Consider the following 47,008-nt stretch of genomic DNA (forward strand, 5'->3'; position numbering starts at 1 on the left):
ATTGGGAATTGGGAATTGGGAATTGGGAATTGGGAATTGGGAATTGGGAATTGGGAATTGGGAATTGGGAATTGGGAATTGGGATGGGGAATTTTTTTTGAGACCTCAAGTCTTTAATCACTCATTTAATATTTTTTGTCACCTATTGAATTTAGATAAGCATTAAGCTTTGGTGGCAATTCATCAATTATTGGTTGAATTTTTTTTACTTGTTCATCTGCTAACAACTGTCTGGCATATGCCAATCTTAACCAACTGATCGTTTCATACAAAGAGCCTCTGGCAATTTTAACAAAACGCCGATTGTCTTGATGATTGTACCTGCCGCGTCCTTCTGCGATATTAGCACAAACACTATCGGCGGAGCGTACAATTTGCTTTCCCATAGTATCTTTGGTGAAATAATCCCAGTGTTTGACGATAAACCAAACCTCATTTGCTAGCTTTTCTGCTAACTTGTAAACATCTAAATCCTCAAAATCTGGTCTACTCATATCTACACCCCCAATTCCCAATTCCCAATTCCCCATTCCCAACTCCCAATTCCCCATCCCCAATTCCCAATTCCCTATTACCAATTCCCAATTCCCTATAAGATCTTTTCCAGGCCGTAAACGAGCGATCGCAATTCCAGGACTTTGCGTACAGAAAGCAAGACTCCGGGCATATAACAAGCTCGATCGCTCGTATCGTGTCGTAAAGTATAAACTTGACCGGCGCCGCCAAAAATTACCTCTTGGTGGGCAATTAAACCGGGTAAACGGATGCTGTGAATGCGAATCCCTTCATCGGCCGCACAACCCCGAGCTCCGGTTAATTTTTCGGTTTCTTCAACTTCAGGCAGATTGAAAGTTTTTCCCATTTCTGCTAACATTTGGGCAGTTTGAATCGCCGTGCCGCTGGGAGCGTCGGCTTTTTGATTGTGATGCAGCTCGATAATTTCTACGTGTTCAAAATACTGAGATGCCGTGACGGCGGCTTGTTGGAGCAACACCATACCGATCAAGAAATTGGGTATAATCAAACAGCCAATGCTCGCTTTATCAGCGAATTCAGCTAAGTTTTCAATTTGCTTGCTGCTCAATCCGGTAGTGCCGACTACTGGGCGAACCCCGTAAGCTATTGCCGATCGCACGTTTTCATAAACAGACGAAGGGTGCGTAAAATCTACCATCACTCCTAACTGCTTTTCCTGAGATGCTAATACCAGCATTCCTTGCAAGTCGTCAGTGATGGGAACTTCTAACGGGCCGCATCCGGCTAATTCCCCGGCATCGGCGTTGAGGCACTCAGGAGAGCGGTCTACAGCCCCAAATAAAGTCATGTCACTAGCATGGGCGATCGCCTTAATTACTTCGCGGCCCATTTTGCCTGCTGCACCGTTAACAATCACCGGAATCGGAAGTTGATTCGCCATAATCTCAAAAATATCCTGAAAGTTCGATCGACTAAATTTTAACGCTTGGGGGAATTTCGGGAAACAAGGAATGAAAGACAGGATTTGTCGGCAAATCTTGAGAAACCCGGTTCCCATCCCAGAAATACTTTGCCAAATCGAGTTATTAGCTTAAAGAAACTCGGTTGCAGCACAACTTCTGAAAAAATTACATTCAATCTCATATTAAGCTCAATTCTGTAAGAACAGACTTGTGCAAAGCTAACTTGCACCGACATATTTTTTCTGTGACTGCCAAATTCTCTCGCAATCTTCGATATGTAATGTCTGTCGCAACAGGCCTCAACCTGAGTTCTCAAAACCGAGGGGTCTGGATTTTGCCTGCCATGCTTGCGGGCGCGACTGTAACGCTGCTGAATATGGGAGTTCGGCACTTGGGAGGCCTGCAAAGCTGGGAATTGGGGAGTTTTGACTCGTTAGTGCGCTTGCAGCCCGATTCCGGCCCCGATCGGCGGCTGCTGGTAGTGGCAATTTCTGAGGCCGATATTCAAGCTTTGGGCAGATTTCCGGTTTCCGACAAGGCGATCGCTCAAACCTTGACAAAACTGCAAAAGTATCAGCCAAAAGTCATCGGTTTGGACTTGTACCGGGATTTGCCTCAACCACCGGGACGCCAAGAATTGCTGACTCAACTGAAAGCACCGAATGTGGTGGGGATCAACAAATTGAGCGATTCAGATAGTCCGGGAGTGCCTGCGCCTCCGGGGATACCGCCCGATCGAGTCGGTTTTAACGACTTGGTGCTCGATGGTGACGGCGTTGTGCGCCGCCATTTGCTTTCAGTCTCCCAAGCCGAGAAGAAGACTGCTTTCTCGTTTTCTGTACAAGTTGCTTTGCTGTATCTCAAAGACAGAGTGCAGCCGGAAAATAGCCGTATTAATCCCTACCAAATCAACTGGGGAAAGGCAAAATTTCTGCCTTTAAAGAATGACAGCGGCGGCTATGCAAATCTCGACGCCAGAGGCTACCAAATTATGCTGAAATACCGTTCTGCCAAGCAGGTGGCGCGACAAGTCAGTATCAGGCAGGTATTGAATGGGGAATTTGACCCAAGCTGGGTTAAGAACAAGATTGTGTTGATCGGGACGACGGCACCCAGTACCAGAGATTTGTTTTTGACGCCCTACAGCCCAGCCCAGAAGCAAAGTCCGAAGATGCCGGGGGTGCTGGTGCACGCGCAAATGCTGAGCCAAATATTGAGTGCGGTTATAAATGGGCGATCGCTGTTTTGGGTGTGGCCGGAATGGGCAGAAATTTTGTGGAACGGTGCTTGGGCGGTGATTGGCGGGATTGTGGCTTGGCGGATTCAGCACCCTGCGAGGGCGGGATTGGTTGGGGGTGTGGCGTTGATGGGTTTGTTGGGGATTACTTTTGCGATTTTTATTGAGGGTGGGTGGGTGCCGCTGGTGTCGCCGGCTTTGGGTTTGGTGGTGACTGGTGTGGGTGTCAGCGCTTACAGGAAGCTGTACGATGCTTTTCACGATTCTCTGACGGGTTTGCCCAACCGGGATTTGTTCGTGAATTTCCTGGGGCGGGCGATCGCCCGTATTAGGCGCCGCCCCAGCTATCGGTTTGCGGTGCTGTTTGTGGATTTAGACAGGTTTAAGGTGATTAATGATTCTTTGGGTCATTTGGCGGGGGACGAACTGCTGATTTCGGTGGTGCGGCGGTTGAGGGCAATTATTGGTCCTGCGGATACTCTGGCGCGGGTGGGGGGTGACCATTTTGCGATTTTGGTGAGGAATGTTGATGTTAGCCGTGCGGTGGATTTGGCCGATCGCATTCACCAAGCTTTAATTCTGCCTTTTGAGTTGGAGGGGCAGGAGGTGTTTGTGACGGCCAGCATCGGGATTGCGCTGGGGGGCGAACCCGCTGCTACTGTCAGGGAACAGCCGGAAAACTTACTGGGGGACGCCCACACGGCGATGAACCGGGCGAAGGCTTTGGGAACGCGAAGGTGTCAGGTGTTTAATTCTTCGATGCACGCTGTGGCGGTGGAGAGGTTGCAGGTGGAGACAGATTTGTGGCTGGCCCTCAAGCGTCGGGAGTTTGTGCTGCACTACCAGCCGTTTGTATCTTTGGCAAGCGGGAGGATTATTGGGTTTGAGGCTTTGGTACGCTGGCTGCACCCGGTGCGGGGTTTGATTGCGCCGATGAAGTTTATTCCGGTGGCTGAGGAAACGGGGGCAATTGTACAGTTGGGTGAGTGGGTTCTGGAGGAGGCTTGCCGGCAGTTGCGGCTGTGGGAGGGAATGTTTGATTTCGATCCACCTTTGATTATGAGTGTAAATTTGTCGGGGAAGCAGTTTGCTCAGCCGAATTTGGTCGATCGCCTGAAGGCGATTTTGGGAAAAACGGGTTTGAGTGCCGAGTGTTTGAAGTTGGAGATTACTGAGAGTGTGGTGATGGATGATGTGGAGTCGGCGATCGCGGTTTTGAAGCAGATGAAAGGGTTAAATGTTAGGTTGGGAATTGATGATTTTGGCACTGGTTATTCGTCGTTGAGTTATTTGAGTCGGTTTCCTACGGATACTTTGAAGGTTGATAAGTCGTTTGTGGGGCGAATGGAGGCCGACGAGGGGGAGAATGTGGCGATCGTGCGGACGATTGTGACGCTGGCTCACGCTTTGGGTATGGATGTGATTGCTGAGGGTGTGGAGACGGCGACACAATTAGCTATGTTGAGGTCGATCGGCTGCGAATACGGTCAGGGTTATTTTTTTGCTAAGCCCTTACCCAGCGAGGCTGCGACTGCTTTGATGGCTTCTGAGCCGCAGTGGTAGTTGTTAGTTATTGGTTATTGGTTATTGTAAGTTAGAGCTAAAATTGAAAGTCGATCGGGTTCCCAAAACAGCTCTTTAATCTGTTAGATGCTAAAATTAGTGTTATGTAAACAAACATGAAGCTGAAAGAACTTGTCAGCCATCTCGTTATCGATCCTCGAAAATTAACAGAGTATGCTCTTAATGTAGATAATCCAGTCGGTAGCGATAAAGCTGTAATATTTCAGCGTCGTTTAGGATTTAGCCAAGAAAACTATGAATTGCTGTTAGCACAGATTTCAGCTAAAACTCTTGATGCTGAAGCAGTTTTAGGACTAAATGACAAACACGGACAGCGCTATACTGTAGACTTGGAAATTGTGGGCGCACAGGGACAGCAGGGGATTGTCCGTACAGGTTGGATCGTAGAACCGGGTAGTAATGGGGCGAGACTGGTAACACTATTCGTTCGGAGGTAAGCACGATCGTGCCAGAATTATTTGATGTAGTCGAATTGTTAGTAACATTGCCTGAATCTAATTTGCACCAGGGTGTTAGAGGGGCAATTGTAGATTGTTATGATGATGGAAATTACGAGGTAGAATTTAGCGATCGCTCTGGCGAAACGATAGCTTTGTGTACTCTGTCTACCGAGCAGTTTTTAGTTGTTTGGAAGTCGAAAGAAAGGCGTTGGTTGTCTGTATCTGAGCTATTAGCTGCGATGGTTGGACGTTTGTCAGACGAACGTCAGATACAAGTTTTAGAGTTTGCGCGTTCTTTGTCTGAGAAATAGTCTGTTTTTGGCGGCGTTTTGAGAAGAATCAGACAAACTCTGTAGTTGGATTTCCAGGCTGCCGATCGACTGTTGTGCACCTATATGTCACAATAAACAAGCAATTATTATATTTTGAGTTATCCTGTGAGTCCTACTGCCGAAGTCAGCAATAACCTGAATGCGGGCGTTCTACCAACCGTTACCGCTACCCCCGCCCGCCGCGCTGTTTTTCCCTTCACTGCAATTGTTGGCCAGGAGGAGATGAAACTGGCGCTGCTGTTGAATGTCATCGATCCGAAAATTGGCGGGGTGATGATTATGGGCGATCGAGGTACTGGTAAATCTACCACAATCCGGGCCCTCACTGATTTGCTGCCGGAAATTGAGGTGGTGGCTGACGATCCTTTTAACAGTCATCCCACCGATCCGGATTTGATGAGTGACGAGGTGCGCGATCGCACTTTATCTCAAACTGAGGTTAAAATCGCCCGCAAGAAAGTCCAAATGGTAGATTTACCTTTGGGCGCGACCGAAGACCGAGTTTGCGGTACGATCGACATCGAGAAAGCTTTGTCAGAAGGTGTTAAAGCTTTTGAACCGGGGCTTTTAGCTAAAGCTAACCGCGGCATCCTGTACGTTGATGAAGTCAATTTGCTCGACGATCATTTAGTCGATGTTTTGCTCGACTCCGCCGCCAGCGGTTGGAATACTGTTGAAAGAGAAGGCATTTCGATCCGCCACCCGGCTAAGTTTATTTTAATCGGTTCCGGGAATCCAGAAGAAGGAGAATTGCGGCCGCAGTTGCTCGACAGATTCGGGATGCACGCAGAAATTCGGACTGTGAAAGATCCGAATTTAAGAGTGGAAATTGTCGAACAGCGATCGAGTTTTGACCAAAATCCGCCGGAGTTTCTCGCGAAATATCAGCAAGAACAAAATGATATGCAGCAGAAGTTGGTGGAAGCTCAGGAAAGGTTGAAGTCGGTAACTATCGATCGAGATTTGCGAGTAAAAATCTCCCAAGTTTGCGCGGAATTGGACGTAGACGGGCTGCGGGGCGATTTGGTGACGAATCGCGCCGCCAAAGCTTTGACCGCCCTAGAAGGCCGCACAGAGGTCACAGTGAACGATATTCGCCGGGTGATGACTCTGTGTTTGCGGCACCGGTTGCGGAAAGACCCGCTAGAATCAATAGATTCGGGGTATAAAGTGACTAAAGTGTTCGATCGGGTATTCGGTCTAGAATCAACTGAGGAGTAATTGGTAATTGGTAATTGGTAAGGGGTAATTGGTGGTGATGAAGCATTCCCCAAATTTTCCTACCTTATTCCCATTCCCAATTACTAATTCTGGCAATGGAAAAACGAATTTTAGGATTAGATCCGGGCTTAGCAAATCTTGGCTACGGGGCAATTTCCTGTCAAATTGTCCCGGGCAAACAAGATAAAAACAGCGTTTCCATGATTGATTGCGGCGTCATACAAACAACGCCAAAACAGGAAATGGGACAGCGGTTGAAAACAATTTACGACGATTTGCACCAGGTAATTGAACAGATTAAACCCGATTTAGCAATTGCCGAAAAACTGTTCTTTTACAAGATGGGAAATACGATACTTGTAGCCCAAGCGCGGGGCGTTTTGACGCTAGTATTGGCGCAGTGTGGAGTGCCGCTGTTCGAGTTTACGCCGGCTCAAATTAAGCAAGCTTTGACGGGGCGCGGTAATGCGGATAAATCTGAAGTGCAAGAGGCGGTGGCGCGGGAGTTGGAGTTGGGTTACATTCCGAAACCAGACGATGCGGCGGATGCTTTGGCGGTGGCTTTGACTGGTTGGTACGATGATGATATTTGTCCGAAGAAAATACCGTTGGAAACAGGAAAAACTTGAGGCAATATCAAATCACCGGCAAATTAAGAACAAATCCGGGCAAGACATCTTCTCCCGATAAACTCACAGGAAATTGTACAATCTCTACTTCGCGAGAAGGGCGATATATTTCTACTTGTTCGTCTTGAGAATTAATTAGCCAACCCAAGCGCAAGCCGCTGTTTAGATACTCCTGCATTTTCTCCTGAAGCGGCAGGGGGTCTGGGCGCGAGGGCAATTCTATGACACAATCAGGACAGATTGGCGGAAATTTTTCTTGTTCTTCTGCTGTTAAAGCCGACCATCTTTCTAAGCTAACCCAAGCGGCATCAGGCGATCGATCGCCATTATTAGGCAATCGAAAAATTGTGGAAGAACTAAACACTCTCCCTAGCTGCGTTTGACGGTTCCACAAGCCCAACTCTATAATTAAATCGGCTTCTCGATTGCCGCTGACTCCGCCTACGGGTGACATAATAATCATTTCTCCTTTAGCTGTCCGTTCAAATTGCCAATCTCGATTCATCTGGCACAAACGGTAAAACTGTTCGTCTGTTAGTTCGACAGTATCTAGGTTTAAAGTAACGGTTGTCATTTTATTATCTCTCTTCTCTTCTCCTCTCTTCACTCCGCGTCGGCGGACTTCGTTTGACAAGAAGCGATGTCTATCGCGGATTTATCTAAAATCGCTAATCTATTTTAGCGCCATTTTTTGCCGATCGCACTCAACGGAGGATCTCGCTTCTTCTAATCTTCCTAAATTAAACACTACAACGGCCCGATTGTACCAGGCAACGCGATCATCTGGTTTGATTTCTAAGGCTTCGTCTAAAGATGCGATCGCCCCTTCAAAATTCCCTAAATTATACTGCTCATTTCCTCGCTTTTTCCAAGCCTCAGCCGATCGCTCGACATCCTCATCTCCCTCAACCGAAGATAGCGGAAACTTAACCAAAATCTCCCTACCAACATTCGCCGCGCACTCTCCCAATTCCCCCCCCGCAACTCTACCCAACAACTCCAACCTGCGCCCCAATTCCTGAAGCGATACCACCGCATCCGCAGACGCTGTACTCCCCTGCGCGCCCGCCAACAATCGAGCCTCAAACCTCCGCAACCATGCCGCCAAATCACCATTTTTAATGCGTGTTGCGAGTAAAAATTCCACAACATCCGCTCTTCCCCAGCCCTGATTCACCCCTTCGAGAAATTCCATGAACTTCGCCCCGTATTCCGCATCAGTGAAAGTTGGAGGAACCCCCCTCTGTTCCCCCTTGCTAAGGCGGGAAGAAAGATTTGATTCTTCTTGTTTCCTAACCTTACCAAGGGGGCGTAATGGTGGGTTAAAATGCTGTAGAGAAGTGCGAAACACCCGCTGAATTAATTGTTTGAGAAATCGCCATATTTTATCCAACATTGGTGAGATTTTGAGGCGGTTGGTTTTTTTGATTGTAGCAACAATTGCCGGGATTCGTCGTCAGTCGGATAGTCCGCCATAGGTTGAAAGGGCGATCGCGATTTGTCGTTAGTCCCATAGTCCGCCAGGGGTTGAAACCCCTGTCTCATAGCGAAAGTCCTCTGAAAGAGGACTAAAGAGGTACACAATGTTAATTAATGGTGACATTTTGAACATTGTTAATTATCCTTGAAATCCTTCTCATCAGTCCTCTTGAGAGGACTTCAGCTATGAGACGGGGGTTTCAACCCTCGTCGGACTTCGCAACATTGGAATCTAACATTTTGAACATGATTAATTAGCCTTTAAATCCTTCTCATCAGTCCTCTTGAGAGGACTTACGCTCTCTCGACGGGGGTTTCAACCCTCGTCGGACTCCGCTATAAGAGGGGGGTTTCAACCACATTGAACTATTGCACCCGCCATCAAATTCAAACAATCAATCCCAACCTCAAAAAAAATGCTATAATATCAACTTTAATTGCTAAACTTATCCCACCAGCAGAAAACACAGGAAAATAATATGGTGATTATTACCTCACAACAAATTGCCCAATTTCGCTCGCAATTAGCCGAATATCCCGAGGCCCTAAAAGCCCTAGACGCGATCGAAGATTGCGAAGGTAATATCGAAGATGCAGCGATATCTCTAGCAATTCAAGCCGGACAAGAACCCAATATATCAGAAAATTGGTTAGACGGATTGGCAAAAAGATCCCGCGTTGCTATCTGCAAATCTGAGGTTAAAGAAGAGTTAACAAACGGACAACTGAATGCTGCATTTAGAGATTTAGTTGCAGCAAAAACTTGCCCGGAGATTTTGGTGACTCCGGTAATTATTTATGTATTTAAAACAGGGGTGAATGAGTTTTGTGAACCTCTCGAATATAAACTGTAAAGGCCTCGATGCCTTTAAAAAGTACGTAAAGCGAAGCTATCCCGAAGGGTAGGGAATCGCCCCGATTTCTCAAAACATGATACAGCGAGGCGATCGCACTTTTTCTCTACCCCCGTGCACTACTCTACCCAGCAGGCATCAAATCCGGCGACAAACGCAAAGATTTTCCCAGCAAACGAGCAAGTTGCACTAAAAAATTAGCAGTATCTTCGTCACCTTCGCGGGCCATTGAAGCCGATATCTCGATTAGCATTTGCACAAATCCCGCATCAATTAAATCGGAACAGGAACTCAAAACCTCTGGTTCTTGACCGTTGGGACAGGTAAGCACTCGCTCGATTAATTTCAAATAAGCCTCTTGGCGTTCTGGATTCATTTGCGGAGGATCTGTACAGTAGATAATTTATTATTGCGTTTAAGTCATTCCTGTCAATCAGGCGATCGAATGCGCCAGCCCCCTCTTGACTCTAGAAACTCCATTCAGTCGGGAATAGACAGAAGCTTAAAGAAAAGCTTAAGTTTCTCAATGCTAGTTTAGTCTAGGTAAGGTTCTTATGGGCGCACCCTAGGATTGAAGGTAAGGTACGCCCACAAACACCCTAGGATTCAAGGGAATTAAGAATATACAAAATGAAAATAGGAATATTTTTAGGGAATCTCGGAAATCCCGCCATCTACTATCCCAAACTTGCCAAAATCACCGGCGGAGTCACAGCCAGTATTTTTCTGTGCCAATTATTGCAATGGCAAGCACAACATTCCTACTCCGGCGAATGGGTGAAGACTAACAGCACAGAAATAGAAAAAGCCACTGGTTTAAATCAGGAAGAACAAAAATTTGCGAGACAGCAACTCAAAGTGCGATCGCTCCTGAAAGAAAAATTAACAAATCCCAACACGGACACCCTAGAACTCTGGGCGGACATTGACGCTTTCGAGGAAAAAATTAATAACTTTTGGACACCAAATCCAGACAACCTTATAACACAGAAAAGCCGCGAAAATAACAATCACCCTGTAGAAATATTCCCCGAAACATCACCCCCAAATCATGCAGTTAAAATCGACAAATATTTTGGGCAACCCCGCCAGCAAATAGCCGTTGCTGTCACCCCGAATTACCGATTTAGCGGCCCTTGGAATTCCCAAGAAGAACTGCACAAGTTTCAGCGAGCCTTAGAAGAATATGCCAAAGAACGTAATTTATGGTTTGGCAATCCTTCGGGATGGGCATTTAAAGTTATTGACAGCATAACAAAAGGCTTAACCTCGACTTTTTGGGAGGAATTTATCGCCGGAATCCCCTTAGGAGAAAGTCAGAAAGTCAAGCGCGATTGGGAAATCGAGCCGGAAGTGCCTTATCCGGCCTTTGAAGAGGAGCGAATTCAGTATTACGTCCACAAAGGAGAACCGCTAGAAGCAGCAGTCTCTAAAGCCCGTGCTGATTTGAGAAACCCGGTTTTGGGCAAGGATTTGTGGGAGGGATTTTTGCGAAAGTGCGATCGTCTTGCTGATGATGCACTCAAAGCAAAACAGCAGGGCGTTAACACACCATATCTGCCCTCTTCCTTCAACGAAAAACCGCAAATCACCAAGGATAGCGTTATGCGGAAGTTAGGGGCGATCGCGCCGCAATTAGCCCTCAATCAATCCACATCTGACCAGATTCCAGCACTGCCGAAACCTGCTGAAACAGCATCGCCAACTCCCGCCGAAATTCCCAGTATTTCCTCTTTACAAAAAGCTTACAAAACTCCTCTCGGTCGAAGTATAGTTGAAAAACAAATAGCTGCAAACCCCGATTGGGGCTACGAAATAGTAGACGGTGAAATAGTCGAATCCATCCCTTTTTAGGAGGCGGATATGAAAGGAATTAGCGAGATTAATCCGCTGGGAGAAGAGCGACCAACTCCTTCTGAGCAAGAGAGAGAAAAACTGCGGCGGGAAAGGTTGCAGCGAGAAAGAGATGAAGCATATCAAATGTTAGTTGAACTCTGCTATTTGGGCGAATATGACATGGCCCAGCATTTGGCAAATCGACATTTTAATTGGGGTTATGAAATAGTTGATGGGATTGTTATGGAAAGGATAGATTAGGTTTGTTGTCACCCGACGATTGAAATCGCGTCTACTTTCATGGGCAGGCAAGATGCCCACTCCACAAGAAACTTGATATGTTGTGGAACAGGCATCTTGCCTGTTCCTAAGAATATAGGCCAGCTCTCCGGCCTACTCCACAAGAAACTTGATATGTTGTGGAACAGGCATCTTGCCTGTTCCTAAGAATGGTGTAAGTGGACTACCGCAATGTTTATGTTATAATTCTAACTTAGAATTATAACTAAAACTTGAATAACTATTAAAATATGACGACAACTATTAATGCCAAAAACCTAACGTTATCAGAAGTACACCGTCTGTTCGGCTTTGAAAAGCACTACACTAACTCATTTACCTCTCTGTTATCCCTTGAAGATCTAACAGAACACGAACAGCAGGAACTTATACAAATTAGGGATGACTTCGATGACTACATTTCAACGGATCGAGTTTCTGAAGGACTGGTAAAAGCTCTGACTACCTTTCCCTTAATGCGATTGGCTGGCTTCTACCGCCGCCCGATTAAAATTAGTTTAGAACAAGACATCGCCGAAATTAGCATTGAAGATGAAGATACAATTATTAAAGGACGGTTTGATATCTTGGCTGTCAACAGGATAAAACCTATCAGAAGCGATACATATTTTTGGGTTTTGGTGATTGAAAGTAAAAATTCTGGAATCAACGCATTGATGGGTTTATCCCAATTGCTAACCTATGCTTATCAAACTTTAAAATATCAAGACACAATCTGGGGTTTGACAACAAACGGAATGCACTATCAGTTCGTCAATATCCAGGGGGGCAATACTCCAACCTATCAGCTAATGCCTTTGCTAAACCTGATGGAGTCCGACTCTTCAATTTTGTTGCTGCAAGTGTTAAAAGCTATTTGCAAACTCTAAAAAAAGAGGCAGGGAAAATTCCCCGCCTCCAATCCGCAATGACTGTTAACCTAAAAGTTAGATTAGCTAGCCAATACTTTTTAGTAGCCTCTGGTGTTCGGCTTGTGCACGATGAAGCTCAGCACTTGGCACTGCTTCACGTTGTCAAAACCCATGACGCGGATGTAGCAACTAGGGTTTTCTTGACGGCAACTTTGAACTTCAGCCATGATTTCTTGGACGCTGCGAGCACCAAACAAAGGCAACTTCCACAAAGTCCAGTAGCGCATTTCAGCAGCAGAGGTTTCGTTGAATTCTACGCCGGGAATGTAGCCTTGATCCAAGATGTACTGGAGTTGCTTGGCAATTTGCGCGTCGGTCAGCGGGGGCAAATAGGACAGAGTTTCGTAACGACGCTCTTTAGGTAAAGTCTTCATTTTTTGTATCTCTAAGGTGTGTGTTCGATCGCACTTATCGATCGATTAACTCGACAAATTATCCAGATTCGGTTCAGAATCTATTGATGTTTCAGGATTACTGCTAGAAACAGACCAATTAAGTTGCGTAATTCGCTCTAAATGCTGGCGTCTGTGTTCCATATTCGCCTGTTGAATGCCAGTAGAAACCATTTCTGGCAAATATTCTGTCACATCGTGAGCCAGATACTCTCGCACAGTCATGATCCGAAATCCTAAATCTTGATTTTCCCTCAGCAACTCTTGAATGTAAGCTTCTCCATCTTGGATTTTGCTCTTCGTAGAAAAGTCGTTCAACCAGATTGCCAGAGGAGGATTGGTTTCGCTCAACTGAGCGACCACTATCCGCACGGATTGATAGGTTAGGTAACTTGCCAGCACCTTAGCGGTGTCTTTCGCAACTTGTTTGAGATCCATTTTTGACCCCAGCTCCCTCAAATTTTAGATTTTGGATTTTAGATGTTGGATGCAAACTTACAAGTAAATCTTCTTCAAAGATAAAGACTTCCCAGCAAGTTTGCGACCTCAAACCTAAAATCTCAAACCCAAAATCATCAAACGGTATCCATTGCCTCGAACTCAAACTTGATTTCTTTCCAGAGTTCGCAAGCAACAGCCAGTTCGGGGCTCCACTTACAAGCTTCGCGAATAATGTCTCCGCCTTCGCGCATCAAGTTGCGGCCTTCGTTACGAGCTTGGACGCAAGCTTCCAAAGCAACGCGGTTAGCAGTTGCACCAGGTGCGTTACCCCAAGGGTGGCCCAAGGTGCCGCCGCCGAACTGCAAGCAGGAGTCGTCGCCGAAGATTTCCACCAAAGCCGGCATGTGCCAGATGTGGATACCACCAGATGCCACCGGCATGACACCGGGCATGGAGGCCCAATCTTGGGTGAAGTAAATACCGCGGCTGCGGTCTTCTTCGATGTGGTCTTCGCGCATCAAGTCTACGAAGCCCATCGTGATGCCTTTTTCGCCTTCGAGTTTGCCCACAACTGTACCGGAGTGCAGGTGGTCGCCGCCGGACATCCGCAAGCACTTGGCAAGCACGCGGAAGTGGATACCGTGGTTTTTCTGACGGTCAATCACGGCGTGCATAGCGCGGTGAATGTGCAGCAAGATACCGTTGCGGCGGCACCATTTGGCCAAGGTGGTGTTAGCAGTGAAACCACCGGTCAGGTAGTCGTGCATGATGATGGGGGTTTTGATTTCCTTAGCGAACTCAGCCCGCTCCATCATTTCTTCGCAGGTGGGGGCAGTTACGTTGAGGTAGTGACCCTTGACTTCGCCGGTTTCTGCTTGGGCTTTTTCAATAGCTTCTTGAACGAACAGGAAGCGATCGCGCCAGCGCATGAACGGTTGCGAGTTGATGTTTTCGTCGTCTTTGGTGAAGTCCAAACCGCCGCGCAGAACTTCGTAAACGGCACGGCCGTAGTTCTTAGCAGACAGACCCAATTTGGGTTTAATTGTACAGCCCAGCAAAGGACGACCGTACTTGTTCAATTTGTCCCGCTCAACGGTAATACCGTGAGGAGGGCCTTGGAAGGTTTTCAGGTAAGCGATGGGAATCCGCAAGTCTTCCAACCGCAGAGCGCGCAAAGCTTTGAAACCGAACACGTTACCGACCAAAGAGGTCAGCAAGTTGGTGACGGAACCTTCTTCAAACAAATCCAAAGGATAGGCGATGAAGCAGATGTATTGGTTGTCTTCACCGGGAACTGGTTCGATGTCGTAGCAGCGACCTTTGTAGCGGTCGAGGTCGGTCAGGAGGTCAGTCCAAACAGTCGTCCAAGTACCTGTGGAAGATTCAGCAGCCACAGCAGCGCCTGCTTCTTCTGGGGGAACTCCCGGCTGCGGTGTTACCCGGAAAGCCGCCAAAACATCTGTATCTTTTGGGGTGTAGTCCGGTGTGTAATACGTTAGTTTATAGTCTTGAACTCCGGCTTTATACCCAGCCTTTGATTGAGTTTGGGTTTGCGCGTAAGCCATATCTCGCTTCCTAGTATTCGCTTAATTTTTTTGCCAGTTCGCAGGCTGTTAAAAATATATCAACAAACTGGCGCTCTCAAATTTTAATATTCTTTTTATCATCATAAGTATTGTTTATTTTGCTTTACATTACGAAAATATTTGTAACATATCTTATAAGATGTAAGCGACGAAGGATGCAGGAGGAAAGGCTGGGGATCGCAGAGCGGGGGCGGGAATTTCGCTCGCTCGAAATATATTGTAAAGCGAGCCGAACAGCGGATAGATAGGGTTTATGTAAAGAATTTAATACTTAAAAATCAGAATTGGTAAGGGGTAATGGGGCAGGGGGAATTAGTTAGAAATACCTAAAGTTGTGGTGGGGAGTTGAGATCGATCGCCCGATCGATCTCAACAGCCATTCATTATGTAACAATCTAAAATCCCAAATCTAAAATCCCGTAGGGGGGCGAGAAACCCGGTTTATAGGAAAAATTTAGGTTGAGTAACTAGAAATCTAATCAGAAACCGGGTTTCACCGGAAAGCAAGTGCGATCGCAAACTAATCCCGCCACTCTTCAATCCAAAATCCCAAATCTAAAATCTAAAATCGACTGACTCCAAGACCGCTAACTCAAAAATCGACAGCATACCACATAATATGGACAGGGCTTCTGCAGCAAGAGCAAGCTCGTTTCTCAAACCAAATCCGTCGTTGCAGCAATTTAACCTCGCCCAAAACCTGGTTTCTGCCTTAACTGCGCGTAAGTCTACTATGGATATCTAGCCCCATTTTTACTCTGGTTGTGCCTCACCCCCCTTCAAAAGCCGTTCACTGCATCAATCCAGATTGCCCAAGGCCCTACCCTCAGACTTGGGGCAACAATTTTTGTCATAGTTGCGGGGCTCCCCTGCGGCTAAAAAATCGCTACGTGCCTCTAGAAAGCCTCGGTTCCGGGGGTTTTGCAGCGATTTTCACAGTTTGGGACACAGAAACTGAAACCGAGCGCGTCCTGAAAGTGTTGCTCGAAACTGCCCCGAAAGCGCTGAAACTGTTCGAGCAAGAAGCTTGGGTTTTGGCACTTTTGCGGCACCCAGGCGTCCCTAGAGTCGAGCCTGAGGGTTATTTTCACGTCCAAACGCAAAATTTTGCAGGCGGCGAGGGAAATGCTGCGGCGAAGCGGCTGCCTTGTTTGGTAATGGAAAAGATTCACGGCAAAACTTTAGAAGAGGTTCTCGAGGAGCACCCTCAGGGATGTCCGCAGGAATGGGTGTTTAGTTGGCTGAGTCAAGCTGTGGAAATTTTAGAGGAGTTGCACAGGTGTCAGATTATTCACCGCGACATTAAACCCTCAAATTTGATGCTGCGAGACCCGGCATCGCCCCAAGTATTGCTCAGCAAGGGTTTGGGCGGACTGCAATTGGTGGCGATCGACTTTGGGGGAGTTAAACAGATGGGCGGTGTCGAATCCGTGGGGAAAGATTCTCGGAGTTCGACGCGGTTGATTTCGCCCGGGTACAGTCCGCCGGAACAAATTATGGGCGGCGGTGTGGTGCCGGCGACGGATTTTTATGCGCTGGGGCGGACTTGCATTCATTTGCTGACGGGTAAGTATCCGGCGGAAATTGAAGATCCGATGACGGGTGAGTTGCGGTGGCGCCACATTGTATCTGTGAGCCCGGCTTTGGCGAATTTGTTGGACGATATGGTGCGATCGAACGTGCAGCAGCGTCCGGCGACTGCTGCTGATGTTCGGGCGCGTTTGCAGGAGATTTATGCTAGGAGTAAGGGCAAAATAGCGATCGCCCCTGCAGGTCAAGCTGTTGTGGAATTCTGCCGGCAAGTAGTGGTGGTGGGAGCGCAAAAAACTGCAAGTTTGATGGTTTTGCTGTTCGGCGCGATCGCCCAAATCGTGGTAGCTTCTCTGGATACCGGTTGGGAAATGCTGCTGGGTGGCGTTGGTGGAAGCGCGGGGGCGATCGGCGGTTTGGTTTTGGGCTATGCTTCGCCTATCGGCCAGGAAGTTGCCCGTTTTCTGAATGAAGGTTTGCAGCAATTAATTCCTAACATGACTTTCGCTGTCGGACCCGAAGTGCTGCTGTTTGGGTTTGCGGGGTTCGGAACTGCGATCGGTTTGACGGATGCGGGGAGTTTTCGCCAGCAAAAACAGTATTGGCTGTCTGGATTTATGGGAGCTCAGGGCTATTTGTTGGCTGGTTTGTGTTGGATGGAAGCAACAGCTTCTAGTGGCGTGCAAGGGGTTATTTTGGGAGCTTTTGCGATCGCCTCTCTGACTGTGGGAATGGGTTTGCGCAGCCATCAATTAGTTCACGCTTTAGTCGTGGCTGTTTGTTCTACGGGAATGTTTCTGTTTCTGAATGCTTGGAACATTTTTCCGGGGAGTTTCTTGGGGATTTTCTCACTGTCTAACGCTAGCTTCGGCTGGCTGCAAGTTTGGGGTTCAATTGTGTTTTTTGGTTTGTTGGGAAGTGCGATCGGGCTTTGTTTGGGAGTCAGTCATTATTTGATTGTGCCTTTGTTGCGGTGGTTGGGATGGCGGTAGAAATTAACTAATTAAATATTACTCGTCAAGCCTTCAATCGCTGTAGGGAAACGGCACTGCCGTGTCCTCTATCTTTGCTGTAGGGAAACGGCACTGCCGTGTCCTCTATCTTTGCTATGTAATTCACTTACCTAAAAAATGCTGTAAACATTTCTCCTCAAATTCATATCTCCCTAAATCTCCCTTAAAAAAACCCACTTTAATTAATCTTCCCCCTTGTGTTTTGGGCGGCTAGGGAGGATATCATGGGCAAGAAAACTATTGTGGCGCGGGCAATCCTAGCCCGCCCAAAAATCTACAATTTAGATGGTAGACAGCTTATATAGAAATCCTAAATGATTCAGATAAATTTGTAGGGGTAGTGCCCCCGTGCCTACCCCCTATCTATCGGGCAACCACGGGGGGATTGCCCCTACAATAATTATGCAAATGATTTAGGATTGCTATAATCATGAAGAACATTAAATAATAGCCTCAGAGTGCCATGTCCAAAATATTACTAGAATCCTTTCGGACAGCCTATGCAAATATGGAGTTATCGCCGCTGATAACTCCGAAAGAAGTCGAGAACTTCCGAGTAGAATACGGGACAGAAGTGCTTGAAGAATTAGAGCAATTAGTCGAAGATGACCCTTCCGGTAGCGGTAAAATTATTTTTACGGGACATCGCGGCTGCGGTAAGTCTACACTGTTGGCTGAGTTTTGCCGCCAGATGGACGATCGCTATTTTACAGTCTTTTTCTCGATTTCCGACTCGATCGAAATGTCGGATGTTAATCATATAACTATTTTGTTTGCGATCGCAGTTCAGTTGATGGATGCAGCAGAAAAACAGAAAATCCCTATCAAAAAATCAATTAAAGAATCATTTTATAACTGGTTTGCCACTAAAACTAAAACAACAATTGACGAATTGGGCGCCAGCGGATCGGTGGGGTTTGACCTGTTTAAGATGATTCAAGGCAAGTTAAAAGCTGATGCGACGATTCGCGAAGAAATCAAACAAGAGTTTATTCGCAAAGTTTCGGATTTGGTTGCAAGAATTAACGAGATTGCTGCCGTAGTTAGACAAGCCGCGAACAAAGACGTAATTGTAGTGATCGATGACTTGGATAAATTGGATTTAGGTGTAGTTCGCCAACTTTATCAAGAACATATTAAAGCGCTTTTTTTGCCAAGTTTTAGGATGATTTTAACAACTCCTATTTCGGCGATGCGAGAGGTATCTTTAGCCGCTACCGTGGAAACGGAAACTAACAATCAAGTCGTGTTTATGCCAGTCACTAAGCTGTTCAAACGCGGGGAAAGCCGGAAGGCTGATGCTGTTGCAATGGCGGAACCGGCGGCGAGATTGAAAGAGATTTTAGCTAAACGCTTGGGAAGCGAATTGATCGAACCGGAAACACTCGATCGCGTTGTCGCCTACAGCGGTGGAGTATTGCGAGAATTGATTAGAATTGCTAACGAATGCTGCCGCATTTGTTTGCGGTTGGTGCGACGGAATCCAGAAGCTGCGATTAAAATTAATGCTGAGGTGTTTGAGGAAGCGATTAATAAATTGCGGATCGATTTTGATACCCGTTTAGGAACAACTGATTATGAGATGTTGATGGCAACTTACAGAGATTTTAAACCTGCTGACCCGAAAGCACAAGGGTTTTTGGACTTGCTGCATGGGTTGTATGTTTTGGAATATCGCAATGCTGTTTTGTGGTACGACATTCACCCGATCGTGCTAGAATTGTTAAAGCAGCGTGATGATTTTCCGCGTGAATAATTTATTTTATACTCAACAATGAAACTCGGCGGAAAAAACCGCTAGCTAATAAATTTGTTATTGTATAATTTTCGTTCTCGTAGGGGCGGGTTTAACCAGCCATCTCTGTGGAAAACGAACAATCTCGTAAACCCGCCCCATGCTGTAACGATGTGACTATATGTCGAATCTCAACAGTCAAAACCAAGATAATTATGAAAATTTACTCGTGTCAATTGAAGCGGGTAAAGATATTCTCAACTTGCTAATCGCAGTTTGCGATGATAGCGACTGTCGCGATCGCCTGATTGCGGATTATGAAGCAGAACTCGAACCGGATATCCGCCGCTATCGCGTAGAATTGGCGAAGGGTGAACCGAGTTTGCGATCGGCGATCGCCAATTTAGTGGAACAAGAAGCATATTTGCAGCAGCGGGGAAAAGCCGTTATCACCGTGACGGGTGTGGAGAAACTGCGGTTTTTTAAACAATTTGGCGAAAGTCGATCGGAACAAGAGGTGTTTTTTGGCTATTTGCAATGGACGCGGGAAGCAATGCGGGAGTTTCCGTTTTCGATTGTGTTGTGGGTGACGCGACAAATTGAAATTCTGATTAGCAATGAATCTCCTGATTTTTGGGGTTGGCGCAAAGGTGTGTTTCGCTTTGATACGAAAAAAACTGCGGCTGTTCCCAAAATTGAATTTGAACCGTTTCGATCCCTGGTTGCAGAGGACGATCGCGAACCGCCGAGTTTGATTCCGTTGGAAGATTTGCAGGATTTAATCGCGCGAACCGAACAGAAAAAAGGACTCCAAGACCCCAGTTTGGCAAGTCTTTATGCGAGTATGGGGAAGATTTATTACAGAAGGATCGAGTCTGGAGAGTGCGAAAATTTTCAGCAAGAGTATGAATTGGCGATCGAGTATTTTCAAAAGGCGATCGCCCTTCAACAAGAGTTAGATGTGGAAGCGGCATTATCAAGTAGTTTAAATTACCTTGCCGGACTTTATCGTGACCAAGGAAGGTACTCGGAAGCGGAACCGCTGTTTTTGCAAGCATTAGAAATACATAGGCGATCGCTTCCTGAAGACCATCCCGATTTAGCTATTAACCTCAACAATTTAGCCCAACTTTATGAATTCCAAGGAAGGTACTCGGAAGCGGAACCGCTGTTTTTGCAAGCATTAGAAATACACAGGCGATCGCTTCCTGAAGACCATCCCAGTTTAGCTAATCGTCTCAACAATTTAGCCGGGCTTTATGAATCCCAAGGAAGGTACTCGGAAGCGGAACCGCTGTATTTGCAAGCATTGGAAATAGGTAGGCGATCGCTTCCTGAAGACCATCCCAGTTTAGCTAATCGTCTCAACAATTTAGCCGGACTTTATGAATCCCAAGGAAGGTACTCAGAAGCGGAACCGCTATTTTTGCAAGCTGTGGAAATAGGTAGGCGATCGCTTCCTGAAGACCATCCCAGTTTAGGTACTCACCTCAACAATTTAGCCGAACTTTATCGTGACCAAGGAAGGTACTCGGAAGCGGAACCGCTGTATTTGCAAGCATTGGAAATAGGTAGGCGATCGCTTCCTGAAGACCATCCCAGTTTAGCTACTCACCTCAACAATTTAGCCGAACTTTATCGTGACCAAGGAAGGTACTCGGAAGCGGAACCGCTGTTTTTGCAAGCTGTGGAAATAGGTAGGCGATCGCTTCCTGAAGACCATCCCGGTTTAGCTACTCACCTCAACAATTTAGCCGGACTTTATCAATCCCAAGGAAGGTACTCGGAAGCGCAACCGCTGTTTTTGCAAGCTGTGGAAATAGGTAGGCGATCGCTTCCTGAAGACCATCCCAGTTTAGCTACTCGTCTCAACAATTTAGCCCTACTTTATCAATCCCAAGGAAGGTACTCGGAAGCGGAACCGCTGTATTTGCAAGCTGTGGAAATAGGCAGGCGGTCGCTTCCTGAAGACCATCCCAGTTTAGCTACTTACCTCAACAATTTAGCTGGACTTTATCAATCCCAAGGAAGGTACTCGGAAGCGGAACCGCTGTTTTTGCAAGCATTAGAAATACACAGGCGATCGCTTTCTGAAGACCATCCCGATTTAGCTATTCACCTCCACAATTTAGCCCTACTTTATCAATCCCAAGGAAGGTACTCGGAAGCGGAACTGCTGTATTTGCAAGCTGTGGAAATTTTTCGCAGCAAGTTGCCCGCAAACCACCCCGACATTCAGGTTGTGTGGAAAAATTATGTTGGGCTGTGGTGGGAAGGAATAAGTAAAGGACATTTGACATTTGAGCAATTGCAAAAACATCCTTTCGGGGAACAGTTATTAGCAGAACTTCAGGAATAAATAAAAATATCCCTCTCAGTTACAAATAAGGAATTAATGCCAAATCACTATGCTAGTCAAGTCGCTGTCAATTAAACCCCTCTCAAGATTTAACTTCCAGGCTCTGCCTGGGAATCAATGTCCAGAGCCTCTGCCTCGCCTGCGAAAATGGAGGCTCTTCCTCCGGATCTGCGTTACCAGGCTCTGCCTGGTAACGAGTAGAATCATTTAGGATTGCTATATGCTAGTCAAGTCGCTGTCAATTAAATCCCTCTCAAGATTTTTAATGGTTTGTTCTCTGGCGATCGCCCTTATACTCGGTGGGCCCAATCTAGCCAAAGCCGAATCGCGCGAGGAAACCGTCGATCGATTAACAGATTTCTTGTTCTACAAGGTTAATCCCGAACTCAACAATCGCAAACTGCAAGCGGGCGATCGCGACTATATCCTGGAATGGCAGAGAATACGCGCAGCAATAGATCCGCGAGTTAAGCCCGCCCAAGAAGTTTGCAACAGTCCCGGTCCAGGAGATATAGGATGGGAATTCACAGCAATTAACGGCGAGACATACGAGCAAACCTACGATCGCCTGGCAGATATAATTTTTTATAGCCGTCATCCTCAAAGGGCCCGACAGCCAATTAGTAGAGGTGATAAAGCCCGCAGCAATGAATGGTTAGCAATTAGACGCGAAATGTATATTTCTAATTGTGGACTATAAAACTAAATTTCACTTCAAATTCATTTACTTTATAGCTCGTTATGCTCATTAAATCACTGTCAGTGAAGTCAGTCTCGAAGTTCTCAGCGGTGTGTGTTCTAGCTTTGGCGCTGGCTATTGCCGGCACTAATCTAGCCAGTGCTGGCTCGCGCGATTTAGAATCACGAACTCAAGCCGTCGATCGGTTTACTGATTGGTTTTTTTATAAAGTGAATCCTCAATTAGGAGGTCGCAAATTGCGATCGAGCGATTCTTATTACATCCGCGAATGGAATGCTATTCGCAGTACAGTCGAGCGAGAAATGATTGCTACACCAGGAGATTGTGTCGGTGATGCTTTCTGGGACTTCGATTCTCGTTATCACGGGCGATCGCTCGATCGGATTGCAGATACAATTTGGGATATCCGCGATCCGTCGGGTGACAAAACTCGTGCAGATGTTTCTAAACAAGAATGGCAGAAGCTTCGTGACTCAATAATTAGAGAGCATTTTTGCTATTAATTTGCAACCTTTTTTAGCAAAGATTTAGCAATAAATAAAAAAAAACCTCTCAGTTACAAAGATTGTTAAAATATAGAATATACACCCTAAAATGGATTGAATTTCGTCAAAAAGCAACGGAAACATTCTCTAGCAAAACAAAAGGATAAAAACATGGGCAGAGTCACCGCCACAATAACAGTCACCAACGAAGTAGACAAGATGCTATCAGAAAGAGGGTTCATCCCCGCAGAGCAAATACGCTGTATCACCATCGATAACGTCTTAGTCGATACAGGCGCAACTCGACTCTGCTTACCAGCAGATATTATCGCTCAGTTAGGTTTAACTCTAGTTGGTGAAATCCAAGGAAATACAGCAATAGGATCTAGACAATTTCGTCTGTTCAAAAATGTTGGTCTTACCGTAGCTGGACGAGAAGGCAGGTATGATTGTGTAGAAATTCCTGCAGGAGAAGAACCTTTACTCGGCTTAATTCCCCTCGAAGATTTGGGTTTAGAACCCGATTTGAAAAATCAGCGGTTGATTGTTTTGCCAGCAGAGGGAAGCCAAAGTTATATTCGGGTGTAAAATTCCTAGGGTTTTTGCCATAAATACACTGCCCATTGTCTTTTAGCATGAGGGGGGCGGGTTTACTATATACTTAGTTTTAAACATAGATGGTTGGTAAAACGCTCCCCTACATTGCGCAAATTGTACAGCGCAAATTATACAAGGAGGAATCAACCGGATTTGATATCATAAGTAATATCCAGAAATAATATTATATTTTTGTACTAAAATGTCAGTCACTACTCATCAATTAAGACAGTGGAAACAACAACGGCGACGAATTGTCGCGCTGACAGCTTATGATTATGCGATCGCCCAACTACTCGACCAAGCAGGCACAGACATCATCCTAGTCGGCGATTCCTTCGCCATGACAGTCTTAGGCTACGAAACAACCCTGCCGCTAACCCTCGATGAAATGCTGCACCACGCTAAAGCAGTGCGCCGCGGAGTTAAACAAGGATTAATTGTCGTCGATTTGCCGTTTTTGACTTACCAAGAAAGTCCCCAGCAAGCCCTGCACTCTGCCGGGAGAGTTTTGAAAGAAACCGGCGCTCAAGCTGTAAAATTGGAAGGTGGATATCCAGCAATGGCCGCCACAGTTTCGCAGCTAACATCCGCCGGAATTCCCGTGATGGGCCACGTCGGCTTAACTCCGCAGTCGGTACACCAACTCGGCTACAAAAAACAAGGAAAAACAGCCGAATCAGCCGATCGCATCATAGCAGAGTCGATCGCCCTTCAAGAAGCAGGTGCCTTTGCGATCGTCTTAGAACACATTCCCGCAGACTTAGCCGCCCAAATTACCCAAAAATTAACTATTCCCACCATTGGTATCGGCGCCGGCCCGCACTGCGACGGTCAAGTTTTAGTTACTTCCGATTTGTTAGGACTTTCTGAAAAACAGCCGCCTTTTGCGAAAGCTTACGCCAATTTGCGAGACACAATTACCCAAGCTGTAAAAGATTATTCCCTCGAAGTTAGAGAAGGCAACTTTCCCGAATAGGTTCTTAGTGAGGACTGGAGTCCTTAAAAATCAGGAAAAAAGTCCTCACTACCAACCTAACTTACACTTTCGGCTGACCCTCTTCTTCTTTATCCTTCTCCTTCTCGACAGCTTCATCATCAGATTGACTGATGCCATCCTTAAAACTACGCAAGGTTTTCCCCAAGGCATTTCCTAACTCAGGAATCTTCTTGGGGCCGAAAATTAAAATAGCGACTACCGCAACAATGCCCATTTCGGGCAATCCCAGACCAAACATACAAAATCTCCTGTAAAACTTGCTCGATCGGCAAGTCGATCTGCTGATATCCTTAAAAGTATCTACCTTTTTTCCTGCATCGTGCAACAGTAGAATCAAGTTTTATTAAGCTATCGGCCGCTAAATAGGAATGTTAGAAATATCCCAGCCTTCTCTGCGCGACCAACAGCACCATCTCATCCGCGATTTAGCCGATCGGATGGAAGCAGTATGGCATCGCTATCTCAACCTCGAACCCTACCACCTGCCCGCTGAGTTGGGATACGTAGAAGGGCGCTTGGAAGGAGAAAAACTGATCATTGAAAACCGCTGCTATCAAACGCCCCAGTTCCGCAAAATACATCTCGAACTCGCTAAAGTCGGGCCGGTGCTGGATATCCTGCACTGCGTGATGTTTCCCAGACCGAATTATGCCTTGCCGATGTTCGGTACGGATATAGTAGCAGGCAAAGGCCAAGTTAGCGCCGCGATCGCAGACCTTTCTCCCCTCAATCCCGATCGAACTTTGTCGGAAACCTACCGAACCCAACTCGAAATTTTGCAGATAGACCAATTTTCTTGTCCCCGCCAAATTCCCGAATGGGGGGATATTTTCTCAGAATTTTGTCTGTTTGTGCGGCCAGAGTCTCTCGAAGAAGAAAGCCGGTTTGTCGATATTGTTCAATCCTACGTTGAAATTCACTGTCAACAGGCAGTCGCTTGCCAACCAGTCTCAGCCGCAGAAGGCTCGAAAATTCTAGACGCTCAAATTTACTACTGCACCCAGCAGCAGCAAAACGACAAAACCCGCCGCGTACTCGAAAAAGCTTTCGGTCAAGATTGGGCCGAACATTACATGACCGAGGTGCTTTTTGATTTCCCTAAATAGCTTAAATGTGTTTACAATACTTCACAGTGGGTGGGAAAAACTTAACCAGGAAATCACCTACTTTATAAATCATGGGAAAGGACTCACGGGTCAAGGATAAATCATTTTTAAAACCCCCAGGGCGAGGAGTCATCGGTTTAGCGATCGCCGCTACTGTTGTTACCACAGGAGTAGGTTTTTGGCAAGTATCTCAACTTAAAAAAGCCGAAGAGTTAAAGGCAGCGGCTGCAAGGGCTGCTGCAACTCCCGCCCCCACCCGCACCAGCGTTACCGCTTTGGGTAGGTTGACTCCAGAGGGAGAAGTTATCAAATTGTCAGCCGCTTCGGCGTCGGAAGGAGGAAGAATTGAACAGTTGCAGGTGGAAGAGGGCGATAGAGTCAGTAAAGGACAAATCATAGCAGTTCTCGATACGCGCGATCGGCTCCAAGCAATCGTCCAACAAGCCGACAAAGAAGTCAAAGTCAAACAAGCAGAATTAGCGAAAATTCAAGCAGGCGCAAAAACAGGCGTTGTCGGCGCAGGGAAAGCAGAAGTTGCCAAGTTTGAAGCACAAGTGCAAAGGGAAACCGAAGGCGAAGCAGCCAATGTCGCCCGCTTAAAAGCTCAACTGCGAAGAGAAACCGAAGCCGAACAAGCTAACGTCGCCAAATTCGAGGCCGCACTCCGAAGAGAAACCGAAGCCGAACAAGCTAATCTTGCCAAATTGGAGGCACAACTCAAAAGACAAACAGAGGTGCAGCAATCCCAATTGGCTAGGCTAAAAGCTCAATTGCGCGGCGAAATTGTCTCTCAAAACGCTACAGTCAATCGGCTAAAAGCCGAATTGAAAAACGCCGAAGCCGAGGAACGACGCAATAAAGAACTCTTAGAAACAGGCGCAATTTCTGCCTCCGCCTACGACACCAAACGCTTAGTAGTAGATACAGCTCGCCAGAGAGTCAAAGAAGCGCAAGCTATCTTAAATAAAACCGTACAAACTTTACAACAGCAGATAGTCGAAACTCAAGCCACATTCAAACAAACAGTAGAAACCGGCAAGCAGGAAATCAATCAATCGCGAGCCAATCTCAAACGCAAGTTAGAAACAGGCAGGCAGGAAATTAACCAAGCTAGAGCCACCTTAAATCAAAAGATAGAAACCGGTAGACAAGAAATCAATCAAGCCGAAGCACTACTCAAACAAAAAGCAGAAACCGGCCAAGAACAAATCAATCAAGCCAAAGCAAATCTCGACCAAATTGCCGAAGTCCGTCCCGAAGACGTGCAAGCCGCCAAAGCCGCCGTCGAAAGTGCGATCGCCACAAAACAAAAAGCTCAAGTAGACTTAAACTTAAGCTACGTCAAAGCACCCGTATCCGGCTACATCCTCAAAGTTCACACCCGACAAGGAGAAGGCATCAACACTCAAGACGGCATCGTAGAACTAGGCCGCACCGACCAAATGTATGCCGTAGCAGAAGTTTACGAAACCGACATCGCAAAAGTGCGAAACGGCCAGCGCGCTACCGTCACCAGCCCCGTATTTGCAGGCACTTTGCAAGGAACAGTCGCTCGCATCGGCAAACAAATCGGCAAAAAAGATGTCCTCAATACAGACCCCGCAGCCGACACCGATGCTAGAGTTGTCGAAGTAAGAATTCGCCTCGATCCGGAATCGAGCAAGAAAGTTGCAGCCCTAACAAACTTGCAGGTTGAAGTCAAAATAAATATCTAAATTTTACGTAGACAGGACTTACGCAGGGGGACTCCTGAAACCAAAATTTTTACCGAGATTAAGGGTTTGAATCAAATATAAGGGCAAACAACCCGGTTTCTCAACACCCCTGCTTAAGTCCTAAAATTATTTAAACCCAAATCCCACATCTAAAATCTCAAATCTCAAATCGACTGTTATGGCAAAAATACCGCTAGCTTGGGCACAGTTAACGCGCGAAAAAATGCGATTAGTAATCGCGCTAGCCGGCATTGGATTTGCCGACTTGCTAATGTTTATGCAGTTCGGATTTAGAGACGCGCTATTTGAAAGCTCCATCAGCTTTCACTCGAAGTTAAAAGGGGAGATTTTTATCATCAACACCCAGTCTACGGCTTTAATAGCCATGAAAAGTTTTCCCCAGCGGCGCTTGTATCAAGCCTTGAGTTTTAACGGCGTTACAGCAATTAGTCCGGTATATTTAGGCTTTGGATTGTGGCAAAACCCCGATCCAAGCCGCCGCAATACCCGCCAATTGATGGTCATCGGTTTTGACCCAACTCATCCGATTTTGGATATACCGGAGGTCCAAAATAATTTGCACAAAATCAAAATTTCGGATGTGGTTTTATTTGACCAAGCTTCTCGCACGGAGTTTGGGCCTGTAGTGGAATATTTCAAGCAGGGAAAACCTGTTGAAACTGAAGTTGACAACCGCCGCGTTAGGGTAGAGGGGCTATTTACTTTAGGCGCATCTTTCGGTGCCGACGGCAATCTTGTTACTAGCGATTTGAACTTTCTGCGGATTTTTGCGACGCGGAGGACAAGAGGTTTAATTGATATAGGTGTTGTTAAGTTGGAGCCGGGAACGGATGTTAAGGCAGTTGTTGATAAAATGAGGGCAACTTTGCCGAAAGATGTGAAAATTTTTTCTAAAAAAGAGTTTGCAGATTTTGAAAAAAAATATTGGCAGGAAAGTACCTCAATCGGATTTATTTTCACTCTCGGCGCGTCAATGGGATTTATCGTCGGGATAGTGATTGTTTATCAAATTCTTTATACTGATGTTACCGATCACTTGCCGGAATACGCTACGCTCAAGGCGATGGGATATAAGGACATTTATTTTCTGGGTTTGGTGTTTCAAGAGGCTTTGATTCTGGCAATTCTTGGTTATTTGCCGGGGTTGGGGGTTTCTGTGGTGCTGTACAATTTAGGGAGAAGTGCTACGAGTTTGCCGATGTATATGACTTTGACAAAAGTTGTAACTGTTTTTGTAATGACAGTGATCATGTGTTCTGTGTCGGGGGCGATCGCAGTTAGGAAGTTGCAGGCCGCTGATCCGGCGGATATTTTTTAACAAACGAAGTCACGACACCGATTTTGACCAAGAATTTCAAAGGTGGTACAAGCCCCGGATTTATCCGTGGAATCAATCCAAAATCGATTTTCGAAAATCCTCAAGCCCCCACATTTATCCGTGGGGTCAATCTAAAATCTAAAATCTAAAATCTAAAATCGATTGACAGGGATATACGGATTGAAGAAGGAGGAATTATGAAATAAAAAACAACAAATAACACATAACAAATAACTAATAACCATGAATACTTTACCAGTTGTCTCGATTAAAAATCTCAATCATTCTTTCGGCGAAGGTCAACTTCGCAAACAGACATTATTTGACATCAACCTCGAAATTTATCCGGGCGAAATCGTGTTGATGACTGGGCCTTCTGGGTCTGGTAAAACAACATTATTAACCTTGATTGGAGCTTTGCGATCGGTCCAAGAAGGTAGTCTTAAAATTCTCGACCAAGAATTGCGGGGAACGGGAAAAAATAAATTAGTTCAAGTGCGCCGCGACATCGGCTATATTTTCCAAGGTCACAATTTGCTCAAATGCTTGACAGCTAGGCAAAACGTCCAAATGTCTTTAGAACTGCACAGCCATCTTTCTCGCCAAGAAACTAATGATAAAATAGAGGGAATGCTGGAAGCTGTGGGGTTGGGAGAAAGAATAGATTATTACCCGGACAGCCTTTCAGGGGGACAGAAACAAAGAGTTGCGATCGCCCGGGCGTTAGTCAGCCAGCCGAAATTAGTATTAGCAGACGAACCCACCGCAGCACTAGACAGTAAATCAGGTAGAGATGTGGTAGAAATTATGCGAGGTTTGGCCAAAGAACAGCAGAGCACTATTTTGCTTGTCACCCACGACAACCGCATTTTAGACATAGCCGATCGCATTATTCACATGGAAGACGGCTACCTCGCACAAGATACATCAACAGTGGCTGCCACAGGCGTTCTTTCGGGAAAATAAAATTAATCCACCTCAACTTATTTCCGAGAACCGGGACGCTTTCCTCCTACCTTAGCAGGACTTTTTGTCCCACCTTTGGCTGGACTTTTAGAACTACTTTTGCCGCTTTTCGGGCTTTTCGCTACTGCCAACTGGCCCTCAGCCTCATTTGCAGGTCTGCCGGTAGGCGTTCTCGTAGTCCTAAAGGTAACATTCACCCCTTCATTCGACTGTTCCAGCACCAACATCGGCGTCGGCTTTGCTTTTTGATCCCACTCAATATGAACGATCCGACCTTGAATTGTCGGCTGCCAACTGTCGTGGTCGTCTGAAGGACTCAGATAAGTTTCCAAACAGTCAATAATTTGATTAATTGTCGCCGATGTTGCCTGAGTCGGCAGTTTCATCAGCTTAATTTGAATCCGAAACAGCACTCGTTTTTCTATTTTTACTGCGGGATCGCCAGTTTCGTATTCGATATCAAACATCGAATCCACTTGCCTGCCGCTGCCGGCATTCCCGTTTTTATCTCCCACTGCGCCCTGAGTCGGACGCAGGGCAATACTAATTTTTTCTTTGACTTTTACCTTGATCTGGTTCACAATGGCAAAGTGAAAGACTTCTTCCGCCATCCGCATTCTCAGGTAGTCTAAATTAAAGTCTCGCGAGTGGATAAGGTCGGGATTCTTTTCCATCTTTGATATGGTTTCCAGAGCCATTTTGTATTTTTTCTGGAGTTCTCGAGTTCTAAACTCCTCAAATTTAAGCTTTTTGCTCAAATCGCCGAGTTTTAGCTTGGTAAACAGCGCTAAACCGAGAAGCAATAACAACAGTAATCCCGACGCTCCCATGAAGAGTTGGTCTGAGGACGGATTTCCGGGTTTAGCCTGTTTAGGTTTGGGAGAGGCTACTGCCAACCTTGGTTCTACAAGGATTATTTGGGTTGACATGGGCTTTTAAAGGGTAAAATTTGACGCTATATTTATAACAGGAGTCCAGAGTAGAGCTGGTAGTGCAACTGGATCAACCAACATTGACATTATTCCACCATCATCTTGGTACAAATGGATTTCTGCCACTGGAGTACGCACCCTCTAATTGATACTTTATCTTTAAGTGCAAGCAGGTTCCCGAAATATCGGAAAATCCCGCGCTGGCATTGGCAAAAAGAAATCGTGAATTCTCTGTAATATATTATACCAATACTGCTAAAAAAAAATGTTTGTTCGGCGGTCTCCGTTTCTAGCAAAATAAAAAGAAATACACATAAATTAATATTAACTCTGGGAGCGATCGGCGGAAAACATCAAGCACAACAGCAGATCGCCCGGACGATCGATGGGCGGACCTTGGGAGGGTGCTAATTGCTACTGTTCCATTGCGGACGCCGTGCAAGCCCACGGGGTAGCTGGCGGTGAAAATCGAGCTCTGTTTGCGATCGAACAACGTCTCCTTAGCTAAGATTACAGCTAATACCACCCATATTCGATCGTGACTTACGAACCCCTACACCACAAATATCGCCCTCAGACATTTGCCGAATTAGTCGGTCAAGAGGCGATCGCCCAAACCCTCACCAGCGCCATCCTACAAGAGCGCATAGCACCAGCATATCTATTCACCGGCCCCAGAGGCACCGGTAAAACCTCTAGTGCCAGAATTTTCGCCAAATCCCTCAACTGTATTTCTACAGTTGCCCCCACCCCGACACCGTGCGGCAAATGCAACGTTTGCCAAGAAATTGCCCGAGGTTCGACACTAGATGTCATCGAAATTGACGCCGCCAGCAACACCGGAGTAGATAACATTCGGGATTTGATCGAACGAGCTCAATTTTCCCCAGTACAGTGCCGCTATAAAGTATATGTAATAGACGAAGTTCATATGCTCAGTACCCAGGCCTTTAATGCCTTATTAAAAACATTAGAAGAACCGCCCGATAAGGTTGTATTTGTCCTAGCCACAACCGACCCACAAAGAGTGTTACCAACCATTATATCTAGATGTCAAAAATTTGATTTTCGCCGCATCCCCCTCGAGTCAATGATTGCTCATTTGCAAAAAATTGCCAAATTAGAAAATATCAACATTGCTAGCGATGCAGTACAAATGATTGCTCAAATCGCCCAAGGAGGTCTGCGAGATGCCGAAAGTTTGCTCGACCAACTGAGCTTATTTCCCGGGCAAGTAACAGTCGAGAAAGTTTGGGATTTAGTCGGTGCCGTCCCCGAAAATGACTTAATGGATTTGTTGCAAGCTATTAAAAATGATAATCCTACAGCATTAATAGACATGACCCGTCACCTCATGGATCGCGGTCGGGAACCGCTAATCGTGCTGCAAAGTCTTGCGAGCTTTTACCGAGATTTGCTAATAGCCAAAGCGGCACCCGAACGGTCAAATTTAGTAGCTTTAACCGATGCAACTTGGGGCAAACTTTGCAATTTTGCCCGCGAGTGGGATGCCGAGTTAATTTTGGCAGGTCAGAAACACTTGCAAACCCACGAAGTGCAAATTAAAAATACCACTCAGCCGCGTTTGTGGCTGGAAGTAACGCTGTTGGGATTGTTGCCCTCAGCAATTAGAACTCAGCCACAACCAACAGCCGAACCAGCTAAAAATATTACTTCATCACAAATTCACCCCCCCCAACCCCCCCAAGCTTCGAGGGGGAGCCAGACATCTCATATTGAACAATCTTCAGTTCCCAATTCGCAAAATCCTCCGCCTCAGCCGCCACCTATTGCTAATCGAACAGAAAGCACACCTCCTCCACAAATTCCCGCACCTGTACCAACTGCAGAAACGAATCAAACAAATTATTCACCCACTAATTCAGCCGATGAAATCGATTTAAATCGAGTGTGGGAACAGGTACTTGACCGCGTGCGACCGCATAGCACTCAATCGCTGCTTCGCCAACATGGACAGCTAGTAATTTTTAGCAATGATACTGCTTATGTTAAGATTAAGTCGCAAAAGTTGCTCGATATGGTTAAAGGCAAAGTAGCTAATATTGAAGAAGCTTTTTTGCAAGTTTTTCACCGTCGAGTAATAGTAAAATTGGGATTGACAAATCCCGCTGAAACTAATAGTTCCCGGGCCAAGGATTTGCCAACTTCTAACGGACGTGTTGGCGAAAATCCCAGCAATTCTCATCCTGCAGATAATGCGGATCAACAGGTGCAGAACTCGGCGGGTTCTGAGATTACAGATGATTTTTTGGGGAATGGTGGACAAGAACAAAAACACCCGCCAGCGGCTGAAAATACCGCCCTTAATGTGCCCCTAATTTCCGAATCGCGATCGCCGACCAACGGCTCTACAGACACTCAGAATGACTCTAAAGATCGGGCTGTAGCGGTGCGTGATGACGCGCGAAATGTTGCAAATTCAGCTAGGCAATTGGCTGATATGTTTGACGGGGAAGTAGTCGATTTGTCGGATGACTTGGAGATTTGGGAGTCGGAAACTTTTAGATTGGAATCTGAGGAAAATTTTCCTGAGTTGTCTTCTGATTCAGATGAAGATGATTCCATAGTCTGCGGGTTCTGAGATTCCTGATGATTTTTTGGGAAAGGATGGACAAGAGCAAAAAGACTCTTCAGAGGCTGAAAATACCGCCGCTAATGTGCCCCTAAATTCCGAATCGCGATCGCCGACCAACGGCTCTACAGACTCTCAGAATGACTTTAAAGATCGGGCTGTAGCGGTGCGTGATGACGCGCGAAATGTCGTAAATTCGGCTAGGCAATTGGCTGATATGTTTGAGGAAGTAGTCGATTTGTCGAATGACTTAGAGATTTGGGAGTCGAAAACTTTTAGATTGGAATCTCAACCGGATTCTTCCGAGTTATCTCCTGAGTTAGGTGAGCATGATTTCATAGATTGGTAAATCTATGCTTGCGGGAGCGAAATGTGCAAAATTTCGCCTCCCGCACAAAATCCAGCGCGGGTGTAAACTCGGAATTCCTCCTCGTGTCCCGCCATCAAAAACGCCACCGCCACACCCGCGTCGAAAGCTTCTCGGACCAGCCGGGCCGTCAAAGCCCCTGCTATGCCCCGCCGGCGAAAAGGGACGCGCACGCCGATACCGGCGATTTCAGTCGTCTGATTTGCCGGCACAGTAAACATTCCGGCCCCCACAGGTTCGCCCGTTGCTGCTAGGCGAGCGAGTACGGCGATGCCACCTGCAGCCAGAGTTTTCCGAAGAGTGTCAACGTCTTCAGGGCTTGGTGCAGCCTCTGTGAAAGCCTCGTGTTGCACCGCGGCTGTACCGAGGATCTCGGCATCGGACACTGGCACAATGAGTTCGATGTCCGGGGGGAGGGGAAGAAATTTCTCGGAACCAGGAGTGCAAGTCATCAGCGGCAAGCATCCCTCAACGGTGAAACCGGCGGATATCAGCGTTTCTTCGACAGCAGGGGCTAGTTTCGCGACATACTCCAAACGCGGCTTTCGCCCGCGCACAGAGTACGCAGCGATTAGGGCGTTGACATCGGTGAGGGAGGGTGCGGCGCCGTCGTCGGGAATTGCATAGTTGAGATAAGGGTTGGCGCTGTGCCGACTGAAGGTAGCGAGGAACGGCCCGATCCGCTCGGTGTCACGCTGCTGGCTTGCGGCAAAGCGCAGGTATGATTGAATGCGAGATTGCATGAGTGGCTGTGCTGAAAACCTTGCTTTTAAGCTGACTCTGGTTTTGGCAGCGAAGACGGAAGTACCAACAGCTCGGCGGTCGATCGCTTCTCGACCATTTCCTTAGTAATCGTACACCGGGCAACATCCTTGCGCGACGGCAACTCGTACATCACATCCAACATCAATTCTTCGACAATTCCCCGCAGCGCCCTCGCTCCAGTTTTGCGGCGGTATGCTTCCTGGGCGATCGCCCGAATCGCATCCGGCTTAAAGTCCAACTGCACATTATCCATCTTCAGCAGCTTTTGATACTGCTTCACCAAAGCATTCCGCGGCTCAGTCAAAATCGCCATCAGCGTTTCCTCATCCAGCGGCTCTAACACCGCCGCCACCGGCACCCGCCCAATAAACTCAGGAATCATCCCAAACTTCACCAAATCATCCGGTTCCAGTTGCTTGAGTACATCAGCAGCCCGCTTTTCCTTCGGCACAGCTTCTCCGGGCTGAATAAAACCCATTGACTTTTTACCCGTTCTTTGCTCTATCACTTTCTCTAGACCGACAAAAGCGCCGCCGCAAATAAACATGATATTGCTGGTATCAATTTGGATGCAGTCTTGATAGGGATGCTTGCGGCCGCCTTGGGGAGGTACATTGGCGATCGTCCCCTCGAGCATTTTCAACAGCGCCTGCTGCACGCCTTCCCCAGACACATCCCGGGTAATCGAAGGATTTTCGCTCTTGCGGGCTATTTTGTCAATTTCATCAATATAAATAATTCCGCGCTGCGCCTCTTCCACGTCCATATCTGCCACTTGCAGCAGCCGCAGCAAAATATTTTCCACATCTTCCCCGACATAGCCCGCTTCCGTCAGCGTCGTCGCGTCAGCCACCGCAAACGGCACGTCTAGCATATCCGCCAAAGTCTGAGCCAGCAGAGTTTTTCCGCAGCCCGTCGGCCCGATTAACAAAATATTTGATTTTTGCAGTTCTACTTCTTCCGGCGGGTGCTTACCGCTATTTTTTGCATGGATAAAGCTGAGGCGCTTGTAGTGGTTGTAAACTGCCACCGAGAGCACCTTTTTCGCCTCATCTTGCCCGATGGCGTTTTCGTCGAGGTAATTTTTAATTTCCCTCGGCTTCGGAATTTGGCTCATCGACATACTTTTGCCCGAGGTAGCGCGGCGCTTTTGCGTCGTTTCCTGCTTCGGAGCCACCGCCGCTGGGGGCACTGCACTCGAATCAAACAACTCCTCATCTAAAATTTCATTGCACAAGTCAACGCATTCGTCGCAGATATACACCCCTGGGCCTGCGATCAACTTGCGCACTTGCTCTTGAGACTTGCCACAAAACGAACATTTTAGATGGGAGTCGTACTTAGACATAACAGCCTCTTAATTCAGTGCAGTGACATTCTCTCCCGCCGCCGGAAGGTTTTCCCTTTCGATAACTCGATCGACCAAACCGTAATTTTTGGCTTCCTCGGCTGACATAAAAAAGTCGCGCTCTGTATCAGCCTCTAATTTGTCGATCGGTTGACCTGTGTGGTGCGCTAGCAGTTCATTCAGCTTACGCTTATGATAAAGGATTTCCTTGGCTTGAATCTCAATATCAACTGCTTGACCTTGAGCGCCTCCGAGTGGCTGGTGAATCATAATCCGGGAACTCGGAAGAGACATCCGCTTACCGTGGGCTCCTGCTGTCAGCAGAAATGCGCCCATACTCGCTGCCAAACCGTAACAAATCGTCACCACATCCGGGCGGATTTGCTGCATTGTGTCATAAATTGCCATGCCGGCCGTCACCGAGCCGCCGGGGGAATTTATGTACATTTGGACATCTTTTTCTGGGTCTTCGGCATCTAGATACAATAGCTGAGCCACTATCGAGTCAGCAACTTCGTCGGTTACGGGAGTTCCTAAAAACACAATTCGCTCCCGCAGCAAGCGCGAGTAAATGTCAAAAGCCCGCTCGCCCATCCCCGACTGTTCTAGTACCATCGGCACTACATTGCTGGGGCGGTCGCTGACATCAAAATCGTTATAGCTTGTAATTAGGTAATTGGAAGATTGAGATACAACCATAAGACACCAGTCAAGGATTCTAGACAATTTACTGCTGCTGATGAAAGCTTTAAATTAAGCCGCCAGCTTTTTACTATTATGCCTCGGATGAACGGATATCGGGGGAATGCGGAGTTTTGAGTGTGTGAGATTGCTTTCTGTGTTCGGCTTGGGCGCGGGCCTAACTCGCTCCGATCGCGGGGTGAATGAGTTAAAATACTCACTTGTCAATCATCACTGCTTCAAGTGTCCACTAGAAGCTTGTAGTAAGGATGGTGTGCGCGGTGCGCACCTGGAGCTTGCAGTTAAGGATCGGGTGCGCCGTTAAAATCACGGTTGATTTCATGCCCCCAATTAGGACATTTCAACACATTAAGTTCTATTCTTCGCCTAGGACTTCCACTTCGACGCTCGTGGCTGCTTCTGCTGAATCTTCAGCGTCTGATTCTTCTGATTCTGCTGCTGCGGGATTCAGAGAGCCTTCAGGTACGAGTTCGATTGTCCCTTTTTCTTCCAACCATTTCAGGGTTTTTTGTTTTAGCAAGTCTTCCCTAACAAATTCCTGCAACCTTTGGGGGTCAAAATCTCCTTTGGGAAACTGCTTTCTGACTTTTGCTACTTCTGCTGCTACTTCTGCATCTTCCACAGATAAGGATTCCAGCTTAGCTACTTCTGCCAGAGCTAGAGTCTGCTTGAGCCGAGCTACTGCTTCCGGGCGCGAGCGTTCCCGCATCGGGCCCATATTTTCTTCGGTAAACAGTTGGTTGATATCTATGCCGTAATTTTTCAATTGGACGGCTTGTTGATTCAGCAAATAATCGATTTCGCGATCGAGCATTGTTTCGGGAATTTCCACTTCTATTAGCTGCTCGAGGGCTGCTGATATAGCTTTTTCCTTATTAGCTGATGTCTTGTTTTCTTGCTCTGCTTTAAACCTAGTTTCCAGGGATGCCCGGAGTTCTGCTAAAGTTTCAAACTCGCTGACTTCTTGGGCGAAGTCGTCGTCCAACTCCGGCAATTCTTTTTCCTTAAGTTCTTTGAGGGTAATCGTAAATACTGCCGGTTTTCCTGCTAATTCTTCACTGCTGTACTCCGGCGGAAACTGCACGGAAACTTCTCTAGTTTCTCCCGGATTCATTCCGATCATGCCTTGGATAAAGCCCGGTACAAACTGATTTTCGGACAATTCTACTTGAAAGTCTTCTGCTTGACCGCCGGGAATTTCTGCGGGAGTTTCGCCTTCGGGTGCTTCCGCAAATCTACCGGAGAAATCAACCAAAGCCGTGTCTCCCAACTGAGCCGACCGGCCTTCTACGGGGATTAAAGTAGCTTTGTCCGATCGATATTTTGCCAGTACCTCATCTACCTGAGCTTCATCATACTTAGCTTCTTCTGCTTGAAGCTGCAAACCTGTGTACTGACCCAATTTCACTTCGGGTTGTACGTCAACCTTAGCCGAAAAAATCAGAGGCTGTTCTGGATCGAATTTAGCTAGTAATTCTTCAAACTCGCTGCGCAATTCAAAACTGCCAATTGCCGGAATTTTTTCTTGTTCGAGGGCTTTTTGCAGCGAATCATTAATCAAATTTTCCAAAGCCGTCGCCTTCAATCGAGTCTGGCCCAGGCGCTGCAGCAAAACTTGGCGGGGAACTTTGCCTTTGCGGAACCCAGGAATATTGACCTCGCGAGCGAATTGTTTAATTACTTGCTCGTAAGCTTGTTTTGATTTTTCTGATGGAATTTCGATTTCCAGACCTATTTGGCTGGCTGGAAGTTTTTCCTGGGTTACTTTCATCGGCTTTTTTGATATTTAACAATAGTAATAAAATACATACAAATCTGACTTTGCCTGCATTTTAATTTTGTACGCTTTGACTCGTAACGGCACAACTACAAAACCTTTACCGGATGAGACAGTAAGTCATTGCCGGCTACTTTTTTGGCTTTTGCCAAATAGTTTTGGTTTGAGGATACTAGCTTTTGCTGCTAGGAATGTGGAGGTTAAGTCCACTAATTGCCGATGCACCATAGCACATATCGCCCTGTAATGTCAATCTTGTCGGCCGGAGCGACCAGTTAAAGTCAATGGATGCGCCTGCTAAAATACAGATATCTCCCATGCACCAAAGCGGATGCATTTTAGCAGGCGTTCCTCTTCGAGGGCAACGCTTACGGCAAAAGATGCTAAACTGGCATTGGGTACGATCGCAGGGGTCCACCGGGAAGTTCGATCGCCCGTTTCGGTTAACTGCACCACGGTCATCGTCTCATGCTCCTGATGTCGCATAACATTAATTAAGTTTGATATTGAGAATTGCAGTTATTTAAATTTTTGATTTCGATCGTTGAAACTATAATTTGTGGAGGAAACTAATTTGTCTCAATCCTATCGAGTTGCCATTTTAGGAGCCACCGGCGCAGTCGGGGGCGAGTTGCTAGAACTCTTGCACAGCAGGAGTTTTCCGATTTCTAACTTGAAGCTTCTGGCTTCGGAGCGTTCAGCAGGAACTAGCTTGCCTTTCGGCGGCGAGATGCTGCCAGTCTCCGCAGTGTCGGGGCGATCGTTTGATAATGTAGATCTGGTACTCGCCTCTGCTGGCGGCTCTACTTCTAAATTGTGGGCTCCGCAAGCGGTGGCAGCCGGAGCAGTGGTGATTGACAATTCTAGCGCTTTCCGCATGGATGCGACCGTACCGCTAGTGGTTCCAGAAGTCAATCCCCAAGCGGCGGCAGCTCACCGAGGTATAATTGCTAATCCCAACTGCACGACGATTTTGATGGCAGTTGCCGTTTGGCCACTTCACAAAGTTAAGCCGGTACAGCGCATAGTTGTAGCGACTTACCAGTCAGCCAGCGGGGCCGGGGCGAGGGCAATGGAGGAAATGAAAGCTCAAGCAAGAGCAATTTTGCAGGGGGAAACGCCCAAAACAGATATATTTCCCTACCCCTTAGCATTTAATTTGTTTCCGCACAACACCCCGATTAACGATTTAGGGTATTGTGAAGAAGAGATGAAAATGGTAAACGAAACTCGGAAGATATTTGGTACGAACGAGATTAAAATTACGGCAACTTGCGTGCGGGTTCCCGTACTTCGCGCTCATTCGGAAGCGATTAATCTAGAGTTTGCAGAGCCTTTTAGCGCGCTCGAGGCTCGGGAAATCTTAAAGCAGGCAAGCGGGGTTAAGCTGGTAGAAGACTGGCAAGCTAATTATTTCCCGATGCCTGCCGACGCCAGCGGTAAGGATGAGGTGTTAGTCGGCAGGATTCGCCAAGATATTTCTCACCCCTGCGGGTTGGAGATGTGGCTGTCTGGCGATCAAATCCGCAAAGGGGCTGCTTTAAATGCGGTGCAGATAGCTGAGTTGCTGGTCGAAAAAGATTTGTTGCGCACCCCAGTGGCTGCGGCTTCTAATTAGGGGTAACCCTCGCAACTTGAAAATTGAAATTGGGGATTTTAGATAAACCTTTCATCTGAAATCAAAAATTTAAAATCAAAAATCAACAGTCTAAAATCGGAGAAAGTGTGGTAAAGTTTGGACGGGTTCTGACTGCAATGATTACGCCGTTTAAGGAAGACGGCAGCGTTAACTATGCGGTAGCAGAACAATTGGCAGTTCATTTAGCCGATCGCGGTACAGATAGCTTGGTAGTGTGCGGCACAACGGGCGAGTCTCCCACTATGACCTGGGATGAAGAGTACGAATTATTTCAGGTGGTACAAAAGGCGGTGGCCGGTAAGGCGTTGGTAATCGCAGGAGCCGGATCGAATTCTACACTAGAAGCAGTAGTAGCTACCCAAAAAGCAGCTAAACTAGGGTTAGACGGCTGTTTGCAGGTGGTTCCTTATTACAATAAGCCGCCGCAAGAAGGTTTGTACAATCATTTTCGGGCGATCGCGCAATCTGCTCCTGAATTGCCTATAATGTTATATAACATCCCCGGTCGCACTGGTCAGAATATGTTGCCGGAGACGGTCGCTCGATTGGCAGAAATTCCCAACATTGTGGCCGTAAAAGAAGCAAGTGGCAACTTGGATCAAGCAAGTCAAATTCGGTGCTTGACATCCCCTGAATTTGCCATCTATTCTGGAGATGATTCCCTAACTTTGCCCTTGTTGGCAGTAGGAGGATCTGGTGTAGTTAGCGTAGCCAGCCATCTGGTAGGAGAGCAACTGCAACAGATGATCGAAGCTTTCGAGGTCGGTCAAGTTCAAGTCGCTACCCAGATTCACTTGCAACTTTTTGACCTGTTTAAAGCTCTTTTTCTCACCACAAATCCCATTCTCGTCAAGACAGCTCTCAAACTTCAAGGCTGGGATGTAGGCTCTACCCGCCCGCCACTGTGCGATCCGCCCGTTGAGGTGACTCAAAAGTTAAAGGACGTACTGAGCAAGCTAGCCACAGTATCAGCTATCTAGACAGGCGAGAACGAGTTTTCAGACAACTGAATATTGGTTGTGATAAGTCATTAGTGGTTAATCATTAGTCATTAGTAATTAACTGTTAGTAATTAGCTAACAGTCAAAAAATAAAGACTGAGGATTAAAGACTGAAGGCAAAAGACAACTGACTGTAGGGGATAGTAAAACCCCCGGGGGAGTTTTCCATAAATATTTGGAAAATAATCGCCCTAGCAACGAACAAAAGACGAAAGACGAAAGACAACAGACAAGTAACAAAAATAACTAACAAAGGATACGCATGATCGCAAAAAATACAACTCCATCTGCTCTCAAAATTATTCCTCTCGGCGGATTGCACGAAATCGGTAAAAATACTTGTGTGTTCGAGTACGGTGATGAAATAATTCTTTTAGATGCAGGTTTAGCTTTCCCGACAGATGGAATGCACGGGGTAAATATTGTTCTCCCAGACATGACTTACCTGCGGGAAAATAGCCACAAAATTAAAGGCATGATCGTGACACACGGTCATGAAGACCACATAGGCGGCATCCCTTATCACCTCAAACAATTTGAAATTCCGGTCATATACGGCCCGCGTTTGGCGATGGCTTTGCTAGCCGGAAAATTGGAAGAAGCGGGAGTGTCTCACCGCACAGAATTGAGGACAGTTCGACCGCGGGATACGGTAAGAATTGGCAAGCATTTCTTCGTCGAATACATCCGCAACACTCACTCGATGGCTGACAGTTTTACGGTGGCAATTCACACTCCCGTGGGAATTTTGATCCACACCGGAGACTTTAAAATTGACCACACTCCTGTAGACGGCGAGCATTTTGATTTGCAAAAGCTGGCCGAGTACGGCGAGAAAGGCGTGCTGTGTTTGATCAGTGATTCTACTAACTCGGAAGTACCGGGTTTTACCGCTTCGGAACGTTCTGTGGCGCCGAATTTAGACAGAATTATCTCTCAAGCACCGGGACGGGTGATGGTGACGACTTTTGCTTCGTCGGTACACCGATTGCAAATTGTTTTGGACTTGGCTAAGAAAAACAATCGGTATGTCGGAGTGGTTGGCCGGTCGATGCTTAACGTCATCGCTCACTGCCGCAATCTCGGTTACATCAAATGCGAAGATAGTATTTTCAAACCGCTGAAAGAAATCCGCAATTTGGCTGAAGACAAGGTACTGATTTTAACTACAGGTTCCCAAGGCGAACCGATGGCGGCGATGACTCGTATTGCTAACGGCGAACATCACGAACTGAAAATCAGAAAGGGTGATACAGTCATTTTCTCGGCTAATCCGATTCCGGGAAATACGATCGCAGTGGTAAACACGATCGATAAACTGATGATGCTGGGAGCACACGTGGTTTACGGCCGCGACAAAGGTATTCACGTTTCGGGACACGGTTGTCAAGAAGACCAAAAGTTAATGATTAACATGACTCGTCCCAAGTTCTTCTTGCCGGTTCACGGAGAACACCGGATGCTGATCCAGCACTCCAAGACGGCTCAAAGCATGGGCATTCCCGCTAGCAATATGGTGATTGTTGATAACGGCGATGTCGTAGAATTAACTGAAAATTCGATACGAGTGGCCGGTAAAGTGCCTTCAGGAATTGAATTGGTAGATTCTTCTCGATCGGGCGTTGTCAAAGCGAACGTCCTCAAGGAACGTCAGCAGTTGGCCGGAGATGGCGTTGTAACTGTAGCAGCCGCTTTGAATTGGGAAGGCAAGTTGGTTGCCAAACCAGAAGTTCACTTGAAAGGTGTGGTGACATCAGCCGATCGCACGGAGGTGATCAAATTAATCACTCAAACCATTGAAACAGTTTTGAGCGATCGTTGGTCAGAATTTGTCAAACCCGCCACTGCTGACTCCCAAGTTGACATTGACTGGGTAGGAGTGCAAACCCAAATAGAAAAAGCTATTCAGCGGGTGATGCGCCGGGAACTTCAAAGCAATCCCTTGCTGGTATTCCTGATGCAAATTCCTGAAGAAGCAGTGCGATCGGAAATGGTGCAAACACCTCAACTTTCCATTGAAGCACCTAAACTAGCATCATCAGTACCGTCGCCAGTACCAGCCCCTGTGAATACAGTAACAGGCCGTCGTCGTCCTCGGACTGCTGCAAAAGTAGCTTCCGTCGTCTCTTAGTTTTTATAGGGACAGCAAGCGACAGGATCAAACCTGTCGCTTTAACTGTCAAGTCCGCCCGTCCCGTTTTGATATCAAATCCGTTAACATCGGAATTATTATCTCTCTCTTCTCTTTCTCTGTGTCCTCTATGCCCTCTGTGGTTTAATCATTCCGATACAACCGGAATTGATATGACAAGTTACCCAGGGAAGTTCCCTGGCGAAACATTTTGACCAACAGGTAGCTAGGTATTGTCTGACGGGACATGAAGTTAAGTTTATGTCGGACGAGTTCGCCAGAACTCTTTGTTATTTGGGAGGGTTCCTAGATAAAAATGTCGAGATAGTGGCTCTCCCGCAAAAATGGCGTTTCAAAACAGAATACGATATTGGAGCATTCGTATACAAGTTTCATGAAATGACAAAGTTGCCTGGTACTGAAACCCAGAAAATTCAGCAAGTCTTTGAAGGTTGCAAAGAAATTCTAGGAATTGAATACAGGGAGAATATGTACGAGTTGAATTGACCAATGAAGGCGATAAGGGCAATCAAATAGTTTAATAATATCATGTCCGGTCGAGAAACCGCGATTTTTGTAGGGGCCCGTGAGCCAACAATATTTGCGAATAATTGACAATCTCAAAAACCCGCCCCGACAGGGATATTATAGTTAATCGATCGGACATGATATAAGTGGACTAAGCTAGAAAAGCAAAAAGTAAAAATACCCGACTTTTTTAAGAAGTCGGATATCTTAAGCCGATAATGCCTAAATCTGCGGTCAAAAATCAACCACCAGCCACTGCAGGAACAATGCTGACTTCATCGCCATCTTGGAGGGCTGTTTTTGAGCCATCCAAAAAGCGGATGTCTTCGCTGTTGACGTAGAAGTTGAGAAATCTGCGGGGTTCTCCCTTTTCGTCGCACAAGCTTTTTTTGATGCCGGGACAATTTGTTTCCAGCGATTCAATCAGTTCGGAAATGTTGTCGCCGCCGCATTCGATGGTGGCTTGATTGTTGGTGAATTTTTGCAGGGGAGTGGGAATTAAAACTTTGACGGTCATTTTGTTAGTCCTTAGTCAGTAGTCCTTAGTCATTAGTTATTTGTTCTCAGTCATTAGTCCTCAGCGAGCAGTCAGTTGTCATCAGTCAACAGCTTAACAACTAATGACTAATGACTGCCGACTAATGACTAATACTTGTTAAACCGAAACTTGTTGCCATTCTAAGCGTTCGAGGGTGCGGGCGCGTTCTAGGGCGCGCTCGAACGCTTCTAGTTTCGGTTCGAGGGTGATGGGTTCGCCGATGTAGCCTTGAACTGCTTCCTGCGTTTTCAAACCGTTGCCGGTGATGTAAGCGACGGTGGTTTCATCGGGATTGATTTTACCTGCTTCTACGAGTTTCTTCAAGACGGCGATTGTGGTGCCACCTGCGGTTTCAGTGAAGATGCCTTCTGTTTCTGCTAGCAGTTTCATGCCTTCGATTATTTCCGTGTCGCTGACGGATTCAATGTTGCCGTTGGTTTTGCGGGCGATTTCCAAGGCGTACATACCGTCGGCTGGATTGCCGATCGCGATCGACTTAGCAATTGTATTCGGTTTCACCGGTTTGACGAAATCACGACCTTCGCGGAATGCTTGGGCGATGGGGGAACAGCCGTCAGCTTGAGCGCCGCTGAACCGAACTTTCTTTTCGTCCACTAAACCGACTTCGATGAATTCATTAAAGCCTTTGTAAATTTTTGTGAACAAAGAGCCGGAGGCGAGGGGACCGACGATGTGATCGGGCAATTGCCAGCCTAGCTGTTCGGCAACTTCGTAGCCGAGGGTTTTTGAGCCTTCGGAATAGTAGGGACGCAAGTTGATATTGACAAATCCCCAGCCATGTGTATTGGCGACTTCGCAACAGAGGCGGTTAACTTGGTCGTAGTTGCCGTGAACTGCCATGACAGTTGGATTGTAAATCAGAGTGCCGAGGACTTTGCCTGCTTCTAAGTCGGAGGGGATGAACACTACGCAGTCGAGTCCGGCGTGGGCGGCGATCGCAGCGGTGGAGTTAGCTAAATTGCCGGTGCTGGCACATGATACCGTTGTGAATCCCAATTCTCTCGCTCTGCTGAGGGCGACTGACACCACTCTGTCTTTAAAGCTGAGAGTGGGCATATTGACGGCATCGTTTTTAATATAAAGATTTTTTAGACCTAGGCGGCGGGCTAAGCGGTGGGATTTTAATAGAGGAGTCATGCCGGTGCCGACATCGATGACGTTCTCTGTAGCGACTGGTAAAAATGCGCGGTAGCGCCAGATCGAGTTGGGGCCGGCTTGGATAGTTTGGCGAGTGACGGTGCGGCGGATGGCGTCGTAGTCGTACTTGACTTCAAGCGGGCCAAAACAGCAATCGCAGACGTGCTTGGCTTGGAGTTCGTACTCTTCGCCGCATTCTTTACATTTGAGGGCTGTGAAGGTTGCTGCTGTGGATTGGGTTCTGGTCGCCTGGGTCATAGCTCAACTCTCTAGTTTTGCGATGTGTTCTAAGTCTTGTGCAACATTAGCACTGTCAATTTACCCCGTCAACCATACCCGATTTTTTTAGTCGGGATTGATTTACAAGCATTATTGAGTTGCCGAGCCGAGCTGGCTGGATAGTTCTCGATCGCCCTCTCAGACTCACTTCTAGGCTCTGCCGAGGAATGCAAAAAGAAAGCAAAAGCCTTGCTATTAACCGAACTCAAGAATGAATTCTCTTAAAAACTTATTGCAAAACTTTATAAAGCTTTTTTTTATTGGTCGCTCAAAAATTTGAGGCGGGAACTCTAGGCACCGCGCCTACAACTCAACACTAAGCTGTAGTGCATTGAAATTGTCTATTTCAATGCACTATTGCCCAAAGAGTCAAATCCTCGGACACTCTTCCCCTCCTGGCTTATCCACCGCTGACGGGAGGGATAAGTACAACTTCGTCGCCGTCTTGGAGGATGGTGTCGGGGGACACGAATTCCATGTTGAGGCCGAAGCGAGTGCGCGATCGCCATTGTTCTAATTGAGGATATTGGGCGATCGAGCTTTCGAGCACTTGAGACACTGGGGTGTCGGGAGGAAGTTCTAGTTTAAGTTCCGAAACGCCGTAGGCTTCACCGAAGGCGGCGAAGAGTTTAAGGGTGATGGTAATCGAAGAGTTAGACACGGCTGTTGAGTGCGATCGACGGTTTGGCAATGATCAACTACACCATACAATTAATTAGGAATTAGGCGCCCCGAGGCTTAAAATTGAAATCGACAATCTCTAGTTAAGTTTTACCCCATTGGGTAAAGATGACAGTTGATTGCAGCAAAAATTCCCAACAGCATTGTAAGCCCAGCGCTCTCACCAACCAGGCGTTATGCCATTTGAGATTTTAGATTAAATAATTGAAAGATTGGGAATGACTGATAACTATCATGGTTGGGAGCACGGGCCTACTGTTGCATTCTTTTTTGAAACGGGTGTGATAAGTAGTTGGCATCCGCTTAGATGCAGCTAGCTAAGGTCTAGTTTGCTGCTGTTGAGGCTACTGCAAGACTAATTTTTGAGAATGCGGGATAGATACTTCCCCATAATTGTGGCAGAGTACAAAAGCACCGGACTAAATTTAGCGGGCAACAACCCAGACAATGCCCTGCCAACCGGCTTCTGGTGACTAAAGATCGGGTTGTCAAGTGCAGCTTGGAATTGCCGAAGCTTTGCCGTGCTTTCGCCAAGCGTGCCGTTCTATCTAAAAATAATAGTGAAGTTAACGCGATCGAGATATATATGGCAAATAACGATTTTAAAGTGCTTCAAATTATTGAAGCTAAAGGCTGGTATGCCTTTGGGAGTACAAAGCAAAGCCAGCACGTTGAGAGGTGGGTAAGACCTGTGGTGTGTTGGGTTTTAATAGAAGATAAAAAAAAGCGGCGGATTGTGACTGCTACCGCTAGCTATCAGATCCAGATTGACGACAAAGAAGTCGAGTTTTTTGCCCACGAAAGCGAAATTCAAGATCTGGAGAGTCTCCCAAAGTCTGTCTCGGTCTCGGAATTTCTGAAAACAGAAGATTGAGAGAAGGGCAAAAGGAGCTCCTTTAACAAGTTATTAATTATTCCTTAGTGATTCCTTAAACTTGCTCTAGGATGCTATTTGAATTAGAGGCAGAAGCTCTAGATTGGGCAGAGGGGGAGATGGAAGGCGAGAACTTATACTTTTGCCTTGCCCAAGGCATCTTGTGCCGAAGGTCTGAAGTAGCCCAAAAAATAAAGAAGCCGGAAGATTGCAGGCAATGCCAACGCGCTTCCGACCTTACTGAATAACAGGGTATGCATATGTTTTTAAAGTATGGCAGGCAGGCTTTGGAGATATCAAGAGGACTATTGCAATCACCCACTTTTGCTTTGAGGCTGTGTTTGCAAAGCTCCTAGTATTTTAGACTCAAAAGTTGAAAATTCAGATTGTGGCGAAGGTCTGAAGTAGCCCAAAAAATAAAGAAGCCGGAAGATTGCAGGCAATGCCAACGCGCTTCCGACCTTACTGA

At 46.7% G+C, this 47,008-nt stretch carries 46 protein-coding genes; 27 read left to right on the plus strand and 19 right to left on the minus strand.

From position 1 onward, the window contains the following. Window positions 1-125: 125 nt before the first annotated feature. Window positions 126-494: a four helix bundle protein gene (locus QUB56_RS09020; RefSeq protein ID WP_332954901.1), complete on the minus strand. Its 369-nt coding sequence runs from the start codon at window positions 492-494 to the stop codon at window positions 126-128. Window positions 495-589: 95 nt separating this feature from the next. Next, a complete protein-coding gene (gene dapB / locus QUB56_RS09025) occupies window positions 590-1,417 on the minus strand; it encodes a 4-hydroxy-tetrahydrodipicolinate reductase (RefSeq protein ID WP_332954811.1) in 828 nt (275 codons plus the stop codon). A gap of 302 nt (window positions 1,418-1,719) precedes the next feature. Between dapB and QUB56_RS09030 the strand changes: the two genes are divergently transcribed. The 5 genes from QUB56_RS09030 to ruvC all read left to right on the plus strand — a co-directional run bounded on the left by QUB56_RS09030 (window position 1,720) and on the right by ruvC (window position 6,882). Further along, a complete protein-coding gene (locus tag QUB56_RS09030) occupies window positions 1,720-4,239 on the plus strand; it encodes an EAL domain-containing protein (protein ID WP_332954812.1) in 2,520 nt (839 codons plus the stop codon). A 116-nt stretch (window positions 4,240-4,355) separates the two neighbouring features. Then, window positions 4,356-4,697, plus strand: a complete 342-nt coding sequence (locus QUB56_RS09035; protein ID WP_332954813.1) for a DUF6883 domain-containing protein — start codon at window positions 4,356-4,358, stop codon at window positions 4,695-4,697. An 8-nt stretch (window positions 4,698-4,705) separates the two neighbouring features. Continuing rightward, window positions 4,706-5,011, plus strand: a complete 306-nt coding sequence (locus tag QUB56_RS09040; protein ID WP_332954814.1) for a DUF4926 domain-containing protein — start codon at window positions 4,706-4,708, stop codon at window positions 5,009-5,011. A gap of 126 nt (window positions 5,012-5,137) precedes the next feature. Beyond that, a complete protein-coding gene (gene bchI / locus QUB56_RS09045) occupies window positions 5,138-6,253 on the plus strand; it encodes a magnesium chelatase ATPase subunit I (RefSeq protein ID WP_445243323.1) in 1,116 nt (371 codons plus the stop codon). 95 nt (window positions 6,254-6,348) lie between these two features. Beyond that, complete coding sequence (gene ruvC / locus QUB56_RS09050; RefSeq protein ID WP_332954815.1) at window positions 6,349-6,882, plus strand: crossover junction endodeoxyribonuclease RuvC; 534 nt, start codon at window positions 6,349-6,351, stop codon at window positions 6,880-6,882. Window positions 6,883-6,889: 7 nt separating this feature from the next. Here ruvC and QUB56_RS09055 read toward each other — a convergent pair whose 3' ends face one another. Beyond that, on the minus strand, window positions 6,890-7,456 hold the full coding sequence (locus QUB56_RS09055) for a Uma2 family endonuclease (RefSeq protein ID WP_332954816.1): 567 nt from the start codon (window positions 7,454-7,456) through the stop codon (window positions 6,890-6,892). A 99-nt stretch (window positions 7,457-7,555) separates the two neighbouring features. Continuing rightward, window positions 7,556-8,278 carry a tetratricopeptide repeat protein gene (locus QUB56_RS09060; RefSeq protein WP_332954817.1) on the minus strand — a complete coding sequence of 241 codons (723 nt, stop codon included), beginning with the start codon at window positions 8,276-8,278 and terminating at the stop codon, window positions 7,556-7,558. Window positions 8,279-8,840: 562 nt separating this feature from the next. Between QUB56_RS09060 and QUB56_RS09065 the strand changes: the two genes are divergently transcribed. Then, window positions 8,841-9,215, plus strand: a complete 375-nt coding sequence (locus QUB56_RS09065) for a hypothetical protein (protein WP_332954818.1) — start codon at window positions 8,841-8,843, stop codon at window positions 9,213-9,215. A 124-nt stretch (window positions 9,216-9,339) separates the two neighbouring features. Here QUB56_RS09065 and QUB56_RS09070 read toward each other — a convergent pair whose 3' ends face one another. Further along, a complete protein-coding gene (locus QUB56_RS09070; protein WP_332954819.1) occupies window positions 9,340-9,591 on the minus strand; it encodes a hypothetical protein in 252 nt (83 codons plus the stop codon). A gap of 254 nt (window positions 9,592-9,845) precedes the next feature. Here QUB56_RS09070 and QUB56_RS09075 point away from each other — a divergent pair, with 254 nt between their 5' ends. The 3 genes from QUB56_RS09075 (at window position 9,846) to QUB56_RS09085 (ending at window position 12,220) form a co-directional block, all read left to right on the plus strand. Beyond that, window positions 9,846-11,069 (plus strand): hypothetical protein, encoded by a 1,224-nt coding sequence (locus QUB56_RS09075; RefSeq protein ID WP_332954820.1) that lies wholly within the window; start codon window positions 9,846-9,848, stop codon window positions 11,067-11,069. A gap of 9 nt (window positions 11,070-11,078) precedes the next feature. Next, window positions 11,079-11,312: a hypothetical protein gene (locus tag QUB56_RS09080; protein ID WP_332954821.1), complete on the plus strand. Its 234-nt coding sequence runs from the start codon at window positions 11,079-11,081 to the stop codon at window positions 11,310-11,312. Between the two features lie 269 nt (window positions 11,313-11,581). Beyond that, complete coding sequence (locus tag QUB56_RS09085) at window positions 11,582-12,220, plus strand: restriction endonuclease subunit R (RefSeq protein ID WP_332954822.1); 639 nt, start codon at window positions 11,582-11,584, stop codon at window positions 12,218-12,220. Between the two features lie 80 nt (window positions 12,221-12,300). Here the strand turns inward: QUB56_RS09085 and QUB56_RS09090 are convergent, their stop codons facing one another. The 3 genes from QUB56_RS09090 to QUB56_RS09100 form a co-directional block, all read right to left on the minus strand. After that, window positions 12,301-12,636 (minus strand): ribulose bisphosphate carboxylase small subunit, encoded by a 336-nt coding sequence (locus QUB56_RS09090; protein WP_332954823.1) that lies wholly within the window; start codon window positions 12,634-12,636, stop codon window positions 12,301-12,303. Between the two features lie 45 nt (window positions 12,637-12,681). After that, the gene (rcbX, locus tag QUB56_RS09095; protein ID WP_332954824.1) at window positions 12,682-13,092 is read right to left on the minus strand and encodes a RuBisCO chaperone RbcX; all 411 of its coding nucleotides are present in this window, start codon (window positions 13,090-13,092) and stop codon (window positions 12,682-12,684) included. 137 nt (window positions 13,093-13,229) lie between these two features. Further along, window positions 13,230-14,660: a form I ribulose bisphosphate carboxylase large subunit gene (locus QUB56_RS09100; protein WP_332954825.1), complete on the minus strand. Its 1,431-nt coding sequence runs from the start codon at window positions 14,658-14,660 to the stop codon at window positions 13,230-13,232. A 785-nt stretch (window positions 14,661-15,445) separates the two neighbouring features. Between QUB56_RS09100 and QUB56_RS09105 the strand changes: the two genes are divergently transcribed. The 7 genes from QUB56_RS09105 (at window position 15,446) to panB (ending at window position 24,079) form a co-directional block, all read left to right on the plus strand. Then, window positions 15,446-17,203, plus strand: a complete 1,758-nt coding sequence (locus QUB56_RS09105; RefSeq protein ID WP_332954826.1) for a serine/threonine-protein kinase — start codon at window positions 15,446-15,448, stop codon at window positions 17,201-17,203. Window positions 17,204-17,687: 484 nt separating this feature from the next. Beyond that, window positions 17,688-18,980, plus strand: a complete 1,293-nt coding sequence (locus QUB56_RS09110; protein WP_332954827.1) for an ATP-binding protein — start codon at window positions 17,688-17,690, stop codon at window positions 18,978-18,980. Window positions 18,981-19,140: 160 nt separating this feature from the next. Next, a complete protein-coding gene (locus tag QUB56_RS09115; RefSeq protein ID WP_332954828.1) occupies window positions 19,141-21,318 on the plus strand; it encodes a tetratricopeptide repeat protein in 2,178 nt (725 codons plus the stop codon). 220 nt (window positions 21,319-21,538) lie between these two features. Then, window positions 21,539-22,018 carry a hypothetical protein gene (locus QUB56_RS09120; protein WP_332954829.1) on the plus strand — a complete coding sequence of 160 codons (480 nt, stop codon included), beginning with the start codon at window positions 21,539-21,541 and terminating at the stop codon, window positions 22,016-22,018. Window positions 22,019-22,080: 62 nt separating this feature from the next. After that, window positions 22,081-22,521: a hypothetical protein gene (locus tag QUB56_RS09125; protein WP_332954830.1), complete on the plus strand. Its 441-nt coding sequence runs from the start codon at window positions 22,081-22,083 to the stop codon at window positions 22,519-22,521. A 153-nt stretch (window positions 22,522-22,674) separates the two neighbouring features. Then, complete coding sequence (locus QUB56_RS09130) at window positions 22,675-23,091, plus strand: aspartyl protease family protein (RefSeq protein WP_332954831.1); 417 nt, start codon at window positions 22,675-22,677, stop codon at window positions 23,089-23,091. 211 nt (window positions 23,092-23,302) lie between these two features. After that, on the plus strand, window positions 23,303-24,079 hold the full coding sequence (panB, locus tag QUB56_RS09135; RefSeq protein ID WP_332954832.1) for a 3-methyl-2-oxobutanoate hydroxymethyltransferase: 777 nt from the start codon (window positions 23,303-23,305) through the stop codon (window positions 24,077-24,079). A gap of 61 nt (window positions 24,080-24,140) precedes the next feature. On the opposite strand, the gene tatA is transcribed toward panB, so the two are convergent. Continuing rightward, window positions 24,141-24,338 carry a twin-arginine translocase TatA/TatE family subunit gene (gene tatA, locus QUB56_RS09140; protein WP_332954833.1) on the minus strand — a complete coding sequence of 66 codons (198 nt, stop codon included), beginning with the start codon at window positions 24,336-24,338 and terminating at the stop codon, window positions 24,141-24,143. Between the two features lie 130 nt (window positions 24,339-24,468). On the opposite strand from tatA, the gene QUB56_RS09145 reads away from it, so the two are divergent. From QUB56_RS09145 to QUB56_RS09160, 4 genes are all read left to right on the plus strand, one after another. Continuing rightward, window positions 24,469-25,206 carry a phycocyanobilin:ferredoxin oxidoreductase gene (locus QUB56_RS09145; RefSeq protein ID WP_332954834.1) on the plus strand — a complete coding sequence of 246 codons (738 nt, stop codon included), beginning with the start codon at window positions 24,469-24,471 and terminating at the stop codon, window positions 25,204-25,206. 71 nt (window positions 25,207-25,277) lie between these two features. Further along, window positions 25,278-26,921 (plus strand): HlyD family efflux transporter periplasmic adaptor subunit, encoded by a 1,644-nt coding sequence (locus QUB56_RS09150; protein ID WP_332954835.1) that lies wholly within the window; start codon window positions 25,278-25,280, stop codon window positions 26,919-26,921. 178 nt (window positions 26,922-27,099) lie between these two features. Beyond that, entirely contained in the window at window positions 27,100-28,260 is a 1,161-nt protein-coding gene (devC, locus tag QUB56_RS09155; RefSeq protein WP_332954836.1) for an ABC transporter permease DevC, read from the plus strand. A 243-nt stretch (window positions 28,261-28,503) separates the two neighbouring features. Continuing rightward, entirely contained in the window at window positions 28,504-29,226 is a 723-nt protein-coding gene (locus QUB56_RS09160; protein ID WP_332954837.1) for a DevA family ABC transporter ATP-binding protein, read from the plus strand. 17 nt (window positions 29,227-29,243) lie between these two features. On the opposite strand, the gene QUB56_RS09165 is transcribed toward QUB56_RS09160, so the two are convergent. After that, entirely contained in the window at window positions 29,244-30,155 is a 912-nt protein-coding gene (locus QUB56_RS09165; protein WP_332954838.1) for a hypothetical protein, read from the minus strand. Between the two features lie 292 nt (window positions 30,156-30,447). After that, window positions 30,448-30,684 (minus strand): hypothetical protein, encoded by a 237-nt coding sequence (locus QUB56_RS09170; protein ID WP_332954839.1) that lies wholly within the window; start codon window positions 30,682-30,684, stop codon window positions 30,448-30,450. A 12-nt stretch (window positions 30,685-30,696) separates the two neighbouring features. Between QUB56_RS09170 and QUB56_RS09175 the strand changes: the two genes are divergently transcribed. Together QUB56_RS09175 and QUB56_RS09180 are read left to right on the plus strand one after the other, a co-directional pair. After that, on the plus strand, window positions 30,697-32,760 hold the full coding sequence (locus tag QUB56_RS09175; protein ID WP_332954840.1) for a DNA polymerase III subunit gamma/tau: 2,064 nt from the start codon (window positions 30,697-30,699) through the stop codon (window positions 32,758-32,760). 16 nt (window positions 32,761-32,776) lie between these two features. Then, window positions 32,777-33,100, plus strand: a complete 324-nt coding sequence (locus tag QUB56_RS09180) for a hypothetical protein (protein ID WP_332954841.1) — start codon at window positions 32,777-32,779, stop codon at window positions 33,098-33,100. A 2-nt stretch (window positions 33,101-33,102) separates the two neighbouring features. Here the strand turns inward: QUB56_RS09180 and QUB56_RS09185 are convergent, their stop codons facing one another. From QUB56_RS09185 to QUB56_RS09205, 5 genes are all read right to left on the minus strand, one after another. Then, on the minus strand, window positions 33,103-33,861 hold the full coding sequence (locus QUB56_RS09185; protein ID WP_332954842.1) for a GNAT family N-acetyltransferase: 759 nt from the start codon (window positions 33,859-33,861) through the stop codon (window positions 33,103-33,105). Between the two features lie 26 nt (window positions 33,862-33,887). Next, on the minus strand, window positions 33,888-35,231 hold the full coding sequence (gene clpX, locus QUB56_RS09190) for an ATP-dependent protease ATP-binding subunit ClpX (RefSeq protein WP_332954843.1): 1,344 nt from the start codon (window positions 35,229-35,231) through the stop codon (window positions 33,888-33,890). Between the two features lie 9 nt (window positions 35,232-35,240). Beyond that, a complete protein-coding gene (gene clpP / locus QUB56_RS09195) occupies window positions 35,241-35,930 on the minus strand; it encodes an ATP-dependent Clp endopeptidase proteolytic subunit ClpP (RefSeq protein ID WP_332954844.1) in 690 nt (229 codons plus the stop codon). A gap of 358 nt (window positions 35,931-36,288) precedes the next feature. After that, complete coding sequence (gene tig, locus QUB56_RS09200; RefSeq protein WP_332954845.1) at window positions 36,289-37,704, minus strand: trigger factor; 1,416 nt, start codon at window positions 37,702-37,704, stop codon at window positions 36,289-36,291. A gap of 303 nt (window positions 37,705-38,007) precedes the next feature. Beyond that, window positions 38,008-38,196, minus strand: coding sequence for a hypothetical protein (locus QUB56_RS09205; protein WP_332954846.1), 189 nt, complete (start codon window positions 38,194-38,196; stop codon window positions 38,008-38,010). A gap of 88 nt (window positions 38,197-38,284) precedes the next feature. Between QUB56_RS09205 and QUB56_RS09210 the strand changes: the two genes are divergently transcribed. From QUB56_RS09210 to QUB56_RS09225, 4 genes are all read left to right on the plus strand, one after another. Beyond that, complete coding sequence (locus QUB56_RS09210; protein ID WP_332954847.1) at window positions 38,285-39,328, plus strand: aspartate-semialdehyde dehydrogenase; 1,044 nt, start codon at window positions 38,285-38,287, stop codon at window positions 39,326-39,328. Window positions 39,329-39,435: 107 nt separating this feature from the next. Further along, complete coding sequence (gene dapA / locus QUB56_RS09215) at window positions 39,436-40,329, plus strand: 4-hydroxy-tetrahydrodipicolinate synthase (RefSeq protein WP_332954848.1); 894 nt, start codon at window positions 39,436-39,438, stop codon at window positions 40,327-40,329. 283 nt (window positions 40,330-40,612) lie between these two features. Then, window positions 40,613-42,481, plus strand: a complete 1,869-nt coding sequence (locus QUB56_RS09220; protein WP_332954849.1) for a ribonuclease J — start codon at window positions 40,613-40,615, stop codon at window positions 42,479-42,481. Window positions 42,482-42,742: 261 nt separating this feature from the next. After that, entirely contained in the window at window positions 42,743-42,988 is a 246-nt protein-coding gene (locus QUB56_RS09225) for a hypothetical protein (RefSeq protein WP_332954850.1), read from the plus strand. A gap of 262 nt (window positions 42,989-43,250) precedes the next feature. On the opposite strand, the gene QUB56_RS09230 is transcribed toward QUB56_RS09225, so the two are convergent. The 3 genes from QUB56_RS09230 to QUB56_RS09240 form a co-directional block, all read right to left on the minus strand. Continuing rightward, a complete protein-coding gene (locus QUB56_RS09230) occupies window positions 43,251-43,526 on the minus strand; it encodes a MoaD/ThiS family protein (protein WP_172188035.1) in 276 nt (91 codons plus the stop codon). Between the two features lie 138 nt (window positions 43,527-43,664). After that, the gene (gene thrC / locus QUB56_RS09235; RefSeq protein ID WP_332954851.1) at window positions 43,665-44,963 is read right to left on the minus strand and encodes a threonine synthase; all 1,299 of its coding nucleotides are present in this window, start codon (window positions 44,961-44,963) and stop codon (window positions 43,665-43,667) included. 421 nt (window positions 44,964-45,384) lie between these two features. Next, window positions 45,385-45,645, minus strand: a complete 261-nt coding sequence (locus tag QUB56_RS09240; protein ID WP_332954852.1) for a MoaD/ThiS family protein — start codon at window positions 45,643-45,645, stop codon at window positions 45,385-45,387. 489 nt (window positions 45,646-46,134) lie between these two features. Here QUB56_RS09240 and QUB56_RS09245 point away from each other — a divergent pair, with 489 nt between their 5' ends. Continuing rightward, entirely contained in the window at window positions 46,135-46,539 is a 405-nt protein-coding gene (locus QUB56_RS09245; RefSeq protein ID WP_332954853.1) for a hypothetical protein, read from the plus strand. Window positions 46,540-47,008: the final 469 nt, after the last annotated feature.

Source organism: Microcoleus sp. AR_TQ3_B6 (assembly GCF_036702785.1).
GTDB lineage: Bacteria > Cyanobacteriota > Cyanobacteriia > Cyanobacteriales > Microcoleaceae > Microcoleus.

Coding starts and splice junctions, on each gene's coding strand:
- QUB56_RS09090 (WP_332954823.1), bottom strand. CDS start 12,636: ATGAAGACTTTACCTAAAGAGCGTCGTTACGAAACTCTGTCCTATTTG.
- tatA (WP_332954833.1), bottom strand. CDS start 24,338: ATGTTTGGTCTGGGATTGCCCGAAATGGGCATTGTTGCGGTAGTCGCT.
- QUB56_RS09035 (WP_332954813.1), top strand. CDS start 4,356: ATGAAGCTGAAAGAACTTGTCAGCCATCTCGTTATCGATCCTCGAAAA.
- rcbX (WP_332954824.1), bottom strand. CDS start 13,092: ATGGATCTCAAACAAGTTGCGAAAGACACCGCTAAGGTGCTGGCAAGT.
- QUB56_RS09120 (WP_332954829.1), top strand. CDS start 21,539: ATGCTAGTCAAGTCGCTGTCAATTAAATCCCTCTCAAGATTTTTAATG.
- QUB56_RS09100 (WP_332954825.1), bottom strand. CDS start 14,660: ATGGCTTACGCGCAAACCCAAACTCAATCAAAGGCTGGGTATAAAGCC.
- QUB56_RS09205 (WP_332954846.1), bottom strand. CDS start 38,196: ATGCGACATCAGGAGCATGAGACGATGACCGTGGTGCAGTTAACCGAA.
- QUB56_RS09060 (WP_332954817.1), bottom strand. CDS start 8,278: ATGTTGGATAAAATATGGCGATTTCTCAAACAATTAATTCAGCGGGTG.
- QUB56_RS09110 (WP_332954827.1), top strand. CDS start 17,688: ATGTCCAAAATATTACTAGAATCCTTTCGGACAGCCTATGCAAATATG.
- dapB (WP_332954811.1), bottom strand. CDS start 1,417: ATGGCGAATCAACTTCCGATTCCGGTGATTGTTAACGGTGCAGCAGGC.
- QUB56_RS09185 (WP_332954842.1), bottom strand. CDS start 33,861: ATGCAATCTCGCATTCAATCATACCTGCGCTTTGCCGCAAGCCAGCAG.
- QUB56_RS09080 (WP_332954821.1), top strand. CDS start 11,079: ATGAAAGGAATTAGCGAGATTAATCCGCTGGGAGAAGAGCGACCAACT.
- QUB56_RS09030 (WP_332954812.1), top strand. CDS start 1,720: ATGTCTGTCGCAACAGGCCTCAACCTGAGTTCTCAAAACCGAGGGGTC.
- QUB56_RS09130 (WP_332954831.1), top strand. CDS start 22,675: ATGGGCAGAGTCACCGCCACAATAACAGTCACCAACGAAGTAGACAAG.
- ruvC (WP_332954815.1), top strand. CDS start 6,349: ATGGAAAAACGAATTTTAGGATTAGATCCGGGCTTAGCAAATCTTGGC.
- QUB56_RS09165 (WP_332954838.1), bottom strand. CDS start 30,155: ATGTCAACCCAAATAATCCTTGTAGAACCAAGGTTGGCAGTAGCCTCT.
- QUB56_RS09220 (WP_332954849.1), top strand. CDS start 40,613: ATGATCGCAAAAAATACAACTCCATCTGCTCTCAAAATTATTCCTCTC.
- QUB56_RS09225 (WP_332954850.1), top strand. CDS start 42,743: ATGTCGGACGAGTTCGCCAGAACTCTTTGTTATTTGGGAGGGTTCCTA.
- clpX (WP_332954843.1), bottom strand. CDS start 35,231: ATGTCTAAGTACGACTCCCATCTAAAATGTTCGTTTTGTGGCAAGTCT.
- QUB56_RS09230 (WP_172188035.1), bottom strand. CDS start 43,526: ATGACCGTCAAAGTTTTAATTCCCACTCCCCTGCAAAAATTCACCAAC.
- QUB56_RS09065 (WP_332954818.1), top strand. CDS start 8,841: ATGGTGATTATTACCTCACAACAAATTGCCCAATTTCGCTCGCAATTA.
- QUB56_RS09070 (WP_332954819.1), bottom strand. CDS start 9,591: ATGAATCCAGAACGCCAAGAGGCTTATTTGAAATTAATCGAGCGAGTG.
- QUB56_RS09020 (WP_332954901.1), bottom strand. CDS start 494: ATGAGTAGACCAGATTTTGAGGATTTAGATGTTTACAAGTTAGCAGAA.
- devC (WP_332954836.1), top strand. CDS start 27,100: ATGGCAAAAATACCGCTAGCTTGGGCACAGTTAACGCGCGAAAAAATG.
- QUB56_RS09075 (WP_332954820.1), top strand. CDS start 9,846: ATGAAAATAGGAATATTTTTAGGGAATCTCGGAAATCCCGCCATCTAC.
- thrC (WP_332954851.1), bottom strand. CDS start 44,963: ATGACCCAGGCGACCAGAACCCAATCCACAGCAGCAACCTTCACAGCC.
- QUB56_RS09115 (WP_332954828.1), top strand. CDS start 19,141: ATGTCGAATCTCAACAGTCAAAACCAAGATAATTATGAAAATTTACTC.
- QUB56_RS09145 (WP_332954834.1), top strand. CDS start 24,469: ATGTTAGAAATATCCCAGCCTTCTCTGCGCGACCAACAGCACCATCTC.
- clpP (WP_332954844.1), bottom strand. CDS start 35,930: ATGGTTGTATCTCAATCTTCCAATTACCTAATTACAAGCTATAACGAT.
- QUB56_RS09085 (WP_332954822.1), top strand. CDS start 11,582: ATGACGACAACTATTAATGCCAAAAACCTAACGTTATCAGAAGTACAC.
- panB (WP_332954832.1), top strand. CDS start 23,303: ATGTCAGTCACTACTCATCAATTAAGACAGTGGAAACAACAACGGCGA.
- QUB56_RS09055 (WP_332954816.1), bottom strand. CDS start 7,456: ATGACAACCGTTACTTTAAACCTAGATACTGTCGAACTAACAGACGAA.
- tig (WP_332954845.1), bottom strand. CDS start 37,704: ATGAAAGTAACCCAGGAAAAACTTCCAGCCAGCCAAATAGGTCTGGAA.
- QUB56_RS09160 (WP_332954837.1), top strand. CDS start 28,504: ATGAATACTTTACCAGTTGTCTCGATTAAAAATCTCAATCATTCTTTC.
- QUB56_RS09150 (WP_332954835.1), top strand. CDS start 25,278: ATGGGAAAGGACTCACGGGTCAAGGATAAATCATTTTTAAAACCCCCA.